50 protein-coding genes (2 of these 50 cut by a window edge) are annotated in these 55869 nt (G+C 67.4%); 29 read left to right on the top strand and 21 right to left on the bottom strand.

What is annotated here, in order from left to right; genetic code table 11:
* The 5 genes from OOB33_RS05040 to OOB33_RS05060 all read right to left on the bottom strand — a co-directional run.
* Positions 1-163 carry the 5' end (the start) of an alpha-hydroxy acid oxidase gene (locus OOB33_RS05040; protein WP_271007900.1) on the bottom strand. It extends 1001 nt beyond the left edge of the window, so 163 of the gene's 1164 nt are visible here — the first part of the coding sequence; the start codon lies at positions 161-163; its stop codon lies beyond the left edge, outside the window.
* On the bottom strand, positions 160-843 hold the full coding sequence (locus tag OOB33_RS05045) for a Fe2+-dependent dioxygenase (RefSeq protein WP_271007901.1): 684 nt from the start codon (positions 841-843) through the stop codon (positions 160-162). The genes OOB33_RS05040 and OOB33_RS05045 overlap by 4 nt, the downstream gene beginning before the upstream one ends.
* Before the next feature lie 68 nt (positions 844-911).
* A complete protein-coding gene (locus OOB33_RS05050) occupies positions 912-3170 on the bottom strand; it encodes a TonB-dependent receptor (protein ID WP_271007902.1) in 2259 nt (752 codons plus the stop codon).
* Between the two features lie 203 nt (positions 3171-3373).
* The gene (locus tag OOB33_RS05055; protein WP_271007903.1) at positions 3374-4216 is read right to left on the bottom strand and encodes an energy transducer TonB; all 843 of its coding nucleotides are present in this window, start codon (positions 4214-4216) and stop codon (positions 3374-3376) included.
* Positions 4217-4508: 292 nt separating this feature from the next.
* Entirely contained in the window at positions 4509-5474 is a 966-nt protein-coding gene (locus OOB33_RS05060) for a TerC family protein (protein WP_102768640.1), read from the bottom strand.
* 417 nt (positions 5475-5891) lie between these two features.
* Here OOB33_RS05060 and OOB33_RS05065 point away from each other — a divergent pair, with 417 nt between their 5' ends.
* Positions 5892-6251 carry a phage holin family protein gene (locus OOB33_RS05065; protein ID WP_102768639.1) on the top strand — a complete coding sequence of 120 codons (360 nt, stop codon included), beginning with the start codon at positions 5892-5894 and terminating at the stop codon, positions 6249-6251.
* 149 nt (positions 6252-6400) lie between these two features.
* Here OOB33_RS05065 and OOB33_RS05070 read toward each other — a convergent pair whose 3' ends face one another.
* Positions 6401-8032, bottom strand: a complete 1632-nt coding sequence (locus OOB33_RS05070; protein WP_271007904.1) for a M48 family metalloprotease — start codon at positions 8030-8032, stop codon at positions 6401-6403.
* A 169-nt stretch (positions 8033-8201) separates the two neighbouring features.
* Here OOB33_RS05070 and moaC point away from each other — a divergent pair, with 169 nt between their 5' ends.
* Positions 8202-8681 carry a cyclic pyranopterin monophosphate synthase MoaC gene (gene moaC / locus OOB33_RS05075; RefSeq protein WP_171828972.1) on the top strand — a complete coding sequence of 160 codons (480 nt, stop codon included), beginning with the start codon at positions 8202-8204 and terminating at the stop codon, positions 8679-8681.
* Between the two features lie 104 nt (positions 8682-8785).
* Here the strand turns inward: moaC and OOB33_RS05080 are convergent, their stop codons facing one another.
* Positions 8786-10600: a PglL family O-oligosaccharyltransferase gene (locus OOB33_RS05080; protein WP_271007905.1), complete on the bottom strand. Its 1815-nt coding sequence runs from the start codon at positions 10598-10600 to the stop codon at positions 8786-8788.
* A gap of 147 nt (positions 10601-10747) precedes the next feature.
* Here OOB33_RS05080 and OOB33_RS05085 point away from each other — a divergent pair, with 147 nt between their 5' ends.
* The 3 genes from OOB33_RS05085 (at position 10748) to OOB33_RS05095 (ending at position 12843) form a co-directional block, all read left to right on the top strand.
* Positions 10748-11206 carry a YeeE/YedE family protein gene (locus OOB33_RS05085; protein WP_102768636.1) on the top strand — a complete coding sequence of 153 codons (459 nt, stop codon included), beginning with the start codon at positions 10748-10750 and terminating at the stop codon, positions 11204-11206.
* Between the two features lie 36 nt (positions 11207-11242).
* On the top strand, positions 11243-11680 hold the full coding sequence (locus OOB33_RS05090; RefSeq protein ID WP_271007906.1) for a DUF6691 family protein: 438 nt from the start codon (positions 11243-11245) through the stop codon (positions 11678-11680).
* A 71-nt stretch (positions 11681-11751) separates the two neighbouring features.
* Positions 11752-12843 carry a rhodanese-like domain-containing protein gene (locus OOB33_RS05095; protein ID WP_271007907.1) on the top strand — a complete coding sequence of 364 codons (1092 nt, stop codon included), beginning with the start codon at positions 11752-11754 and terminating at the stop codon, positions 12841-12843.
* A gap of 207 nt (positions 12844-13050) precedes the next feature.
* Here OOB33_RS05095 and OOB33_RS05100 read toward each other — a convergent pair whose 3' ends face one another.
* The 3 genes from OOB33_RS05100 to OOB33_RS05110 form a co-directional block, all read right to left on the bottom strand.
* On the bottom strand, positions 13051-13491 hold the full coding sequence (locus tag OOB33_RS05100) for a hypothetical protein (protein ID WP_271007908.1): 441 nt from the start codon (positions 13489-13491) through the stop codon (positions 13051-13053).
* Positions 13492-13667: 176 nt separating this feature from the next.
* Entirely contained in the window at positions 13668-14729 is a 1062-nt protein-coding gene (locus tag OOB33_RS05105) for a hypothetical protein (protein WP_271007909.1), read from the bottom strand.
* Between the two features lie 76 nt (positions 14730-14805).
* Positions 14806-16800, bottom strand: coding sequence for a peptidase U32 family protein (locus tag OOB33_RS05110; RefSeq protein ID WP_271007910.1), 1995 nt, complete (start codon positions 16798-16800; stop codon positions 14806-14808).
* 131 nt (positions 16801-16931) lie between these two features.
* Here OOB33_RS05110 and OOB33_RS05115 point away from each other — a divergent pair, with 131 nt between their 5' ends.
* The 7 genes from OOB33_RS05115 to OOB33_RS05145 all read left to right on the top strand — a co-directional run bounded on the left by OOB33_RS05115 (position 16932) and on the right by OOB33_RS05145 (position 22747).
* A complete protein-coding gene (locus tag OOB33_RS05115) occupies positions 16932-17750 on the top strand; it encodes a DUF817 domain-containing protein (RefSeq protein WP_442952990.1) in 819 nt (272 codons plus the stop codon).
* A 136-nt stretch (positions 17751-17886) separates the two neighbouring features.
* On the top strand, positions 17887-18423 hold the full coding sequence (locus OOB33_RS05120) for a GNAT family N-acetyltransferase (RefSeq protein ID WP_271007911.1): 537 nt from the start codon (positions 17887-17889) through the stop codon (positions 18421-18423).
* Between the two features lie 141 nt (positions 18424-18564).
* A complete protein-coding gene (locus OOB33_RS05125; protein WP_271007912.1) occupies positions 18565-19170 on the top strand; it encodes an AHH domain-containing protein in 606 nt (201 codons plus the stop codon).
* A gap of 45 nt (positions 19171-19215) precedes the next feature.
* The gene (locus OOB33_RS05130) at positions 19216-19734 is read left to right on the top strand and encodes a hypothetical protein (protein WP_271007913.1); all 519 of its coding nucleotides are present in this window, start codon (positions 19216-19218) and stop codon (positions 19732-19734) included.
* 165 nt (positions 19735-19899) lie between these two features.
* Positions 19900-20328 carry a GntR family transcriptional regulator gene (locus OOB33_RS05135; protein ID WP_271007914.1) on the top strand — a complete coding sequence of 143 codons (429 nt, stop codon included), beginning with the start codon at positions 19900-19902 and terminating at the stop codon, positions 20326-20328.
* The gene (locus tag OOB33_RS05140) at positions 20325-21272 is read left to right on the top strand and encodes an ABC transporter ATP-binding protein (RefSeq protein WP_271007915.1); all 948 of its coding nucleotides are present in this window, start codon (positions 20325-20327) and stop codon (positions 21270-21272) included. The genes OOB33_RS05135 and OOB33_RS05140 overlap by 4 nt, the downstream gene beginning before the upstream one ends.
* 2 nt (positions 21273-21274) lie before the next feature.
* Positions 21275-22747, top strand: a complete 1473-nt coding sequence (locus OOB33_RS05145; RefSeq protein WP_271007916.1) for a hypothetical protein — start codon at positions 21275-21277, stop codon at positions 22745-22747.
* Positions 22748-22766: 19 nt separating this feature from the next.
* On the opposite strand, the gene trxC is transcribed toward OOB33_RS05145, so the two are convergent.
* A complete protein-coding gene (trxC, locus tag OOB33_RS05150) occupies positions 22767-23189 on the bottom strand; it encodes a thioredoxin TrxC (protein ID WP_271007917.1) in 423 nt (140 codons plus the stop codon).
* A gap of 134 nt (positions 23190-23323) precedes the next feature.
* Here trxC and OOB33_RS05155 point away from each other — a divergent pair, with 134 nt between their 5' ends.
* From OOB33_RS05155 to OOB33_RS05170, 4 genes are all read left to right on the top strand, one after another.
* Positions 23324-23452, top strand: a complete 129-nt coding sequence (locus OOB33_RS05155; protein WP_271007918.1) for a hypothetical protein — start codon at positions 23324-23326, stop codon at positions 23450-23452.
* Between the two features lie 45 nt (positions 23453-23497).
* Positions 23498-23674 (top strand): hypothetical protein, encoded by a 177-nt coding sequence (locus tag OOB33_RS05160; protein ID WP_271007919.1) that lies wholly within the window; start codon positions 23498-23500, stop codon positions 23672-23674.
* A gap of 140 nt (positions 23675-23814) precedes the next feature.
* A complete protein-coding gene (locus OOB33_RS05165) occupies positions 23815-24414 on the top strand; it encodes a LysE family translocator (RefSeq protein WP_171827302.1) in 600 nt (199 codons plus the stop codon).
* 9 nt (positions 24415-24423) lie between these two features.
* Positions 24424-25905 carry an aminotransferase-like domain-containing protein gene (locus OOB33_RS05170; protein WP_271007920.1) on the top strand — a complete coding sequence of 494 codons (1482 nt, stop codon included), beginning with the start codon at positions 24424-24426 and terminating at the stop codon, positions 25903-25905.
* Here the strand turns inward: OOB33_RS05170 and OOB33_RS05175 are convergent.
* Positions 25884-26408 (bottom strand): flavin reductase family protein, encoded by a 525-nt coding sequence (locus tag OOB33_RS05175; RefSeq protein WP_271007921.1) that lies wholly within the window; start codon positions 26406-26408, stop codon positions 25884-25886. The genes OOB33_RS05170 and OOB33_RS05175 overlap by 22 nt on opposite strands.
* 122 nt (positions 26409-26530) lie before the next feature.
* On the opposite strand from OOB33_RS05175, the gene OOB33_RS05180 reads away from it, so the two are divergent.
* Positions 26531-27517 carry a M48 family metallopeptidase gene (locus OOB33_RS05180; protein ID WP_271007922.1) on the top strand — a complete coding sequence of 329 codons (987 nt, stop codon included), beginning with the start codon at positions 26531-26533 and terminating at the stop codon, positions 27515-27517.
* 18 nt (positions 27518-27535) lie between these two features.
* Here the strand turns inward: OOB33_RS05180 and OOB33_RS05185 are convergent, their stop codons facing one another.
* The 3 genes from OOB33_RS05185 to OOB33_RS05195 form a co-directional block, all read right to left on the bottom strand.
* Positions 27536-28177, bottom strand: coding sequence for a Crp/Fnr family transcriptional regulator (locus OOB33_RS05185; protein WP_171827330.1), 642 nt, complete (start codon positions 28175-28177; stop codon positions 27536-27538).
* 174 nt (positions 28178-28351) lie between these two features.
* Positions 28352-29047, bottom strand: a complete 696-nt coding sequence (locus OOB33_RS05190) for a helix-turn-helix transcriptional regulator (RefSeq protein WP_108724348.1) — start codon at positions 29045-29047, stop codon at positions 28352-28354.
* A 217-nt stretch (positions 29048-29264) separates the two neighbouring features.
* Positions 29265-30800 (bottom strand): peptide MFS transporter, encoded by a 1536-nt coding sequence (locus OOB33_RS05195; protein WP_271007923.1) that lies wholly within the window; start codon positions 30798-30800, stop codon positions 29265-29267.
* A gap of 284 nt (positions 30801-31084) precedes the next feature.
* Here OOB33_RS05195 and OOB33_RS05200 point away from each other — a divergent pair, with 284 nt between their 5' ends.
* The 3 genes from OOB33_RS05200 (at position 31085) to OOB33_RS05210 (ending at position 33127) form a co-directional block, all read left to right on the top strand.
* A complete protein-coding gene (locus OOB33_RS05200; protein WP_102768617.1) occupies positions 31085-31546 on the top strand; it encodes a Cd(II)/Pb(II)-responsive transcriptional regulator in 462 nt (153 codons plus the stop codon).
* The gene (locus OOB33_RS05205; protein ID WP_271007924.1) at positions 31543-32082 is read left to right on the top strand and encodes a DUF4124 domain-containing protein; all 540 of its coding nucleotides are present in this window, start codon (positions 31543-31545) and stop codon (positions 32080-32082) included. Before OOB33_RS05200 ends, OOB33_RS05205 begins: the two co-directional genes overlap by 4 nt.
* Before the next feature lie 265 nt (positions 32083-32347).
* Positions 32348-33127, top strand: coding sequence for an AraC family transcriptional regulator (locus OOB33_RS05210; RefSeq protein ID WP_271007925.1), 780 nt, complete (start codon positions 32348-32350; stop codon positions 33125-33127).
* 23 nt (positions 33128-33150) lie between these two features.
* Here OOB33_RS05210 and OOB33_RS05215 read toward each other — a convergent pair whose 3' ends face one another.
* The 6 genes from OOB33_RS05215 to OOB33_RS05240 all read right to left on the bottom strand — a co-directional run bounded on the left by OOB33_RS05215 (position 33151) and on the right by OOB33_RS05240 (position 44481).
* On the bottom strand, positions 33151-35295 hold the full coding sequence (locus OOB33_RS05215) for a prolyl oligopeptidase family serine peptidase (RefSeq protein WP_271007926.1): 2145 nt from the start codon (positions 35293-35295) through the stop codon (positions 33151-33153).
* Positions 35295-38114 carry a TonB-dependent receptor plug domain-containing protein gene (locus tag OOB33_RS05220; RefSeq protein WP_271007927.1) on the bottom strand — a complete coding sequence of 940 codons (2820 nt, stop codon included), beginning with the start codon at positions 38112-38114 and terminating at the stop codon, positions 35295-35297. The genes OOB33_RS05215 and OOB33_RS05220 overlap by 1 nt, the downstream gene beginning before the upstream one ends.
* A 225-nt stretch (positions 38115-38339) precedes the next feature.
* Positions 38340-39761, bottom strand: coding sequence for a M16 family metallopeptidase (locus OOB33_RS05225; RefSeq protein ID WP_102768613.1), 1422 nt, complete (start codon positions 39759-39761; stop codon positions 38340-38342).
* A gap of 26 nt (positions 39762-39787) precedes the next feature.
* Positions 39788-41179, bottom strand: coding sequence for a M16 family metallopeptidase (locus OOB33_RS05230; RefSeq protein WP_271007928.1), 1392 nt, complete (start codon positions 41177-41179; stop codon positions 39788-39790).
* A 48-nt stretch (positions 41180-41227) separates the two neighbouring features.
* Positions 41228-43390, bottom strand: coding sequence for a prolyl oligopeptidase family serine peptidase (locus OOB33_RS05235; protein WP_271007929.1), 2163 nt, complete (start codon positions 43388-43390; stop codon positions 41228-41230).
* 134 nt (positions 43391-43524) lie between these two features.
* Complete coding sequence (locus OOB33_RS05240) at positions 43525-44481, bottom strand: DMT family transporter (RefSeq protein ID WP_271007930.1); 957 nt, start codon at positions 44479-44481, stop codon at positions 43525-43527.
* A gap of 143 nt (positions 44482-44624) precedes the next feature.
* Between OOB33_RS05240 and OOB33_RS05245 the strand changes: the two genes are divergently transcribed.
* From OOB33_RS05245 to OOB33_RS05285, 9 genes are all read left to right on the top strand, one after another.
* Entirely contained in the window at positions 44625-45083 is a 459-nt protein-coding gene (locus OOB33_RS05245; protein ID WP_102768609.1) for an Lrp/AsnC family transcriptional regulator, read from the top strand.
* 215 nt (positions 45084-45298) lie between these two features.
* Positions 45299-46273 carry a 5'/3'-nucleotidase SurE gene (gene surE / locus OOB33_RS05250; RefSeq protein ID WP_271007931.1) on the top strand — a complete coding sequence of 325 codons (975 nt, stop codon included), beginning with the start codon at positions 45299-45301 and terminating at the stop codon, positions 46271-46273.
* A gap of 11 nt (positions 46274-46284) precedes the next feature.
* Complete coding sequence (locus OOB33_RS05255; protein WP_271007932.1) at positions 46285-46947, top strand: hypothetical protein; 663 nt, start codon at positions 46285-46287, stop codon at positions 46945-46947.
* A 176-nt stretch (positions 46948-47123) separates the two neighbouring features.
* On the top strand, positions 47124-48320 hold the full coding sequence (locus tag OOB33_RS05260; protein WP_271007933.1) for an efflux RND transporter periplasmic adaptor subunit: 1197 nt from the start codon (positions 47124-47126) through the stop codon (positions 48318-48320).
* A 15-nt stretch (positions 48321-48335) separates the two neighbouring features.
* Entirely contained in the window at positions 48336-50372 is a 2037-nt protein-coding gene (locus tag OOB33_RS05265) for an ATP-binding cassette domain-containing protein (protein WP_271007934.1), read from the top strand.
* Between the two features lie 21 nt (positions 50373-50393).
* Entirely contained in the window at positions 50394-51809 is a 1416-nt protein-coding gene (locus OOB33_RS05270; RefSeq protein WP_271007935.1) for a TolC family protein, read from the top strand.
* 199 nt (positions 51810-52008) lie between these two features.
* Positions 52009-53145 carry an HD-GYP domain-containing protein gene (locus tag OOB33_RS05275; RefSeq protein ID WP_271007936.1) on the top strand — a complete coding sequence of 379 codons (1137 nt, stop codon included), beginning with the start codon at positions 52009-52011 and terminating at the stop codon, positions 53143-53145.
* A 383-nt stretch (positions 53146-53528) separates the two neighbouring features.
* Positions 53529-53915, top strand: coding sequence for a DUF1801 domain-containing protein (locus tag OOB33_RS05280; RefSeq protein WP_271007937.1), 387 nt, complete (start codon positions 53529-53531; stop codon positions 53913-53915).
* A gap of 143 nt (positions 53916-54058) precedes the next feature.
* Positions 54059-55869, top strand: the 5' portion of a protein-coding gene (locus OOB33_RS05285; protein ID WP_243392808.1) for a putative bifunctional diguanylate cyclase/phosphodiesterase. Its footprint extends 286 nt past the window's final position; the window shows 1811 of its 2097 coding nt (coding positions 1-1811); it begins with the start codon at positions 54059-54061; its stop codon lies off the right edge, out of view.

The following is a 55869-nucleotide window of genomic DNA, read 5'->3' on the forward strand; positions in this document are numbered from 1 at the left end:
GGTTGCCGCGCAGCGTGATCTCGTCGCCGGCGCCGCCGTTCAGATAGGCCCAATGCTCGGGCGCGACGGCGGCCTGGCCATGGGCTTCGAAGTCGGCGAGGTTGGCGATGCCGGCCGGGATTTCTTGCAGCGGCGAGAGCTTCGGCTTGGCGTCGCTCCTCATGTGTCGGCCCACATGCGCAAGAGGTTGTGGTACGTGCCAGTCAGCTGGACGGCGGCGTCACTCTCGCCATGCTCGCCGCGCAGCTGCATCAAGGCCTGGTCCATCTCGAACAGCAGGCGGCGCTGCTCGTCGCTGCGCACCATGCTCTCGATCCAAAAGAAGCTGGCCAGGCGGGCGCCGCGCGTGACCGGCTCGACGCGGTGCACGCTGGTGCCGGGGTAGAGCACGGCATCACCCGCGGCCAGCTTGACGCGCTGTTCGCCGTAGGTGTCGGCAATCACCAGCTCGCCGCCTTCGTACTCCTCGGGTTCGCTGAGGAACACCGTGCAGGAGATGTCGGTGCGCACCCGCTGGCCCGTGCCGGGCACATAGCGGATGGCCTGGTCGATGTGGTTGCCGTAGGTGTTGGCCTCGCCGGCATAGCGGTTGAACATGGGCGGCAGCAAGCGCTTGGGCAGGGCGGCAGAGAAGAAGGTCGCGTGGCCCTCCAAGGCCTTCAGCAGCAGGGTTTGCAGCGCACGCGCCGATTCGCTGCCGACCGGCAGCTGCTGGTTGTTCTTGACCTGTGCGGCCTGCGCGCCGGCGGTGAGGCGGCCGTCTTGCCAGTCGGCCTGGTCCAGCAGATCGCGGGCCTGCTTCAAGTCAGCAGGGCTGAGGAGCGCGGCGATTTTCAACAGCATGGTGATCGGGGTGAAAAAGAAAAGGCCCGAGCGAACCCGGGCCTGTCAGATCAGACACTGACCATGGGTCAGAACTTGTAGCTGCCGGTCAGGGCAAACGTGCGGCCCTTGCCCGGCACATAGTGTCCGGTGTAAACCGTTTCGGCGTAGAGCTTGTCGGTGACATTGTTGACGTTGGCGCGCAGCGTCAGTTTGTCCTTGAGCAACTCGTACTCAGCCAGCAGACCCAAAGTGGCGAACTTCGGCACATAGAAGCCCGGGTTGCGGTTGGGCTGGTAGCCGCTGCGTGCGGTCACACCACCGCCGACACGGATCTGCGGCGTGATCTTGTAGGTCGTGAACACGGTGCCCGAGTGGCGCGGCGTCATCGAAGGACGGGTGCCCTGGCCTTCGGCGCCGGGTGCGCCGATGTCGATGTTGGCGTTCGGGATGTAGGTGTAGGACGCGAAGATCTCCCAATCGTTGTTGATGCGGCCCATCACGTCGTACTCAAAACCTGAGGCATGGCGCTTGCCCGACAGCGTGACCAGATTGGTCAGCGGGTCGGTGTTGCGCTCATGGGTCTTGGTGCTGCGGAACAGGGCGAAGCGATGGCTGAGCTTGCCGTCGTTGGTTTCGATCTTGGCACCCAGTTCGATGTTGACGGCCTTCTCCGGCGGGATGCTCGCGTTCTGTGCGCTCAGCGAGTAGGTGTCACCCGAGGTGTTGAAGGAGGTGGCTCCGCCGAAGTGGAAGGACATGGTCTCGGTGGGTTGGAACAGCACGGCCGCACGCTTGCTCCACTGGCTGATGTTCATGCGGTAGCTGCTCACCGTCTCCGGGCCGGCCGCCTGGCCGGGGATGGCGAAGGTGTCGTAGTCGCCACGCACCTTGTCGTAGCGCAGGCCGGCCAGGAGCTTCCATTGCGGGGTCAGCGCCAGCAGGTCCTGGGCGTACACACCGTAGGCACGCGAGGTGTACTCACTGGCCTTGCGCATGACGCGCTGGGATTCATCGATCCAGGCGCCGTCGTTGGGGCGGCCGATGGTGGTGGTGGGCTTGCTCAGATTGACGCCGCCCTGCGCAGCGCTGCGCGCGGCAAAGACCTGCTTCTTCTCTTCCGAAGCGTCGGCACCTGCTTGCACCTTGTGCTCCAGGCCCAGCCATTTGAACTTGCTGTCCAGATCGCTCTGCACGCTCAGGGTTTGCATGTCCTGGGTCTTGAGGTGAGTGCCGCGGCTCAAGACGGTGTTGGGGCCAAAGGTTTCCAGTGTGACGGCCTTGCCGCCGGGTTGCAGGCTGGCGCCAGCAAAGCGCACCGTGCCCGAGCGTTGGTCGCGGGTGTAGTCGGCCTTGCGCACGGTGGTCACCAGCTCGGTGTTCTGGTCGAAGCGATGGATGTGCTTGAGCACGGCCCAGCCGGCGCTGCCCTTGTTCTTGTCGCTGGCCATGCCGTAGTGGTTGCTGGGGTCGATGGGCAGCAAGGTGATGTCGGCGGTCGGCGACGTGGCCGTCGGGCGGATCCAGGGCATGCCGTAGTTCATGCCGTTCTCGTTGTTCAGGTAATAGGCGCTGAAGGAGAACTCGTCGCGTTCGCCGATGCCCATGCGGTAGTTGCCGGCAATGCCTTGCTTGTCGATCTTGGCACCGGCGCCGTCGTTGTCGGCGGCGTTGAACATCACGCCGACACGCGCGGCCGAGGAGTCTCCGAGGCGCACATTGAAATCACCCACCGTGCGCACCATGCTGTCGCTGCCGACGCTGGCGCTGATTTCGTTGGCGTCGATCAGGCGTGCTTCCTTGCTGACTTGATTGACCGCACCGCCGGTGGAACCACGGCCGAACAGGAGCGAAGCCGAGCCGCGCAGCAGCTCCACGCGGTCTTGGAAGAACACGTCGCGCTCGTAGAAGGCCGGATCGCGCATGCCGTCGATGAACACATCGCCGCTGGCCTGCAGCGAGAAGCCGCGCAGCTTGATGTCCTCTTCGCCACCTTCGGCGGCCATGAAGGTGATGCCCGCGGTGTTCTTCAGCACGTCCTTCAGATTGTCCAGATTGCGGTCGTTCATCAGCTTCTCGGTCACCACGGTGACGGATTGCGGAATGTCACGCAGCTCCTGTTTGCCTTTGCCGATGCGGCTGTCAGTGGCTTGGTAGGCGTCCTTGCCGGTCGGCTCGGCGCTGGCCTTGGTGCGCACGATGGGCAGGGCGTTCTCGGTCTTGGCCGCTTCGGCTGCGGGCGCGGGGGTCTGGGCCAGGCTGGCGCTGGCCAGGCCGAAGCCGGCGGCCAGGGCGCCCAGGGGCAGCAGGGCTTGACGGTGCGCGGGGCGCGACTTGGTGCGGGACATGAATGAACTCCTGACGAACTAAGGATGGATGTGGAACATGGCGCAGCCCGACCCGGGGCCAGGTGGGCCTCGGGAGCGCTGCGAATCTGTGTTGCGTGGCGGGCTGGCTCGCGGCTGCGAGCTGGCTGGCTGGAGGATGAGGAAACGATGGGTGAGCCATGGCCCGCAGCCTGCGGCTTGGAGCTCAGGGCAGGTGCAGGCGGCTAACGCTCCAGCTCATAGGACAGCAGGGCGGTGGTTTCCCACTCGACCGGCTGGCCCTGCAGCAGATAGGGCGAGAAGCGGGCGCTACGGATGTCTTCCAGCGCGGCCCGATCAAGGCGCTCGAAGCCGGAACTCTTCTTCACCGCGGCTTCCTTCAAGCGGCCCTGGGCATCGACCAGGATGCGCAGGTGCACGATGCCTTGCTCGCCCGCACGGCGCGACAGCAGCGGCATGTTCAGACGCGGTTCGGCCAGATAGCGCACGGCATTGGGCGGAATCTGGTGCACGGCAGGCGGCGCCGGTGGTGTCACCACGGCCTGTGCAGGCGCGGGGTTGGGTGCGGCGGCAGGCGCTTGGGCCGGAGCGCGGGCGGCCGGCGGCTCGCTGCTGATGACCTGGGCGGCCATGGGGGCCGGGGCGGTGATGGGTGGCGTCACTAGCGGCGGGATCACCGGGGCCGGCATGGGCGCCAGCTTGGGCAGCTGGGGGGCTGGCGGCGTCGGCAGCGGCGTTGGCGCCGAGGGCTTGGGGGTGATCAGGCTGACCTGGATCGGCGCGGGCTTCTCTTGCACAGGCAAGGCTCGACGCACCATCAGCCCGGCGCCGAACAGCACATGCAGGCCCAGCACCGCCAGCAAAAAGCCGCGCTTGCGGCGCGCGGCTTGCGGGTCCACCGGCAAGCCACCGGACCCGGGCGCGAAGGCCCGCCTCGAGTTCTCGTTCAGAGTCTCGGCCGCTGGGCTGATGGCCGAGGCCGCCGCCTTGTGGCCCGCCACAAAGCCGGCCTGACCGGCCGACGCGGAGGCGCCGAGGGAGATGGGGCTGAGGAGTGCGGAGGTCACGGGGCGGTGAGGCTGAACGAAAACAGTGAAGAGCGAACTGGTGACGGGGTGTCCGTCGATCTGGCAAGAATCTTAACACTAATGAGAACAATTCTTATTTGATTCGAAGGCTATGAGCCATACGGCGGCCCGCGAGTGTTGGGAAATGGGCACGCGCTGTGGCCAGGGCGAACGCGCCTCGGGTCGGGCGTTCGGCCATAAAAAGACCCCGGGCGCGGGCAGCGGCCGGGGTTTCGGGGGGAGGCGCCGCCTGCGTGGCAGCGGCGCCCTTGCGCCGGTGGCGCTTCTGGGTTTACTCGGTCTTGGTTTCGATCCGCGGTGCGGTCCGCAGGCTCAAGACCATGGTCACGGCCAGGATGGCCACCACCACACCCAGGGAGACCAAGACCGGGATCTTGAACACATCGATCAGCATCATCTTGGTGCCGATGAAGGCCAGCACCACGGCCAAGCCGTAGCTCAGCAGGTGGAACTTGGTCGCCATCGCTGCCAGCAGGAAGTACATCGCACGCAGACCGAGGATGGCGAAGATGTTGGAGGTCAGGACGATGAAGGGGTCGCTGGTGATGGCGAAGATGGCCGGGATCGAGTCCACCGCAAAGATCACGTCCGTCATGCCGACCAGGGCGATCACCAGCAGCAGGGGCGTGGCCAGGCGTTTGCCGTTCTGCACGGTGAAGAAGCGTTCGCCATCAAAGTTGGCGCTGACCGGCATGGTGCGACGCAGCAGCTTGAGGGCGGGGTTGGCTTCCAGGTCCGGCTCCTGGCCGGCGGCCCACCACATCTTGATGCCGGTGATCAGCAGGAAGGCACCGAAGACATAGAGCACCCAGTGGAACTCGGCGATCAGCCAGCCACCGACCAGAATCATGACTGTGCGCAACACGATGGCGCCGATGATGCCGTACATCAGCACCCGCTTCTGGTAAGCCGGCGGCACCGAGAAGTAGGTGAAGATCATCAGGAAGACAAAGATGTTGTCGACCGCCAGTGATTTCTCGATCAGGTAACCGGTCAGGAATTCCAGGGCCTTGGTGTTGGCCAGCGCGACATCACCGGAGGTGTCTTTGACGGCCCACCAGAACAAGCCGTTGAAAGCCATGCTCAAGGCCACCCAGACCAGGGACCAGTTGATGGCTTCCTTGACCGAGACCTCATGGGCGCCCTGCTTGCGCAGCACCACAAAGTCGACGAAGAGGGCGACCAGGACGGACCCGCCGAAAAAGATCCACAGCCACAGGGGCGCAATCGTGCTCATGAAGAAGAGACTCCCGCAAGAAGTGTTGAACTCAGCCGAACACCGCTCCAGACCGACCCAAGAATAGGGCCAAACCAGGGCAGGAACAGCGCGTGTTGCACCGAAAGGTCTTGCGGGACGGGAGGTGTTGTCGGACCCGGACGGTCTCACCTTCCAGCTGCGGGGCCCGGGTGTGTGTTTTCAACTTCCGCTGAAAGACACACCGTATTGACGGACCGTCGCCACGGCATGGCGCCGTGTAGCTACTCCCCTTTCGGATGGCCGCGATTCTGCCCGAGTTTGGCAAGACCTGACACATCACTCGGATTCTCCGGTGCACAAAGTCATGATTCCTGCGCGCCATTGGGTTTAATCTCGCCCCGAGTCCGCCGTCTCGCGGCGGGCCACCTGCGACGAGCCCACCCACCACCTTCGACCATGTTCAAAACCCTGATCCGCTGGCTTTTGCTTGCCGCCGCCTTGCTGCTGGTGGCTCACCTCTACCCCGGCGTCACCGTCACCAGCTTCACCTCGGCCTTGATCGCGGCTTTTGTGCTGGGCCTGTTCAACACGCTCTTGCGGCCCATCCTGGTGCTGCTGACCCTGCCGGTCACCGTGATCAGCCTGGGCCTCTTCCTCTTCGTCATCAACGCCCTGATGTTCTGGGCCGCCGCGCGCCTGCTCGAAGGCTTTGCGGTGGATGGCTTTTTCGCCGCCCTGGTGGGTTCGCTGATCTACAGCCTTTGCGGTATGGGTGTGGATGTGCTGATGGAGCGCATCTTCCCGCCGCAGGATTGAGAGCTTGTGAATTTTTTGCTGCGCGACTGCCATGCGTCGTTGGTCCGGTGCTCGGAATCCTAACGTACAGAGGGTACGTTCCGGTTCCTGCGCTCCGTCCGCCTAGCCTGACAGCCGCTCGCTACAAAAATTCTCAATCTCTTCGGCGCTCAGGGCAGCTCGGCCCCCGGCGGAATGCCGCGCGGGTACATGTCCGACAGGCGCTGGCGGCGCTCGTAGAGCATGGTGCGCAGGCGCGCATCGATGACCGAGGCCTCGACCGGATCGGCATCACGCTCGCGCGACTGGCGCAGGCCCGAGCGCATGCGGTCGATGGCGCCGCGCAGATCGCCCATGGCATAGCGCGCTTCGCCCTGGGCACGCACGGCGCGCAGCGGTTGCGCCAACTTCTCCCACAGCAAGCCCAGCTGGGTCCAGGCCAGCACATCCTTGGGGTTGAGGCTGACCCAGGTCTGCAGCTCATCGGCCACTTCGCGGGCCGAGGCTGGCCCGCTCTTGTCCACCAGGGCCAGCTGCGAGCGCTCCATCAGCTGCGGCCGGCTTTTCTCCTTGGCGCTGGCCAGCACGGCGAAGCCGTCGGCCGATTGACCTTGGGCCTGCGCCAGCTCGGCACGCAGGAAGCGCAGCAGGCGCGCGGCCTTGGGGTCGTTGCCCAGCTCCTGCAGCTGTTGTTCGGCGCTGGCGAGTGCGCGCGCGGCGCGCGGGAAATCGCGCATCTTGATCGAGGCCAGGCAGCTGGCATAGCGCGCGCTCAGCTGCTCAAAGCCGCGCCCGACGGTGGGTCCGCGCGGCTCGCGGGCACCGGCATCGAGGTTCTGCAGCTGGGTCCAGATTTCGGCGCGCGGGTCCATCAGCACGCGTGAGCGTGCGGCCATCAGCGCATGCTCGGCCTGGTTGATCGGGCGCTGGAACTCGCCCGTACCCAGGCGGGTGCGGGCGTCGCCAATGCGTTCGCTGGTCAAGGGGTGGGTGCGCAGATAGGGGTAGCTGCCCGAATCCATCAGGTGGTGGGCTTGCTCCATCTTCTCGAACATGCTGAACATGCCCGAGGGCGCAAAGCCCGCTTCGCTGAGCACGTTGAAGCCCACCCGATCGGCCTCGCGCTCCATATCGCGCGAGAAATTGAGCGAGGCCTGTGCGGCCAGGGCCTGCGGGCCGACGATGGCGGCATTGGCCGCGTCAATGCTGCCGCTGCGCGAGGCTGCGATCAGGCCGGCCAGCATGGCCGCCATGGCCAGCATGCTGTTGCGCGAATCGCCGGCGATGCGGCGGGCGATGTGGCGCTGGGTCACATGCGAAAGCTCATGCGCTAGCACCGAGGCCAGCTCGTCGCGCGAGCTGGTCATGGCAATCAAACCCAGGTGCACGCCGACAAAACCACCGGGCAGGGCAAAGGCATTGACCGAGCGGTCGCGCACCAGAAAGATCTCCCAGGCGAAGCGGTCCACCGTCTCGTCGCTGATATGGCCCAGCAGCTTGGCCGTGGTCACCAGCGGGTTCCAGATGCCGAGCAAGTACTCCTGCAGCAGCGGGTCGTCGAGGTAATCGGGGTCGGGGCGGATCTGGCCCATGACCTGGTCGCCCAGATTGCGCTCCGCCCCCACGTCGAGATCCTGCGACACCGAATCGCCCAGCGCCGGCAGCGCCACCTGGGCCTGCCCGGCCGGGCTGCTGGCCAGCAGGCAGCAGGCCGCCAGTGCCAGCAGGCTGCGGCGCCAACGCGGGGCGGCTCCCGGGCGAGACAGGGAAGCAAGCGACAGTTTGTTCTTCAGGATCATCATCGGGACAGCAATCTCCGGGGCCACCACCGTGCAGCGCGCGGCTCACTATGATGCCGCTTTATCGATGCCCCGCATTGCCCGATTGTTTCCGGTGCTGCGAGCTGCGCCCACTGGGGCCATCCTTCATGCCCTGCTTTTCAGATTCTTCTCGACTGCGACCGCCCCTGCCATGAACTCTCCACTGACCCATTTCGATGCCCAAGGCCAGGCCCATATGGTGGATGTGGCGGCCAAAGATGTGACGCATCGCATTGCCCGCGCCCGCGGCCGCATCGTCATGCAGCCCGCCACCCTGGCCTTGATCACCAGCGGCAGCGCCAAGAAAGGCGACGTGCTGGGCATCGCACGCATCGCCGCCATCCAGGCCGCCAAGCGCACGGCCGACCTGATCCCCCTGTGCCACCCCCTGCCCCTGACCCGCGTGGCCGTCGAGTTCGAGATCGACGCGGCCGAGAACGCCGTGCATTGCAGCGCTCAGGTCGAGACCCTGGGCCGCACCGGTGTGGAGATGGAAGCCCTGACCGCCGTGCAAATCGGCCTGCTCACCATCTACGACATGTGCAAGGCCGCCGACCGCGGCATGGTCATGGGCCAGATCCGCGTGCTGGAGAAGCAGGGCGGCAAGAGTGGCGACTGGGTGGCGGCCTGAGCCCGATGCCAGGCCCAAGCTTGATCAAAGCCTTGAACGCACGCCACTGATTCAGGCGGCTCAGCCGTCATGTGAACGCAAAAAGCAGCGCGGCACGCTGCACCTCAGCGCATCTCCCGCCAATCGATCACCCGGCTCGGCGGGCTGCACTGGAAGGGCGCTTCGGCCGGGTCGAGGCCGGGCTGATCGCACTCGCCCAGCCAGTCATCGGCGGCGCTGTTGCGGAACTCGCGCAGGCGCTGCACCACATGGCGGGCACGCTCTTCGTCGCCCACGGCGTGCAGGGACTTGGCCCAGGCCATCATCAGGCGCACATCGATCAGGTTGTGCGCTGTCTGTTTGGCGGCGGCCAGGGCGGCGGCGCTGGGCGGGGCGCTGGTGGCGGCGGCGTAATCGGCCTGCGTGGCGAAGAAAACCGAAGCGCGGCCGTCCTCGATGCGCTGGGTCAGTGGTTTGGCATCGGCCGGCGGCACATAGATGGCCACCACGCGCAGATAGTCCCAGACCGCGAACAGGCTGCCCGCCAGCAACAGGGCACCGATCAGGCCAACGCCGCTCAGGCGCGGGGCGGTGTCCCTCGCATCGGCACGGTCCGCCGCCCCTGGATCATCGCGGCCCACGGCCAGGCCCAGCATAAAGGCCGTGGGCAGCAGGAAATAGGCGTACCAGAGCGGGTACTCGAGCAGGCTGTGCAGGCCGATCATCAGCACGCCCATGAAGGCGCAGCGGCGCGCCACGCCCTCGGCGCCCAAGCGCTGCCAGCTCAGGGCCAGGGCGCGCCACAGCGCCAAAGCCAGCAGGCCCAGGATCAGCGCTGCCGCCGGCAGGCCCAGGTCCACGGCGAGCTGCATGGCGATGTTGTGCGTGTGGTCGAAGAAGGCCACCGGGCGCTTGGGGAACTCGCTCATGCTCCAGGCCAGGTTGAACTCGCCCCAGCCCACGCCCGTCAACGGGTTGAGCTTGAGCAGCTCCCAGGCATTGAGCAGGATGGCGATGCGCGAGGGCGATCCCGCGCCCTCGGCCAGCCGTGACTCGGCGCCGAAGGCATGGGCGCCGTGGCTGGCCCAGACCGACATCAGCCACCAGCTCAGGCCCAGCATCAGCGGCGTGGCCAGCAGGCTGAGCTTGCTGGCGCGGCTGAGCTTGCGGTCCAGCGCGCCCCACAGGGCCAGGATCAGCACGCCGATCATGCCGGTGCGCGAGGCCGTCAAGACCACGGCGAACACAAAGGCAAACAGCAGCACCGGCAGCACGGCGCGGCGCGCCGCCGTGTTGCGGAACAGAAAGCTGAAGCGATCCTGGTTGCCCAGGTAGACGGCCGCCACGCAGGCCCACATCAAGAGGCTGGCCAGATGGTTGGGCTGGCGCATATTGCCCACCGCGCGGCCGGGGATGCCCGAGCGCGCGATCACATGGCCATCGGCCAGCTGGGGCGCAAACACCTGCACCAGGCTGACCCCCAGGCTCAGCAGACCGGCGGCCAGCAGGCCCCAGCACAAGGCTTCAAACCAATCGGCGCGCTGCCCATCGCGCAGGCCTTGCGCCACCCAGACCAGGCCCAGCGCCGCGGCCAGCATGCCGCTGTTGGCCAGGGTCAGCGAGAGTGGCAGGCCGGCCCAGGCCCAGCTCACCCAGGGCGCTGCCACCAGCAACAGCAGGGCCCAGACGGCCGGCCCCTGCTGCCGGCTCAAAGCGCCTGCGCCCAGCTCGGCCCGCAGGGCCAGCAGCACCAGGCCCCAGCCGCCCAGGGCAGCCAGCTGGTTGAACAAGGTGGCCGAGGGCGTGAGGCTGTAGGCCAGCAGGGGCGGCAGTGCATTGGCCAGCAGCAAGGCCAGCACGCTGTAGGGGCCGATCAAGGCGGTGGGCGTTGCGCTCGGCACAGCGTGGCTGGCGGAGGTGTGGGCAGAGGCGGTCGACATGGGGCCGAATCATCACATGAGTGCGCGTGGCCGCAAGCCGGGCCGCCCCCAAGGAGCTACTAAGATCCAAAGACGCTGGCGCTGCCAGCCCCCCGCTGGAGCGCAACTCGCCTCTCCTTGGTTTCTGGCTACTCTTTGCTTGCCCTCATGCAGATCGCCTGGTCTCAGTTCACCCCGCTCCATGCCTTGATCGGCGGCCTGCTGATCGGCCTGGCCGCGGCCTTGTTCCTGCTCGGCAATGGGCGCATCGCCGGCATTGCCGGCATCGTCGCCAGCCCCTGGCGGGCGCTGCGGCAGCGCGGCTGGGCGGGCCTGAGCGGCGCGCCGGAGCGCTCGCGGCTGATGTTTCTGGCTGGCCTGCTGCTGGCGCCCTGGGCCTGGCGCGTGTTCGCGCCTTGGCCGGGCCTGACGGTCGATGTGGGCCCGCTGGGCCTGGTGGCGGCCGGCCTGCTGGTGGGGGTGGGCGTGCGCATGGCCAATGGCTGCACCAGCGGGCATGGGGTTTGCGGGCTGAGCCGGCTCTCGCTGCGCTCTTTGCTCAATGTGCTGGTCTTCATGGCCGCCGGCTTCGCCACGGTGTGGCTGATGCGCCATGGCCTGGCTTGATTTATCGATGGATCGGCTGTTCTCGGAGCGACGCGTATGTCTGCATTGATTCGCCACCTCCTGGCTTTGGCCAGCGGCCTGCTCTTCGGCCTGGGCCTGATCGTCGGCGGCATGAGCGACCCGGCCAAGGTCAAAGGCTTTCTCGATCTGTTCGGCGCCTGGGACCCCAGCCTGGCCCTGGTCATGGGCGGGGCGGTGGCCGTGGGCCTCATCGCTTTTGCCTGCGCGGCCCGGCGCGAGCGCGCCTGGACGGGCGAAGCCATGGAGCTGCCGCCGCCCGGCCGCATCGATGGCCGGCTGCTGCTGGGCGGCTTGATCTTCGGCGTGGGCTGGGGCATCGCGGGCTTTTGCCCGGGGCCGGCCCTGGTCGCCCTGGGTGCTTTTGGCTCAGGCAGTGAATCCGCCTTGATCTTTGTCGCCTCCATGCTCGCCGGCATGTGGTTTCATGACCGCTTTCTTGCGAGAGCTGCCTGAACGATCGGCCGATTCCTCGCTTCATTCTCTTGAACCGCGTTTTCCACCAACCCACACCCGGGGGTGTTCCCATGCTTGTCTTCCGTCAGCTTTTTGACCCTGTCTCGTCCACCTACACCTACCTGCTCGGCGATGCCGAGGCCGGCGAGGCGGTCTTGATCGACCCGGTGTTTGAGCACCACCGCCGCGACAGCGCCCTGCTGCGCGAGCTGGGCCTGCGCCTGCTGGCCACGCTGGACACGCATGTCCATGCCGACCATGTCACGGGCGCCTGGTTGATGAAGCAGAGCTGCGGCAGCCAGATCCTGCTGTCCGAGCATGCCGGCGCCAGCCCGGTGGACCGGCCGCTGCGCCATGGTGACCGCATTGCTTTCGGCCGCCGCTACCTGGAAGTCCGCGCCACGCCCGGCCACACCAACGGCTGCCTGAGCTATGTGCTGGACGACTTGAGCATGGCCTTCACCGGCGACAGCCTTTTGATCCGCGGCTGCGGCCGCACGGACTTCCAACAAGGCAGCCCCGGCCAGCTGTTCCGCTCGGTGCGCGAGCAGATCTTGAGCCTGCCCCAGACCTGCCTGCTCTACCCCGGCCATGATTACCGCGGTCTCACGGTTACCAGCGTGGCCGAAGAGCTGCGCTACAACCCGCGCCTGGGCGGCGACGCCAACGAGGGCGATTTCGCCGGCTATATGAACCACCTGGGCCTGCCCCACCCCAAGCAGATGGACATCGCCGTGCCGGCGAACTTGCGCTGCGGCCAGCCCGGCGCGCATGGCGCCGAAGGCCAGGACAGCAGCTGGGCGCCGCTGACCTTCAGTTTCAGCGGCATCTGGGAAATCCAGGCCGCCAGCCTGGCCGAGCGCCTGGCCGAGGCCCGCAGCGGCGAACTGCAGCTGATCGATGTGCGCGAAGCCCCCGAGTTCACCGACGCCCTGGGCCACATCCCCGGCGCCCGCCTGCTGCCCCTGTCCGAACTCAGCGCCCGCATGGCCGCCGAGATCGACCCCGAGCGTCCCGTCGTCGCCGTCTGCCGCTCCGGCACCCGCTCGGCCCAGGCCACGGTGCTGCTGCAGAAATCGGGCTGCAAGCGTGTGGCCAATCTGGCGGGGGGGATGCTGCGCTGGCGGGCGGAGAGGCTGCCGGTGGAGGGTGGGGTGGATTAATTCAAACGCCCGGTGAACCCTTCATAGTGCTGTTCAAACTGTTCTTTACCGTGCTGCTCTTGCTCGGGCGGTGAAACCACCCGAAGTGCAACAAGACTTCGCTGAGTTCTGACGGGTTGAACACTGAATTTGAGTCTGTGAGGCGCCCTTTCATCAGTTGGGCGGCGCCTCTCCCCGGTCGAATGGGACTCTGTTCGACAACTGCACTCAATCGTCGGGCATGCGATGTGCCACGGTCTCGATGTGGGCACAGAAGGCCTCATGGTCGAACTCTCGAACCTTGGCAAACACACGAGGCGCGTTGCGGCGAATTTCCGCGGTGATGAACAGTGCGAGTTGTCGCTGCGTTTTGCAGCGAAGAATGCCCGAGTGGGTCAGTGCAATGCCGGCGGAGTGCAAGGTGGGCAATCGAACCAGTCGGCCCTCTTTGGTGCGAATGCTGGTGTTCCTGAGCTTGCGAACCGGCTGTGTAGCACCCACTAAAGGGCCATCCTCCGGGAAGCAATCGAGACACAGAACGAGGCCATCCGCGATACCGCGAAAGTGCAATTCCGCGAAGTGCTCGCGCAGACTAGCGACGAACCCGCCGCTCATGAGAAACGTGGAGCAGACGTCTTGCGAGATGCGGCCTGGAAGTCCGATGTACATGCACTCACTCCAAACTCAGGCCGTAGAACTCCTCGAACGACAAACTCTCTGCCACGCACTTGGTGTCGCAGGATGTCGCGGCTTGGTCCCGAATCTTAAGGGCCTTCAAACTGAAGGCTTGACCCGCAATCGCTCGAAATCGCGCCTGACCCGCTATCGCGCTCGCAGGCTCCTGCTCAGAACGCCCCTCGCTCCGACTCCTCCCCCCACGCCTCCGGCCTCGGCGCCCACGATGCATCCGGCTCCCGCTCCAGAATCGCGCTGACCGCCGCCCCCAGATCGATGCCCAAGTGAAGCTGAGCCGCCGCCGCGCCACCATCCGCCACGTCAGCGGCCAGCGCGAACTGGCGGAACGTTTGCCAATCGGCGGCGAACTGCGACACCAGCACCTTGGCCAGGTCGTAGGACAGCTCGTTGCCCTCGTCGTTCCGGAGGAAGGATTTGCCGGACCAAAACTCCTGAATCTCCGCAGCCCCCCAGAACTTCAGGTGGCGGGCATGCAGGTCCCAAGGGTTGCTCGGGGCTTGGGGCGGAGGGCAAAGCCGCAGTTCGGTGTTGACGGCCAGGCCTTCGTTCAGCCACGCGGGGATGGGCAAGTGGCTCAGGCAGGCATGGGTCAGCTCATGCGCGATGACAGGCTCCACGGCGCGAAGGTCAGCTTTCACCGTCACAAAGTGGCCGCAGCCTCCGTCGATGTACATGCCGCTGCTGGCCGCAAACTCTCCGGCCTCGGGATAGTAGTGCGCGACATAACGGTAATAGCTGTCGTCATCATCGAAGACGATCAGGATGTCATGACCCCACTCTGGCGCTGCCGCCAGTCCCTGCAGCAGATGGACGATGCGCTGCATGGTCTTGGTCACGAAGCTCAGCGTCGCTGCCGCCACATGCTCGGGCAGGGTGGAGATCAGCAGGGCCGAGCCTTGTGATCGCAAGCGGTAGGCCGGCCCCAGGGCGCGGCAGAGGTTCTGCAGCCAAGCCTGTTCGCAAGCGGCCCATGCCTGCGCCTTGGCGGCCTCGGTGGGCACGTTGGCAATCCAGCGATTCACCGCGTCCCAATCCGTGAGCGGGAAGCCCCCAGCATCGATCAGCGCTGCCGACAGATCGAAAGGTTCAGCGCCCGGTGCGTGGATCACAGCTGGCGGCGGCGCCTGCGCATCTGTCTCCGCATCGGAGACAGCTCGCACTGCAGCTTTGTCTTTCGTGGTGCCGATCAGGGATTTCAGAAGTTTGAGCATGGGTGCGAAAGCGCTGAGTGCCTCGGGCGCGGATCTTGCCTGCTTCGGAGCCTGCCCATCGCCGCTCTTTCTTTCTTCACACCCTCGCCGCCGGCCTCGTCCGATAGAAGGTCAACGGCTCCGCCTTCAGCTGCTTGAGCACGTTCTTGCGCATCGCGCCGACCACGTGCATCTCGCAGGGCTTGCAGTCGAAGCGCAGGGTCAGGCGGTCGTCGCCATGCTGAAGCACCAGGGGCTCGGCGCGCACCGTGCCTTGCACGCCGGTCACGCCCTTGGCCTGCTTGGGGCAGAGGCTCAGGCTCCAGCGCACGCAGTGCTTGGTGATCATGAGGCTGACTTCGCCCAGTTCCTCGTGGCTCTCGTAGGCCGCGCCAACGAGCTTGACGCCATGCTTGGCGTAGAAGGCGGCGGCCTGGCCGTTGTAGACATTGGCCAGGTAGCTGAGCGTGTCCTCGGGGTAGGGCACGGGCGGCTCCACCGGCCTGGCGCGGGGCAGGCGCTCGAAGGCTTGGGCGCGGGCTTCTTCAAGCGCGCTGACGGCCTCGCGGCGCAGCTGGTTGACCAGGGAGGCGGGCAAGAAACAAGTGCTCTCGCGCCAGGCCAGGCGCACGCGCCGGGCTTCAAAGATGGTGGTGCCCAGCTTGCCCAGCTGGTCCTTGAGCGTGGCGTCGGCCTGCTTGGCATCGCGCGCGGGCTCGTGGGCATGCTGGACCCGGGCCACGCCGCGGTGGCCGTCTTCGTCCTTGAGGCTGAGCTCGAAGCCGGGCTGTCCGTCCACCCAGGTCTGGGCCAGGCTCAGGTCCACGGCGATGCGGCGTTCGGCCGAGGGTTTGGCGAGCAGGCGCTCCCAGGCCATGTCGCGGTTGCGGCTCAGGGCCAGATCGCGGCGCAGGTCCTTGAGGTCCGCCACGCTTTGGGCCTCCTGGTTGCCGTGCAGATTGGGCGTCACGCGCCAGCGGGTGCCACCCAGCGGCTCCACCGTGTTGATGGGCACGCCTTGCAGCTCGCCCTGGCGGTCCCACCAGGTGAGGGCATCGCCGTTGTTGAGCGCAAGGGTGGCGTCGCCGGTGTCCACATCGAAATGCTGCTCGGCCACGGCCACCACATGGCCCACCGGCAGGCCGGCGTGCTTGGGGCTGTCGAAGGCGCCGATGTCGATCTTGCGGCCGTTGACGAAGTAATCGGTGCCGCCGCGGTTGAAGCCCTGCTCGGGCTGCGGCGTGAAGGTGAAGCGGCAGCGCCCGCTGCTGCTGCGGCGGTAGTCGCTGCGGCGCTCCATCAGCCCGTCGAGCAGCAGGCGGTAGTGGGCGGTGACGTTCTTGACCGTGGCCATGTCCTTGTAGCGGCCTTCGATCTTGAAGCTGCGGATGCCGGCATCGGCCAGCAGCTCCAAGTTGGCGCTCTGGTCGTTGTCCTTGAGGCTGAGCACATGCTTGTCGTGCGCGATCACGCGGCCTTGCGCATCGGTCACGGTGTAGGGCAGGCGGCACTCTTGCGAGCAGTTGCCGCGGTTGGCGCTGCGGCCGCTGTGGGCATGGCTGATGAAGCACTGGCCGCTGTAGGCCACGCAGAGCGCGCCGTGGATGAAGAACTCCAGCGTGGCCTCTTGAACCTGGGCGCGGATGGCGCGGATCTGGCCCAGGTCCAGCTCGCGCGCCAGCACCATTTGCGAGAAGCCCACGTCTTGCAGAAAGCGCGCCTTCTCGGGCGTGCGGATGTCGGTCTGGGTGCTGGCATGCAGCTGCAGCGGTGGCAGGTCCAGCTGCAGCAGGCCCATGTCCTGCACGATCAGCGCATCCACGCCGGCCTCATACAACTGCCAGGCCTGGCGGCGTGCGCCCTCCAGCTCGTCGTCGCGCAGGATGGTGTTCATGGTCACGAAGATGCGCGCGCCGAAGCGGTGGGCATGGCGGCACAGGCGCTCGATGTCGGCCACGCCGTTGGGCGCCTTGTCGCGCGCGCCGAAACCGGGGCCGCCGATGTAGACGGCGTCGGCGCCATGGTTGATCGCTTCGATGCCGATGTCTGCATCACGGGCCGGAGCCAGGAGTTCGAGTGGGTGGCATTGCATGATGGACGCGATTTTAGAGAGTCGGCCGCGGCTAAGCTGCGGGCTCAAACCCTGGCTGCCGCGACGAGAAAGGCCTCATGACCCAGCACCCGAACCTCCCGCCCCGCGCCGAGCCTGGGTGCCCTGATGAGGTGAGCGCGCGCGAGCCCAGCCCTGGTTCAGGCCGGCTGCGCCTGTGGGCCTGGGAGTTCTGGGGCTTTGTGAGCAAGGAGGCGCAGGCCTGTTTGTTTGCTGGCCTGTTTTTCGCCGCGGTTTTCTGCGTCCCGCGCGCGGGCTTGTGGGGTCTGCCTCGCTATGACCTGCTCTTGCTGATTGCCTTGCTGATCCAGGCCGGCATGGTGATCAGCGGGCGCGAGTCACGCGATGAGCTCAAGGCCATCGGCCTGTTCCATGTGCTCGGCTTTGCGCTCGAGGTCTTCAAGACCTCGGCGGCGGTGAAGTCCTGGTCGTATCCCGACTTCGCCTACACCAAGCTCTTGGGCGTGCCCTTGTTCGCGGGCTTCATGTATGCAGCGGTGGGCAGCTACATCATCCAGGCCTGGCGTCTGTTGCAGCTGCGGGTGCTGCATCACCCGCCTTACTGGATGGCGGGTTTGATGGCCTTGGCGATTTACCTGAACTTCTTCACCCAGCATTTCTGGGTGGATGTGCGTTGGTACCTGGCCGCCGGTGCCCTGGGTTTGTATGCGCGCAGCCAGATCCTGTTCCGGCCGCAGCAGCGAGAGTTGCGCATGCCGCTGTGGCTGGGCCTGGTGCTGGTGGCATTTTTCATCTGGCTGGCCGAGAACCTGGGCACCTTCTTTGGGCTGTGGTCCTATCCGCACCAGCTCGGGGCTTGGGCGCGGGTGCACATGAGCAAGTGGAGCTCCTGGAGCCTGCTGGTCTTGATCAGCTTCACCTTGGTGGTGCAGCTCAAGCACATCCGTCAGCGGGTGCAGGTGCCCGACTGATTGGAGGCGGCGCTCCACCGCCGCGCGCCGCCAGCGCCGACAATCGCGGGCTTCGCCAGCGCGCGGTGGCTTGGGTATGCCCTGGCGCCGCGTGTCTCGGCCTGATCGATGTGTGCCTGTTTGTCTTTCTTGATTGATGTCTTCGTCGTCCCCGTATCTGATCCGCCCCATGCAGCCCGCCGACCTGGCCGAGGTGCTGCGCATCCAGGCCGCATGCTTCACCGAGCTGGTGCCAGAGTCCGAAGCCTCTCTGGCGGCCAAGCTGCAGGCCGCGCCCGAACATTGCTGGGTGGCGGAAGGCACCTCGACCGCAGGCTTGGTGGCCTATCTGTTCGCTCTGCCGTGGCGGGCCGAATCGCCGCCGCCGCTGGATGCCCTGGAGTGCGTGCTGCCCGAGCAGCCGGACTGCCTGTATCTGCATGACCTGTCGGTCGACCCCAGGGCGCGCGGCACCGGCCTGGCGCAAGCCTTGGTGCAACGATTCCTGGCGCGCCTGGAAGCCAGCGGCCTGGACCGCGCCTGCTTGATCGCGGTGCAGAACTCGGCGGCCTTCTGGGGGCGTTGGGGTTTTCTGCCCTCACCGCTGGGGCCGGATCTCGCGGCCAAGCTACGCGGCTACGGTCCGAATGTGGACTATCTCGAGCGCCGCATGGGCGTTGCGCTTTCCATTTGAGATTCCGCGGGGTGCAGATGTAACCGGGCGTTAGCCCGGCATGCCGCGCCCGGCTCGCATGGCACACTTTGCCCGCCTCTTTGTGGAGGCGCTGCGGCGCTTGGCTGCGGCCTTTGCCCTGCAGCCATGGAGGAGGCAATCTTGGCTTCGAACCACCCCAAGCTGGCGCCACCGGCGACGCTCACCGATCCTGCCGAAGGCATGATGGATCTGACCACCCGCATCAATCAGATAGCGGCCAATGACCGCCAGGCCAACAGCTACGAGATTCGCAATGCGATCGTGCTGGCCGAGAACAAGCAGCGGGTGCGCTACCAGAATGGCGTCACCGAGCTGCCCATCTCCGCCCAGCAGTTGCTGGCCCATGCGCGGCGCACCGACTACAACCACCGCCGCCGCCTGGCGAGCAATCTGGTGACGCAGTCCGGCAGCCCGCGGCCGGCGCAGGCCTGCGCCCACCACATCGTCGCCCTGCGCGATGAGCAGGCCGAGCCCTCGCGCAAAAAGCTGTTCGACTGGTTCATCGCCATCAACGATGCCGACAACGGCGTGTTCCTGCCGCGCCGCGCGGGCCAGAGCTTGGCCGGCCATCCGGCTGCGCCGCAGCACGGCCCGATCCACACCGCGCTCTATCATGCGTCGGTGTATGCGCGGCTGCGCATGGTGCCCAAGACCGAGGCCCAGACCGGCCGGTCGCGCCTGCGTGGCATCAAGGCCGATTTGCTGGCCGGTGTCTTTCCTTGGTGAGTTGGGGGCGCTGAGATGGCGATTTGGGAACTGCGTTGTGCCGCCGTGAATGAGTTCGCCGTGCTGGTCTCGCGCGATTACGACAACATCGAAGAACAGCTGTTCGACACCGACGGCACGGCCAAGGATTGGCAGGACCGGCCCCGGGTTGGCTATGTGGTCGAGCCGCGCAAGAAGCAGCAGAAGCCGCGCGCCGATGTGGGCCTGCTGGTGCCCGGGGCCTTGGTGCTCAATGCCCGCGCGCGTGAGGCCCTGGGGCCATTTCTGAGCCCCTTCGGGCAGATGCTCGAGCTCGATTGCGAGGGCGAGCCCCGCTGGTTCTTCAATGTGACGCAGCGCCTGGACTGCGTCGATCTGCAGCGTTCGCAGCGCTTTGACGATGGCGGCCTCCGGCTGGAGGCCTTCGACGAGAGCCGCCTGCCGGACACCGCCCTGGTGTTCAAGGACCCGTTGACCGCGCCGGTTCGCATCTACGTCAACGAGGCCGGCAAGCAGGCCCTGGAGGCCTTGGTGCGCGAGGCCGGCCTGAGCGGCCTCGAGTGCGGGGCACCGCGGCCCCTGTAAGTCTCCCTTGGGCTTCTGGGTTCGTCGCGGGCCCGGCGCGGCGCCCCGGCTCGCGAGCTGGCTGCATCGATGGCACTTGCACAAGTCCGTCTAGGTGTACTACGATATTAGTACACGCTGACAGTGAAACCGGCTGCGGCGTGTGTTCGACACGCCGGAGGTTCCTTGTCACCCCCTGATCCCCACGATCCCGACCACAGCCCGTTCGCCTTCCGCATCAACACCGGATCGACCGAGCCCATTTACCGCCAGATGGTCGAGCAGCTGCGCCGTTGCGTGGCCAGCGGTCAGCTGGTGGCCGGGCAGGAGATGCCCTCGGTGCGCGAGGTGGCTTCGCAGCTGGCCGTGCATCCGATGACGGTGTCCAAGGCCTACAGCCTGCTGGAGGCCGAGGGCTTGCTGGAGCGCCGCCGCGGCCTGGCCATGCGGGTGGCGGCCCAACACCAAAAGGCGCAGCCGCGAGCCGAGCGCATCGAGCTCCTGCGCCCGGTGCTGAGCGAGGCCGCGGCCCAGGCCCGCCAGCTGGAGCTGCCCGCCACGGCCGCCCTGAAGTTGTTTGAATCCATTCTTCTCCAAGAGGGAGCGTCCTCATGAGCGCAGTTCTTGTGTCTACTTCTTCTTCCTCGTCGGCCTCGGCGCCTGTTTGGGCGGCGAGCGATTCGCTGGATGGCTCGGCCGGCCTGACGGCCGACGTGCGCGACATCTCGCTGAGCTACGGCTCGAAGGCAGTGTTGCGGCAGCTGAGCTGGCAGCTGCAGTCCGGCCAGGTGGTGGGCCTGCTGGGCCGCAACGGCGCCGGCAAGACCAGCTTGCTGGAGGCGCTGCTGGGCCTGCGCGAAACCCAGGCCGGCCAGGTGCAGCTGTTCGGCCAGGCCGCCACCGAGCTCGATGATGCCGCCCGTGCGCGCATCGGCTATGTGCCGCAGCACAGCGATCTGTTCGAGGGCTTCACCGCGCGCCAGCTGCTGGCCTACTTCAAGAGCTTTTACCCGCGCTGGAACGAGACCAAGGTCGAGGGCCTGCTCTCGCGCTGGGACATTCCGCGCGACCAGATGATCTCGCGCCTCTCGGGTGGCCAGCAGCAGCGCCTGTCCATCATCCGCGCCCTCGCCCATGAGCCCGATCTGCTGGTGCTGGATGAGCCCGTGGCCAGCCTGGACCCGGTGGGCCGGCGCGACTTCCTGCGCGAGCTGGTCGATCAGGTGCTGGACCGCGGCACGACCGTGGTCTTCTCCACCCACATCCTGTCGGACCTGGAGCGCGTCGCCTTCAACCTGGCCTTTTTGCAGCAAGGCCGCATCGCGGTGCAGGCGCCGCTGGACAGCCTGCTGGAAGAGGTGCGCCTGGTGCTCGGCTCCAGCACGGCGATCCAGGCTGTGCTGGCCGGCGGCAGCGCCGAGTTGCTGCGCCGCCAGACCCAGGCCGATGGCCGCGAGCGCTGCCTGCTGCGCTTTGCGCCGGGCCAGGCGCCCCAGGACGGGCCGGGTTTGAGCGTGCAGGCCCTCAATCTCGAAGACCTGTTTGTGGAGCTGACCTGATCATGGGCGCCCTGTGGTCGCAATACCGTCCGCTGCTGCTGGCGCCGTGGCAGATGCAGCGCAATGCCTCGCTGCTGGCGTTCTACATCGGCTGGGGTTTGAGCGTGCTGGGTTTTGGCCTCGCCCTGGGCATCAGCTTCTGGCTGACACGCCCCGAGCTGGCCTGGCGTGTGGCCGTGGTGGTCGCGGCCTGCGTGGTGGCCGTGCCTTGGTATGTCGTTTTCAACGGCTTGCTGGTGCAGAACCACCCACATGCGGCGCGCCTCGTGCCCGGTCATGTGCGGCGGCTGCAATCCGTGGCCGTACTCAGTTACCTGCTCACCACAGTGATCTGCGCGGCCTTGTTGGCGAGTCAGCTTCCCGGCGGCGCGATCTGGCTCGCGGGGATGGCCTTGCTGCTCTTTCTGCTGGCTCTGTGTTCGCGTTGGGTGCAACTCTGGTTCTGGGGCACTTTGGTGCTGTTTCTCATGCCTTGGTTGGGGAAGTTCATGCCCGTGATGATTGTTTGGAGCACGCTGCTGGACTGGCAACAGCAGGCCCCCTGGAGCTTGAACCTGCTCGCGCTCTTGCTGCTCCCCCTGGGCCTGGCCGGCCTGTTCCAGAGCGGTGGCTCGCAGCACAGCCGGCAATTCCAGGCGCGCCAGAAGTGGCGCCGCCTGTTCGAGTCGCAGTCCCTGGGCGTGGCCTCGCATGCCGAGATCAATGCGCCCCTTGACCACCTGGGTCAGGTCTTCCGCTGGATGCAGCCGCTGTGGACGCGCCGGCTGCTGCGACAGGCCCGGCCGACGCCAGCCAGCGTGATGGCGCGCCTGGATCTGGTGAGCTTGGGCCAGGCCCACTGGACCTGCCAGCTCAGTTCGATCACGGTGATGCTGGGCTTGCTGATGCTGGTGTTTGCCACCATGGGCTGGGGTCAACCGGAGTTCTGGCAGGGGCTGACCCAGCACGGCACCATGGGCCTGTCCTTCGGTTTTGCCAGCATGTGCCTGGGCGTGCTGCTGACGGTGCCGGCCAATCTGCACCGCAGCCGGCGCGAGCAGGCCTTGTTGATTCTGCTGCCCGGCGCACCGCGTGGCCAGGTCTTGAACCGCATGTTGGCACGTCGCCTGCTGAGCCAGCTGATGTGGGCGGTGGGCATTGCCCTGCTGCTGTGCGCGGCCTTGCAGAAGTTCCCGGGGCCGCAGTCCTTGAGCTGGTTGGGTGTGCACCTCTGTTTGGCGTATCTGGTGTTTGGCTGCACCGTGGTGCTGCGCGATTGGTCGCGCGAGCGCCCGCCCAACAGTCACCGCGCCCTTCTACCCTTCGGCGCGGCTTCCGTGATGGTGCTGGCACTGCAGGGCCTGCAATGGCTGGGCCTGCCCATCCTGGCGCAGATTGGCCTGGTGCTGCTGTTGGTGTTGGCTCTGGCGCGCTACCGCTGGCAGCGCCTGGTGCTGGCTTCTGCGCCGGCCATGCCGGTGGGCCGTTGGGCCTGAAGGCCCCGGGAATGTGAGTTCAGCCGCGCTGCTGCATCCAGCCCAGGATCTGCGCGGCCGAGAGTGCGCCGCTGATGCGCTGCAGCTCCTGCCCGCCCTGCAGCTGGATCAGGGTGGGGATGCTGCGGATGCCAAAGCGCTGCGAGAGCTGGGGTGCCTCGTCGCTGTTGACCTTGACGAGCAAGGCCTGACCCTTGAGCTGGCGCGCGGCGGTGGCGAACTGCGGCGCCATCTGCCGGCAGGGGCCGCACCATGGCGCCCAGAAATCGACCAGCACCGGCAGCTCGCTGCCGCTGACGACGCGGTCGAAATTGGCCTCGCTCAGCGCCAGCACCTCGCCGCTGAGCAGGGCTTGGCCGCAGCGGCCGCAGACCGGGTCTTGGGCCGCGCGCTCGTCGGGCACGCGGTTCTTGCTCAGGCAGTGGGGGCAGGTGATCAGCATGATGCTCAGTGACGTGAGGCTGTGCGGGCTCATTTCAAGCCCCGCACAAGACGGTGTAAGAAATCCTGCCGACCGGGGACTGCCCGAATCGAAGGCGCTGGCGCGCCTCGTGTTCAACGCCCGAGCCTGGACCCTTGCATGAAGAGCAACAACAACAACCCCGAGCCTCCCCCGCCACTTCCGCCGCCACTCCGGCCGCCACCCCCAGCGCCGAGCTGCAGGCCGAGCGCTACCGCCAGGCCCTGGCCCTGCACGGCGCCTAGCTGGCCGCCTTCATGGTGGGTTCCGAGCGTGACGAGGCGTAGCGCATGGAGACGGTGTTCACGCTGACCCACGCCGGTGCGCTGCTGGTCTTGCTGCTGATCCTGGCCGCCAACTGGCGCGGGGCGCGTCGCTACCAGCGGGAGATCGATGCGCTGGATCAGCAGCTGGCGACCCAGGCTGCGGCCCCGGGGGAAGCGCCGGACGTGGCGGGACGGCGCTGAGCGCCGCCCGGCACATTCGGCGGCTGTACCCCTCGGCGCAGTGATACAGCGCATGCGGGCGGGGTGGGCGCTGTGTCTTGGCCCCTGGGCGTGGCGGCCTTAGTCTGCCTGCCAATCTCCGCCACCCCAGCCCCGCCGCCATGTTGTCGTCCCCCACCGAGCTGCTGCCCCTGGCCAGCTACTGCTTTCTCATGTCCAGCACACCCGGGCCCAACAACCTGATGCTGGCCACCGCCGCGGCCAATGCCGGCTACCGCCGCACGCTGCCGCAGATGCTGGGCAGCAACCTTGGCGTGGCGCTACAGACCTGGCTGACCTGCTTGGGCCTGGGCAGCCTGTTCCTGGCCTATCCGGTGCTGCACCAGGTGCTGCGGGTGCTGGGCACGCTCTACCTGATCTACCTCGCCTGGCAGCTCAGCGGCCTGCGCATCGGCGCGGCGCAGCAGGATGCGCGGCCTCTGAGCTTTGCCCAGGCGGCGCTGTTCCAGGCCGTCAATCCGAAGAGCTGGGTCAAGGCCATCACCCTGGCCACGGTCTTCATGCCCAACGGCCTGGGGCCTTGGGCCGGAGCCAGCCTGGTGGCGGCGGTGGGCGTGCTGGTGGGCTTGCCCAGCTCGACGATGTGGGCCTTGTTCGGCCTGGCGATCCGGCGGCTGCTGCAAGACCCGGCCAAGCGCCGCGTCTTCAACCTGCTCATGGCCGGCTCTTTGGTTGTGTTGGCGCTGAGTCTGCTGCGCTAAGCTCGGGCGATGCTGAACCCGCTCGATCGAAACTCTCCCATCGCCCTGGGCGACCAGATCGAGCTGCGCCTGCGCGAGCAGATCGCCGCGCGGCAGCTGCCGCCGGGTGCGCGCCTGATGTCCATCCGCCAGCTGGCGGCCCAGCTGGCCGTCAGCCCCAACACCGTGGTCGCGGCCTACGACCGCTTGGTGGCCTCGGGCCTGATCGACGCGCGCGGCACGGCCGGCTATTACGTCTGCGAGCCGCGCGGCGGCCCGGCCCTGTTGCCCGATGCGGCGGCACTCGAGGCCGGCGAGGAGCAGGAAGGCGTCTGGCTGGCCCAGCAGGCCAATGACCAGCGCAGCGGCGTGCTGCTGGCCAGCAGCGGCGCCCTGCCGCCGAGCTGGCTGGCCGATGCCATGCCGGCCAGCGTGGTGCAGCGCGCCCTGGCCCGCAGCACGGCCGGCCTGGCCTCGCGCTGCCCGCCCCAGGGCCTGCCCGAGCTGCGCGAACAGATCGCCCTTTTGATGCGCGGCCAGGGCCTGGCCGTGGATGCCGGCCGCATCCTCACCACCTACGGTGGCACCCATGCCATCGACCTGATCTGCCGCGCCTTCTTGCGCCCGGGCGACACCGTGCTGGTCGAGGATCCGGGCTACTTCCTGATGTTCGAACGCCTGCGGCAAGAGGGCTTGCGGGTGGTGCCGATCGCACGCCGGCCCGATGGGCTGGACCTGGCCGAGCTGGAGGCGGCCTGCCGCCTGCACCGGCCGCGCCTGCTCTTCATCCAGACCGTGCTGCACAACCCCACCGGCTGGAGCAGCAGCGCCGCCAATCTGCACCAGGTGCTGGTGATCGCGCGCCAGTATGGGCTCTTGATCGCCGAGGACGATGTGCAGGGCCATTTCCACCCGGGCCACGCCACCCGCCTGGCGGCCCTCTCGGGCCTGGACGGGGTGATCTACTACTCCAGCTTTTGCAAGGCCTTGAGCCCCGCTTTGCGAACCGGTTATGTGGCGGCCGACCCGGCCCTGCTGAAAGCCCTGCTGCGGGAGAAGATCTACGCCGTGCTGACCGGCGCCGCGCTCAACGAGTGGGTGCTGCTGGAGATCTTGCTGGCCGGCCGCCTGCGCAAGCATCTGGAGCGTTTGCAGGCCCGCCTGCTGCAAGCGCGCACGCTGAGCGCGCGCCAGCTGGGCGAGGCCGGCATCGCCATGGACCACCCCGGCGAGGGCGGCCTCTTCCTCTGGGGCCAGGTGCCCGAGGGCGTGGACATGAATCTGCTGCTGCAGGATGCCTACCGCAACAAGATCCTGCTGGTCGGCGGCCCCACCTTCTCCAGCACCGGCCAGGCGCCGCGCCATCTGCGCTTCAATGTGGTGTTCAGCCAGCAGCCGCGGCTGGCCGACTATCTGCGGGAGCGTTTGCAGGCCGTGGCCGACAGCACGGCGCTCTTGCAGCGCCTGCCGGGCGGCTCAGCACAGCCGCGTCAGAGCGGCAGCTCGGTGTAGTAGCGGCCGCCGTGGAAGATCAGCGGCTGGGCGCCTTCGCGCCAGCTGCAGCTTTCCACCTCGCCGACGAAGATGACGTGGTCGCCTTCCTCGTACTGGCTGCGGTTGGCGCATTCGAACACGGCGGCCACGCCGTCCAGCACCGGGGCACCGCCGGCGCCCTCGCGCCAGGCCACGCCGGCGAAGCGGTCGATGTCGCGGGTGGCGAAGCGCTGCGACAGCTCTTTCTGGTCGGCGGCCAGGATGTTGATGGCGTAGTGCGAGCCGCGGCTGAACACCGGCATGGAGCCGGCCTTCTGCGCCAGGCTCCAGAGCACCAGAGGCGGGCTCAGCGACACCGAATTGAAGGAGTTGGCGGTCAGGCCGACCAGGCTGCCGTCGGGTGCGCGGGCGGTGACGATGGTCACACCGGTGGCGAACATGCCCAGGGCGGAGCGAAATTGCTGGCTGTCAAAGCCCGGACCGGGCGGGACGACGAGAGGAGAAGTGGGGGGCGCGGGCATGCGGCATTGTCGGCCATCCCTGCTTGTGCCTTCTTGCACGGGGGCATTTGTCGCCGGACGGCCTCAGAATGGCGCCTGCCCTGCTTGTTTTTGCCAACTTTGGCCGCATTGTCCTGAGCACCATGTCCCACCTCACCGATCCTGGTTTTTTCGATCCCGCGGCCGATCCGCATCTGCCCAGCGCGCCGGCCTATGGCTTCGGCCGCTGCCCCGATTGCGCGGCCGGCCGCTGCCGGCCTGAGAAGGGCTCGCGCCGTCTGTTCACCGGCCTGCTGGGCGCCGCCGCGCTGTCGCCCGCCCTGAGCGGCACGGCCTGGGCCCGTGAGGGCGTGGAGGTGGGCGGCCCCAGCAAGCTGACCAAGCTGGTGCCGGCCGAGCAGGTGGAGCAGGCCGGTGCGCAGCAATACCAGCAGATGATGCGCGAGGCCGCCAACCAGCGCGCCTTGCTGCCCAACAACCATCCGCAGCTGATCCGCCTTCGCGAGATCGCCAAGCGCATCATTCCCCAGTCCGAGCCCTGGAACGCCCGCGCCAAGCAGTGGCGCTGGGAGGTCAATGCCATCGTCAGCCCGCAGCTCAATGCCTTCTGCATGCCGGGCGGCAAGATCGCCTTCTATTACGGCATCCTGGAAAAGCTCAAGCTCTCGGACGACGAGGTGGCGGCCATCATGGGCCACGAGGTCGCCCATGCCTTGCGCGAGCATGCGCGCGAGCGCATGGCCAAGACGGCCGCCACGCGGCTGGGTGCCAATGTCCTGTCCAGCCTGCTGGGCCTGGGCAATGTCGGCGACACCTTGCTCAATATGGGCAGCCAGCTGCTGACCCTGACCTTCAGCCGCGAGGATGAGAGCGAGGCCGATCTGGTCGGCCTGGAGCTGGCCGCGCGCGCTGGCTATGACCCGAGTGCCGGTATCAGCCTGTGGGAAAAGATGGGCAAGGTCTCCAAGGGCGCACCGCCGCAATGGCTGTCCACCCACCCGGCCGGCCCGACGCGCATTCGCGACATTCAGGCCAATCTGCCCAAGGTCGAGGGCTTGTATGCCCGGGCCGACAAGCCCACGCAGCGCTTCGAGGTGGCGCCGCCGCTGCAGATGCGACCGGCTTCTTGAAGCAGCGCCCGCGGCGGCTTACCAGCGCGCGGGCAGCGCCTTGAGGCGGCGGTAGCGGCCGTTGGCCACGCGTTCGAGATAACCGCCCAGTTCCAGATCCTTGACCAGCTTGGACACCATCTCGCGCGAGCAGCCCAGGCGTTGGGCCATGGCCTGGTGGGTCAGCAAGATCTCGTCGCTGGTGGCGGTGGTGGTTTCCAGCAAGGCCTTGAGCCGGCCGTAGACATCGTTGAGCGCCAGCTGCTTGGTCGACAGCGTGGCGGCGCGGGCGCGCCGGATCACCTTGGTCAGCAGCTCGAAGGCGAATTCGGGGTGCTCGGCGATATGGGCTTGCAGGCTGGCGCGGGTCAGCAGCACACAGCGCGAGGCCTGCTCGGTGATGACGCTGGCCGAGCGCGGGCCGCCGTCCAAACTCATTTCGCCCACGTACTCGCCGGGGCCGTAGATGCCGTAGGTGACCTCGCGGCCGCGTGCATCGCAGCCGTAGGCGCGCAGGCTGCCGCTGAGGATGAGGTAGAGGCTGTCGCCTTGCGAGCCTTCCTCGATCAGCACGGTGCCGCGCCGGTAGCTGCGTGCCATGCCACGGGCGGCCAGCAGGCGAAGGCTGGGCGGAAGGTCGGCGGTGACCGATTCAAGGGTGGGCGTGTCGATGCTGTCCATGCGGGCTTGCTCGTGGGCGACGGCCGCCAAGGCCGCCAGCAAGGCCGGATGTTACGAGAGACACTGCGCAGAACAGTGGCGTTCGAGCGACGCCCCTTTTAGGGGCTTGCCCCACTGAGATTTTTGTAGATCGTGCCTTGCAGGCGGGTGCGCCTCAGCGCAAAGGCGTGGCGATCAATTGATCTTGTCCATGCGCAGGGCCGAGACCAGGGGCGGCAGCACCGCCAGCTGGCGCAGCAGCTCGCCAATGCTGTCGGCGCCCGATTTGGCGCGGATGCTCTGGATCTGGGTGCGCACGGTGGAGATGGCCACACCCTGGCGCTCGGCCACCGAGCCGGGGCGTGCGCCTTGGCTCAAGGCTTTCAGCACTTCGGTTTCGGTGGGCGTCAGGCCGTAGCGCAGGGCGAACCACTGCGTGGCCAGCTCGCCGCAGAGCTGGCGCCGCTCCAGCACCAGCAGCACGGCGGCCTGCGTGACGTTGCGGTTCAGCGGCACCACCACCACATTGCTGCTCAGTTCGCCCTCGCCCAGGCGCAGCAGGCAGCGCCGGCCTTCGTTTTCCGCCGCCAGCAGGGCGTCGTTGAAGGGCGTGCTGTCCTTGGCGTCGCGGCAGCGCAGCTGGTTGCCGCTGAGCAGCAGCGGGTGTTCCTCATCGAGGCTGCGGCGCGCGGCCAAGTTGCAATGCAGCACACGGCCGGAGGCGTTGAGCAGCACCACGCCGTAGTCCAGCTCTTCCAGCACCAAGCTCAGCCAATGGCTGCTCAGCGATTCGGCCTGGCGCCGTTCGGTACCGGGGTGGCGGCTTGGCGTGATCGCGGATGCGAGCGAGGCCATGGCTGCTGCTGAAGAAGAAGAGTCTGTCGACCACATGCCGATCTCCTGGCTTGGCTGCGTGCGCAGGGCTCGGAGGGGCCGCCACACGCCGGGCTTCCAGCTTAGGCAGAGTGCGGGCTTGCGGAGGGTGAATGGTGATCGGTGCCGATGTGAAAGATTCACGCATCGGGGTCACAAGTTCTTGAAAAACCAAAGAAAAAGGCCCCGCAATGCGGGGCCTTGAGCCGGGGCCTCCCGGGTGTCGAGGGGGCGCTCAGTGCACGCCGTGCATCTTCTTCTTCATCCAGGGCGCCAGCGCCATCAGCACCAGGCCGGCGGCGGCCGGGATCACGGTGAAGATCAGGAAGAAGGTGGACATCGAGTAGGTCGAGGAGATGTAGTCGATGTAGGCACCGGTCTTGCCGGCGATGAAGTTGGCGATGGCCGTGTTCAGGAACCAGACGCCGAACATCAGGCCCAGCAAGCGCGCGGGGGCCAGCTTGGAGATGTAGGACAGGCCCACGGGCGACACGCACAGCTCACCCATGGTGTGCAGCAGATAGGCCAGGCACAGGAAAAGCATGCTGACCTGGGCCGTCTTGGCGCCCGAGGGGATGCCTGCCGCGCCAAATGCCAGGGCCGCAAAGCCCAGACCCAGCAGCACCAGACCGACGCCGAACTTGACCGGGCCGCTCGGGTTCCAGTGCTTTTCCCACATCTTGGAGAACGCGGGCGCCAGGATCACCAGGAAGAAGGAGTTCAGCACGCCGAACCAGGTGGCGGGCACTTCGCTCTGGTCCATGGCGAACTCGCGGCCCAGCATCCAGATCACCAGGCCCCAGATCACGGCAAAGGCCAGGACCAGCAGCAGATTGCCCAGCCACTGGCTCTTGCCCGTGGCACGGTGCAGCTGGAACAGCAGCCAGGTCAGGATGGCCGCCGGGATCACCGTCATCAGTGAGTTGATGACCTTGAAGACCAGGCCGCTGGTGCCGACCAGGGTGCGGTCGGTGTAGTCGGCCGCGAAGATGGTCATGGAGCCGCCGGCCTGCTCGAAAGCGAACCAGAAGAAGATGGTGAAGAAGGCGAACACGAAGATGGCCTTCAGGCGATCGGCCACCACATGGGCGGGCGTGTCATCGGCTGCCTTGGCGGCGGCGGTCTTTTCCTTGCTCGGCGCGGTGCCGATGTCACCAAAGATGGCCTGGCTGAAGAAGAACTGCAGGGCGCCCAGGATCATGAAGACACCGGCCAGACCGAAGCCCAGGTTCCAGGACACTTTTTCACCGATGTAGCCACACAGCGAGATGCCGAAGAAGGCACCGGCGTTGACGCCCATGTAGAACAAGGTGTAGCCACCGTCACGGCTGCCTTCGTTGTCCTTGTTGTAGAGCTGGCCGACGATGGCCGAGATGTTCGGTTTGAACAGGCCTGTGCCCGCAATCACCAGGCCCAGGCCCAGGTAGAAGGAAGGGATGGTCTCGAAGAACAGCGAGACGTGACCGGCGGCGATGATGAAGCCGCCCAGCACCACGGCGCGGCGGGTGCCCAGGTAACGGTCGGCCAGATAGCCGCCCAGGATGGGGGTGAAGTACACCAGCATGGTGTACCAGCCATAGAGCGAGGTGGCATCGGCGCGGCTCCAGCCCCAGCCGCCCTTGGCGGTTTCCGAGATCAGGAACAGCACCAGCAAGGCGCGCATGCCGTAGTAGGAGAAGCGTTCCCACATTTCTGTGAAGAACAGGACAAACAGGCTGTTGGGGTGGCCGAGGATGGTGTTGGGCCCCGCAGTTTGAATTTTGGTGTTCAAACGACTCTCCGTTCTTGGTCTTGATGGATGACGTGCCTCGTGCCGACCCATGTCCCTCAGGGGCCCACAAAAGGCAAACCGCCTGGAGGGTCTCTCCTGGCGGCTTGGGCCGCTATTGTCGCTGTGGCCTGTTGCCTGGCTTGTTCGGGTTCCCACCAGGGGGCAACGAACCGGGGGGTGTCTTTTGGCAGGGGCGGCAGGACATAGCCTGGAGTAGCTCCAGACAATCAGCGCTATGCTTGCTCTTTCAGCTCAGACCGCCCGAATCACGGGCCTGCGACCTCATGCGCATCGGCGAACTCAGCAAGGCCACCGGCGTGGACATCGAAACCATCCGCTTCTACGAAAAAAGCGGCCTGCTGCCCGGCCCGGCGCGCAGCGACAACGGCTACCGTGACTACGCCCATGCGCATCTGGAGCGGCTGGCCTTCATCCGCCACTGCCGGGCGCTGGACATGTCCCTGGCCGATGTGGCCCAGCTGCTGGCCAGCCTGGACACCGAGGACGCCGAACAGCTGGCCCAGGTCGACGGCCTGGTCGAGGCGCAGCTGGCACGGGTGCGCGCGCGCCTGGCTTCCATGCTGGCGCTGGAGCAGCAGTTGGTGGCCTTGAAGGCGCGCTGCGACGGGCGCCACCATCTGCACCCCCATGCCGCCGGCAGCCAGGCCTGTGGCGTGCTGCAGGAGCTGGTGGCCGCCGCCCACGGCGAGGCCTGCGCCTGTCACGAGGCGTTGATGAAGCCATGACGAAGAAGAAGACCTTGTGCGGCCTGGCCCTGTTTCTGGCTGTTCTGGCTGCAGCCTCTCAGGCGGGCGAGATCTGGAAATGCCAGCAGGCCGGCCAGGTCCGCTACTCCGACCGCCCCTGCCCGGCCCAGGGCGACACCTTGTCGCCGCGCGCGCTGCAGCCCAATGTGGTGGCGGCCGAGCGGGCGGCATCGGGCGCCGCCGCCTCGCGCCTGGCCGGCAATGTCTGCCCGGATGACATCGAGATCGCCGCCATGGAAACCCGCGCCACGGCCAGCAGCCTGGGCCCGGCCGAGCAGCGCTTTCTGAAGGACGAGATCGCCCGCGCCCGCCAGTGCCGCCAGGGCAGCGCCCGCTACTCGGCGGCCGACTGGGCACTCAGTCGCCAGGCTCAGAGTGATCAGTTTCGCCCTGGCGCTGAGCCCGCTGCACGCCAACGGGCCGAAGCCATGCATCAGGCTGCGGCGCGGGTTGGCGGGCTGCGCCCGGAGCCACCCATGGCCGGCGCCTCGGCCCCGAGGCGCTCCAGTCCTTGAGGCCCCACCCTCGCCTTGTCAAAGGCAGGGCCTGACCTGCCGCGTCCGAAATGAGCGTATTGCGCCACTGCAAGAGCGATGGTTTTCCCGAGTTTGATATAGATATATCAAACATATACTCAGTCTCAATGCCGATCGAAGCCGGCTCCTGAGGTTCTTTCGAAGTGGCATTGCATCGGGCCCGGCCTCTGCAATGGAACCCGCTTCATCGGTTCTTGACCCTGGTGATGGCCAGCCATGCCTTGAGTTCAATGGTGAAGTTGCCATGCAAAACAATGCCCTTCGCCTGTGCGAGCTGAGCCTGGTCGAAGCCTTGTTCGACCCGCTGCCCGACGTGGTGTTCTTCGTCAAGGACCGCGATGGCCGCTATCTGCGCGTCAACCAGACCTTGGTGCGGCGCAGTGCACAACGCTCCAAGCAAGCCTTGCTGGGCCGCACCTCCAAAGAGATCTTTCCCGGCGCCATGGGCGAGGCTTTCTGGGTGCAAGACCGCAGCGTCATCAGCAGCGGCGCGGCCATGCAGCGCCATCTGGAGTTGCACCTCTATGCCGATGGCGGCGCCGGCTGGTGCCTGACCCACAAGCTGCCGCTGCGCGACGAGCCTTGTGGCGAGCGACCCGGCGCGGTGCTGGGCGTGGTGGGCATCTCACGTGATCTGGGGCGGCCCGACCAAAGCCATCCGGTCTATGGCCAGATTGCCGAGCTGGCACAGCAGATTCGCAGCCATTACGACCAGCCCCTGCATCTGGGTGACTGGGCGCGTGCTGCGGGGCTGACGCTGGACCGGGTGGAGCATCTGTTCCAGCGCATCTTTCACCTCAGCCCGCGCGAGATGCTGCTGCAAGCGCGCCTCGATGCCGCACGACGCCTCTTGGTCGAAGCGCCCGATCTGAGTGTGGCGGCCATCGCCATGCAATGCGGCTACAGCGACCAAAGCGCCTTCACCCGCCAATTCAAAGCCACCACCAGCCTGACGCCTTCGCAGTACCGGCGCCTCCAACAAGGGCAACAGCCCAGCGGCGCGCCTTGGCGCGCCGCGGCCTGATGCCAGAAGCCCTAACTTTGCTTTTACGGTGATGCTGGGCCGGGCTTGGGGCCCATCAGCTGCTCCCGCAAAAAGCCATAGCTGAGAGCCCAGAGCTGGGCTTGCTGCGCCGGCGTCGATGCGCCCGCATGGCCGCCTTCGCGGTTCTCCCAGTACAGCACCGGCTGGCCCAGCTCCTGCAGCCGCGCCACCATCTTGCGGGCATGGCCGGGGTGCACCCGGTCGTCCAGGGTGGAGCTGGTGTAGAGCACCTTGGGATAGGGCTTGGCGGCGCTGGCGTTCTGATAGGGTGAATAGCGCGAGATGGTGGCCCATTGCTCGGGGATGTCGGGGTTGCCGTACTCCTCGATCCAGGACGCGCCCGCCAGCATGCGGTGATAGCGCCGCATATCGGTCAGCGGCACCTGGCTGACCACCGCGCCAAACAGCTCGGGCCGCTGCACCATGGCCACCGAGGTCAGCAAGCCGCCCAGGCTGCCGCCCATGATGCCCAGGCGCGCCGGGCGGGTGATGCCGCGCTGGATCAGGTCTTCGGCCACCGCGATGAAGTCATCGAAGCTGCGCTGGCGATGCTCTCGCTGGGCCGACTGATGCCAGCGTGGGCCGAACTCACCGCCGCCGCGCAGATTGGCCAGCACATAGACCCCGCCGTGCGACAACCAGGCACGACCCAGGATGCCGCTGTAGCTGGGCTTCATCGAGATCTCGAAGCCGCCGTAGCCGTAGAGCAGGGTGGGCGCGCCGTCCTTGGCCATGTCACCGCGCGGCTTGACGATGAAGTAGGGCACGGCGGTGCCGTCCTTCGAGCGCGCCTGCAGCTGCTGCACCTCGTGTGTGCTGGCATCAAAGAACTCGGGCAGGGCCTGCAAAAGCTGGCGTTCGGCGCGGCCCACTTCGCCCAACTCCAGCCGGGCCGGGGTGAGGAAATCGCTGCGGGTCAGCAGGTAGTGATCCGCCTGCTGGCCCGCCAAGGCGCTGACACTCAAGCTGCCCAGATCACCCGCCGGCAGCAGCGCTTCTTGCCACTGGCCCTTCTGGTAGCGCCACTGCACCAGCTGCTGGCGCGCGTCCTCCATGCGCACGCCCAGCACTGCGCTGCGGGTGGCCACATGGCTTTGCAGCGAGCTGCGCGGCGTGGGGTTGAACAAGGTGTGGAACTGCCGCTTGCCGGCCGCCCAGTCGGACCGCGCAATCGCCAACAAGGAGCCGGCGGCATGGGTCTTGTCACCTAACTTCCAATCGGAGCGCAGCTCGATCAGCCACTGGTCGGCAAAAGGGCTCATGCTGGCGTCGGCCGGCTTGCTCAAGGCCTGCAGGCGACCGTCTTTTTGCAGGACATGCTGCTCGCCGGCAAAGAAGCTGGTGCGACGCTCGATCACATGCACCCGCTCCTGGCCGATTTGCTCGGCCCAGGTCCAAACGCTGACGTCCTGCGGTGCCGCTTCGAACAAGAGCCGTGCCTGAGCCAAGGGCTGGCCCCGCTTCCAGAGCTTGACCTGGCGCGGGTAGCCCGAATCCGTCATGCTGCCGGCACCGAAATCGGTGGCGACACTGAGGGTGTTGCGGTCCACCCAGGTGGCCGAGCCTTTGGCTTCAGGCAGTGCAAAGCCGCCCGAGGCCGGCGCAACAAAGCGACGCGTGCCGAGGTCAAACTCGCGCAGCACATGGGCGTCGCCACCGCCCCGGCTCAGGGTGAGCAGGCAGCGCTGGGTCTGGGGAAGCAGGCAGTTGGCCCCTCCCCAGACCCAGGGCGCACCCTCCTCCTGGCTCAAACGGTCCACATCCAGCACGGTTTCCCACTGCGGCGCCGCGCTGCGATACGAGGCCAGCGTGGTGCGCCGCCACAAGCCGCGGGGGTGGGCCGCATCGCGCCAGAAGTTGTAGAGGTAGCCGCCCATCTGCTGCGCATGGGCGAGGCGCTTGGGTGAGGCCAAGACCTCGGCCAGGCTCTGGCTCAGCGCTGAATGCTTCGAGGCTTGCGGGCCGCCCTGCAGCGCCGCCAAAGTCGCCTCGTTCTGGCCCTGCACCCAACTGAGCGCCCGCTCGCCCTGCACCTCTTCCAGCCAGAGGTAGGGGTCTTCCCCGTTTGCCTGCGCAGAGCACAGACCCGACAGCTGCAGCAGCAAGGTCGCAGCAAGCGCACGCAGCGCGGGTTTGGTGTCGTTCATCAGAAACGCGCCTCCAGATTGACCTTCAAGACCCGGCCGCCCAGCGGCAATGAAGAGCCGGGACGCAGTTCCACCAAGGGCTTCTGATTCAAAGCGTTCAGCACATTGGCGGACAGGGTGAAGTTCTTGAAGCCGCTGTACTGCAGCCACAGATCGGTGCTCAGCCAGGGCTTGATGCGGCAGTCGGCCTCGGCCACATCGCGCTCGGCGCAGCCTTCGATGCTGTTGTCCGTGTCCCAGTCCGCGGCGCTCAAGCGGGTGCCGGAGTACTGGTGGAGTCGGGCACCCAGCTTCCAGTCGGCCAGGCCCCAGTTGATCTTGTAGATTGCATGCAGGCGCGGCGTGCCGCGGTAGCCGACACGGTTCTCGGTGTAGTCCTGGGCGCTGTGGTCCCAATAGCGCACATCGAGCTGGTAGTTGGCTTCAATGCCCGCATCCAGCTGGCCCCAAGCGCCCAACTTCCAGCGGCTGCGCAGGTCCAGATCCAGGCCCGAGACTTGGGTCTTGTTCATGTTCTGGTACTGCAGGCCCAGCGAGCGCACCGAGCCAACGGCGAAGCCGATGTCCTTGCCTGAGAGCTCCTTGACCCGCATGGCCAGGTCCTTGTCACGCGCCGAGACCGGGTCGCGCGGCAGCAAGCCGGCATTGGCGTCTTCATTGGCCAGCACCTCGTTGACATCGCGCACGCCGATCTCGTCCTTGCGCTGGATCTTGTAGTAGTCCAGCGTGAAGCTGATGTTGTCGGTCGGTTGGGTCACGATGCCGAAGGAGACATTGTTCGAGGACTCCGGCTTCAAGTTTCCATTGGGCGTGATGGCCGAAGGGAAGCTGACCGAGCAACCCGAGTTGTAGGCCTCGGTGGCATCGAGCTGGTCGCTGGCATTGCCGGTCTTGAGCACCGCCTGCATTTGCTTGGCGGTGTCGCAGCGTTTCGGGTCCAGATAGCCGTTGTTGAACCAAGAGGCGCCGCCATTGCCGGTCTCGGGCAGGCTGGGCGCACGGAAGCCTTGGGTGACGGTGCCGCGCAGCATCAGCTCGCGCATCGGCCGCCAGGCCAGCTGCATCTTGGGCGTGACCGCGCCAAAGCCCTTGAAGACCTTGTCGCCGCGCAGGGCCAGCGTGGCCTCGATCTGCTTGGTGAAGGGCAGGTTCACTTCGCCGAACAAGGCGCCCACATTGCGCTTGCCCGAGATGTCCACACCCGAGAAGCTGACGATGCGCGCCTGCAAGATGTTGTCCATGCTGCGGTGCTCGAATTTCTCACGGCGCAGCTCAGCCCCGAGCGCCAGCATGATGGGTCCGCCGGGCAGGCGGCCGATCTCGCGCGAGCCCTTGGCATCGGCGAACTGCTGGGTGTAGGTGCCCGAAGAGCCCATCTCGGGGAACATCTTCTCCAGCAGCTCGCGCGGGTTGGTCTGGCCGAACTTGTAGGTGCCGCTGGTGATGGCCTCTGCGTAGCCGAAGCGGTCTTTGTAGAGGTGCTGACGCTGGGTGGCCTTGGACTGCATCATGCCCAGCGCGCCATCAAAATCCCAGCCCCAGGCCGAGCCTTCCACACCAGCCAACAGGCGGAAGTCGCGCGAGGCGCCGATGTTCTTGAACATGTCCGGGTGGTCCACAAAGCGGTAGTTCAAACCGATGGGGAAGCCGTAGGGGTTGTTCGGATGGTCGGCCGGCAGACGCGGGTCGGTGAAGCTTTGCAGCTCGCCCTTGATGCTGTCGTACCAGGTGCTGACGCTGCCTGGATTGCTGCGCGGAATGTTGGTGTGGTAGTTGGCCTGAATGTCGGCGCCTTGGAACTCGGCAAAGGCGCTCAGGTCCTTGTTGATCGTCATGCGCGCACCGGCCAGCAAGGTGACGCGGCGGGTGGCCGGGCGGGCGTCGCTGTCTTTCCAGTAGTCGTACTGGCAGACGCCGCCCATCAGGTCTGCTGCAGCGCAGCCCGGGGCCGGGGTGTTGATGCGGGTACCGGCCAGGGCCGGGTCTTTGTAGTCGGCTGGATAGCTGCCGGTGTAGTTGCCGGGGAAGGCGCCGGCCGAACGCTGGCCGCGCGCTGGGTTCTGCTCCAGATACCAATCGGGCAGCAGATCACGCACCGCGCTGTCTTTGTAGCTGCCGCGTTTGTAGACCTCCAAATGCGCGTAGGCGTTGAAACCCTGCGTGGCCAGATTGCCGTGGCCCACGGTGACCGAGGCTTGCTGGTCGGCGTCCAGAAAGCTCTTCTTCAAGTTGCGCTGCGCGCTCAGCTGCAGACCCACTCCGGTGAAGTCCTTGACGGTGATGACGTTGATCACGCCACCAATCGCGTCCGAGCCATAGATGGCCGAGGCGCCGTCCTTGAGCACCTCGACGCGCTCGATGATGTTGGCGGGAATGGCGTCGATATTGGTGAAGTTCAGCTGCAAGCCATCGGCGAAGCCGTAGCTGGCCAGGCGGCGCCCATTCAGCAGCGTCAAGGTGCCGCCGGTGCCCAGATTGCGCAGCGACACGCCCGAGGCCCCGCTGGCCCAGGAATTGGCGCCGCCCAGGTCGCTGATGGCGCTGCGATCGTTGTTGCTCAGATTGGCCAGCACATCGCCAACCGTCAGCGCGCCCGAGGCCAGGATTTCGTCCCTGCGCAAGACCAGCAGGGGCTGTGAGCTTTCTTGCTCGGTGCGCTTGATGTTGGAGCCGGTGACCGTCACGCGATTCAGGGTCTGCGGCTCGGCCGCTGCATCCTTGCCTTGGGCATGGGCGGCGGGGCTGTGGCTCAAGGCCCAGCAGGCCATGGCCGAGGCCAGGGCGATGGACTGGAGTTGGGGGCAGGCTTTCTTGTTCATGCGTCTCCTCGTGGTTCTTTTGGGGATCCGCTCAGAATAGAAAAGCCGCCCTCCCTCGTCTTGATGCCAAACGGCAGCGGGCCGACCGAATTCGGCACAAAGTACCTGGGCCGGGCTGGCCCCGATTCATGCGCCCGACCTTGTCCAGTTCGGGCCAAGGAAAAAAAAGGGCAGGTGCCTTGCGGCCCTGCCCATCTGTCCCGTGCTGAAGCAGCGCTGCGGTGATCAGCGGCTGACTTTGAACTCGCCGAATGCCTTCAGCTGTTCGGCCACTGCGCTCGGGTCGCCGACCACGATCAGGCTTTGCGTTTCGGGCGAGAAGTACTTCTTGCCAATCTCGCGCACCTGCTCGGCCGTGACCTTCTGGATCAGCGGCACATACTCGCCCAGGTACTCGGCCGGGCGACCGACCAGCCAGTTGTTGGCCAGGGTCTGGGCCACCGCGCCCTGCAACTGGGTGGTCAGCAGATAGGTGCCGGCCACATAGCGCTTGCTCATTTCCATCTCGTCCGCGGGCACCAGATCGCTGCCGATGCGGCGGTACTCCTTGATGAACTCCTGCAGCGCAGCGCCGGTCACTTCGTTGCGCACATCGGCACCACCGGTGATGGCACCGCCGACGCGGAAGGAGCGGCCACCGGCACTGGCGCCGTAGGTGTAGCCCTTCTCCTCGCGCAGGTTCTGGTTCACGCGGCTGGAAAAACCGCTGCCCAGGATGGTGCTGGTCAGGCGCAGCGGCACCTGTTCGGCGCTGGTGGCGGCGATGCCGGGGCGGCCCAGGCGGACCGTGCTCTGCACGCTGCCCGGGCGCTCCAGCAGCAGGCGTTGCGGCGCGGCGCTGGTGGGCGCTGCGGCGATCTCGGCCGGCGCCGGGCCCTGGGCTTGCCAGTCACCAAAGGCCGCTTGGGCCTGCTTCAGTGCCTCGGCCGCGCTGATCTGGCCGGTGATGACCAGCAGGGCACGATCGGGGCGGAAGCGTCGCGCATGCTCGGCGCGCAGGGCTTCGGCCGTGGCCGCGTTGATGCTTTCGGCGGTTTCCTGGCTGCGGCCGTAGGGGTGCTCGCCATAGATGGCCTGGCTCAGCGCCTTCTCTGCGCGGAAGCCGGGCTGGGCGCTCGCCACTTTCAGGGCTTGCAGGGCATTGGCCTTGGCCAGGGCCACTTCGCCCTCGGGGAAGGAGGGCTGGCGAGCCACTTCGGCCAGCAGGCGCAGCATGTCGCTGGCGTGTGATTTCAGCGCATAGGCATTGAGGGTGATGCCGTCGTTCGAGGCGCCGGCACCGACACCGCCGCCCATGCCCTGGGCGGCCTCGGCGATGGCGCGCGAGTCGCGCTTGGCCGTGCCTTCGTTGAGCAGGCCGGCCAGCAGCTTGGCGCGGCCTGGGGCATCGGCAGCGTCGGCGCCATAGCCGGCACCGCGCAGGGCCAGCACGAAGTCCACGCGGGGCAGGCCCTGGCGCGGCAGCACCCAGACCTCCAGGCCGTTGGCCAGGGTCTTCTTGCTGATGTGGGGCACGGGGATGGGCTTGTCCTGGCCGTACTTGGGCAGGTCGGCCGGCATCTTGACGGCTTCGGCGGCGCTGGCAGCCAGGGGCGCGACAGCCAGCACGGCGGCGAGCATCAGGGGAGTGAGCTTGAGTTGTTTCATGATGATGAAGGGCTCCGGTCTCGCATTCAGGGCTTGGCGCTGCTGGCGGCATCGGCCGCAGCGGCCGGGGCGGCCAGCATGGCGGCCGGCTTGCGGTCAATCACCGAGCGGTTGGCCACGGTCAGGTAGGTCTTGGCCGCGCGTTGCACATCGGCGGACTTGACGCCCTCGATCCAGCCCGGGATCCTGTTGACCACTTGGGCATCGCCCCACAGGGTCTGCAGCTTGGCCAGGGTGTCGGCGCGGCTCAGGAAGCTCTCCAGGCCGTTGTACCAGTCGGCCAGCAGGCGGGTCTTGACGCGCTTGAGCGTCGCTTCATCGACGCCGTCCTTGACCACCTTGGCGATCTCCTCGTCCATGGCGCTCAGCAAGGCATCGGCGCTGCTGTCGGGCTTGTAGAGGGCGAAGACGGTGAAGATGGTCGGGCCGTCGTATTCCCAGATGCTGGTCAGGCCGTACAGCGATTCCAGGTTCAGCGCCAGCTCGCGGCCCTTGACCAGGCTTTGGTAGAAGCGCGAGGCATCGCCGCCGGCCAGCAGCTCGCCGAGCACGGCCATGGCCGGCTGGTCCTTGCTGCCGCGTTCGGGCATCTTCCAGGCCGCAGCAATCGCCGGCACCTGGGCCAGCTTGTCGCTCTGCACCAGGCGGCGCTCGGCGGTGTTCAGGCCTTCGCTGAAATTGCTGGGCGCCGGGGTCGGGCGCTTGGGAATGGCGGCGAAATACTTTTCCGCCAGGGCGAAGGCCTTGGCCGGGGTGATGTCGCCGGCGATCGACAGCACGGCATTGTTGGGGCCGTAGTAATCGCGGTGGAAGGCGCGCACATCGTCGAGGCTGGCGTTTTCCAGGTCCTTGAAGCTGCCGTAGCCGTCGTGGTTGTTCTCCCACTTGTCAAAGGCCAGGCCGCCGATGTCGATCCACATGAAGCCACCGTAAGGCTGGTTCTGCACATTGACGCGGATCTCTTCCTTGACCACGTCCTGCTGGTTCTTCAGCGTGGCGGGGTTGAAGTCCAGGGTCTTCATGCGGTCGGCTTCCAGCCAGAGGATGGATTCCAGGGCCGAGACCGGGGCGGTTTCGATGTAGTTGGTGAAGTCGGGCCGGGTGGAGCCGTTGTTGTTGCCGCCGCCGCCGGTGATCACCTTGTCGAACACGCCCTTGGGCGCGTTCGGTGTGCCTTGGAACATCAGGTGTTCGAACAGGTGAGCAAAGCCGGTGCGGTTCTTGGGTTCCAGCCGCATGCCCACGTGATAGACGACGCTGACGCCGACCGTGGGGGAGCTGTGGTCGGGCGAGACCAGCACGGTCAGGCCATTGGCCAGCTTCTTGCTGGCGACTGGCACCTGCCAGCGGTCGGCGGCTTGCGCCGCCAACGACAGGGCCAGCCCTGCGAACAGGGCAATCAGGGAATGCTTGCGCATGGGCACCTCGTTGAAATCAGGGGTTAGGGTGGGTTCCGCGCTGAAGGCTCAGGGCAGAGGCATGTTGAAGGTGTGGGCGAAGAAGGCCAGCATGTCGGCACGCTCCTCGATGATCTTGGAGGTGGGCTTGCCGGCGCCATGGCCAGCCTGCGTCTCGATGCGGATCAGCTTGGGTGCCGGGCCGGTGTCGGCCGCCTGCAGGGCGGCGGTGTACTTGAAGCTGTGCGCTGGCACGACGCGGTCGTCGTGGTCGCCGGTGGTCACCATGATGGCCGGATACTTCACGCCCGACTTGATCGTGTGCAGGGGCGAGTAGGCCATCAAGGCCTTGAACTCCTCGGGGTTCTCGGACGAACCGTAGTCCGGCACCCAGGCCCAGCCGATGGTGAACTTGTGGAAGCGCAGCATGTCCATCACGCCGACCGCCGGAACGGCTGCGCCGAACAGCTCGGGCCGCTGGTTGACCACCGCGCCGACCAGCAGGCCGCCGTTGGAGCCGCCGTTGATCGCCAGCTTGGCCGGCTGCGTGTACTTCTGCGCCACCAGCCATTCGCCGGCGGCGATGAAGTCGTCGAACACATTCTGCTTCTTCAGCTTGGTGCCGGCTTCATGCCAGGCCGCGCCGTACTCGCCGCCGCCGCGGATGGAGGCCAGCACGTAGACGCCGCCCATCTTCATCCATGCCGCCGAGGTGATGCCATAGCCCGGCGTCATCGAGGCATTGAAGCCGCCGTAGCCGTAGAGCAGGGTCGGGTTCGTGCCGTCCAGCTTCAGGCCCTTCTTGTGGGCGATGAAGATGGGGAAGCGCGTGCCGTCCTTGCTGGTGACGAACTCGCGGCGGGTTTCATACTGCTCGGCGTCGAAGGCGGTTTGCGGGCGCTTGAACAGGCTGAGCTTGTTGCTGGCCACGTCGTAGCGGTAGATGGAGCTGGGCGTCGTCAGGCTGGTGTAGCTGAAGAAGGTCTCGCGGTCCTGCACGCGGCCGCCAAAGCCACTGGCGGTGCCCACACCGGGCAGCTGCACCTCGCCCTGCGGCTTGCCGTCCAGGCCGTGGCGGCGCACCAGGGTGGAAGCGTCGCGCAGATAGCTCAGCAGCAGGCGGCCGCCCACGGCGGAGGCGCCGGTCATGGCGTCGGGGCCTTCGGCGACCAGGGTCTTCCAGGCTTCCTTGCCCGTGCCCTGCAGGTCGATGGCCACCAGGCGGCCGCGCGGCGCGTCCTTGTTGGTCTTGACGATCAGCTGTTGGCCGTTCACGCCGACCGCCTCGTAGGCCGCGTCGAAGGCCAGGCTGATGGCCTTGGGCTCACCGCCGGCAAAGCCACCCTTGACCAGGGGCAGCACCATCAGGCCGTTCTTGGCGCCGCCCTTCCAGACATTGATCACCAGCAGCTTGCCGTCATCGGTGACGCTGCTGTTGAAGCCCCATTCTTTCTCCTGCGGGTTGGCTGCCACCAGCACATCGGCCGATTGCGGCGTGCCCAGGCGGTGGTAGAAGAGCTTCTGGAAGTAGTTGGCGCCGGTCAGCGCCGCGCCTTCGGCCGGCGCGTCGTAGCGCGAGTAGAAGAAGCCCTTGCCGTCCGGCGTCCAGGTGGCGCTGGAGAACTTCACCCATTCGATGGCATCGGGCAGGTCGCGGCCGGTGGCGAGGTCACGCACCTTCCAGGTCTGCCAGTCGGAGCCGGCCTTGGAGCTGCCGTAGGCCAGCAGTTTGCCGTTGGGCGAGGGGGCATAACCGCTCAGCGCCACGGTGCCGTCCTGGCTCAGGGTGTTGGGATCCAGGGCGATGCTGGGCTGGTCTTTCAGCGACTTGGCGGTGTAGAGCACCGATTGCTGCTGCAGGCCGTTGTTGCGGGTCCAGAAATAGCGGCCGCCTTCCTTGAAGGGCACGCCGAACTTCTCGAAGTTGTAGAGCTCGGTGTAGAGCTTGCGCACCGGCAGGCGCTGCGGCATGGCCGCGAGGTAGGCATCGGTGACCTGGTTCTGGGCCTTGACCCAGTCCTTGGTCTGGGCGCTGTTGTCGTCTTCCAGCCAGCGGTAGGGGTCGGCCACGGTGGTGCCGTGGTAGTTGTCGGTCTGCTCGACCTTGGCGGTCGCGGGGTAGCTCGGTGTGCTTGTTTGCGCGAAGCTGGCGCTGCTGCTCAGCAGGGCCAGGCAGGCGATCACCAGGGCCTTGCTCGCGGGTAGACGGGCGGGCCGGATCTTGTTCGTCATGGCGGGTATCTCTTTCCAGAACTCAGGGCTCGGCGCGGTCGGCGCGAGGCTGCGGCATTCTGGCAAGGATTGAAAACCATGACGAAAGGCATTCCCCGATTTGCTCTGCGGGGAAACCCGGGGGTGAACAGGCCTCAGCGCGCTTTCTGGCTCCAGAGCACGCCAGCGGCGATCAGTCCCATGCCGATCAAGGTCACGCCATCGGGCTGCTCGCCGAACAGCGGGATGGCCAGCAGCGTAGCCAGCACCGGGGTCAGGGCGCCCGCGGTGGCGCTGCGCTGCGCGCCCAGGCGGGCGACCGCCAGGCTGTAGCTCAGGGTCGAGATCAGGCCCACGCCCACGCTTTGCAGGCCCAGCTGCAGCAGCAGCTGCGAGCCGCTCAAGCTCGGCAAGGCCAGGCCGCCGCTCTGGGCCCAGTGCCAGGCCAGCAGGGGCAGCAGCAGGCCGAGCGACACGGTGGAGATCAGCGTGGCCGCCTCCAGCGGCGCCAGCTTCGCCTCACGCAGGGCCAGGGTGTAGGCCGACCACATCAGGCTGCCCAGCAGAAAGAAGGCATAGCCTTGCGCCAGGTCGGCATGGCCGGCCTTCAGGGCCAGCAAGGTGGCCACGCCGGCGGCGATGCACAGCAGGGCCGGCCAGCGCGCCAGCGCCGCGCGGCCGTGCAGGGCGGCGGCCAGCAGGGCGGTGAACAGGGGCAGGGTGCCGGGGATCAGGGTGGCACCGTCGGCCACCGGCGCATGGCGCATGCCCCAGCCAGCGATCAGAAAGTAGGGCAGGCCGGCGCCGGCCACGATCAGCAGCCACAGCCGCGCGGGCACGGCGGCAAAGCGGGCGCGGCGCTGCCAGAGCAGGGGCGCGAACAGCAGGCCGGCCGGGCCGAAGCGCAGCAGGGCCAGCTCCACCGGCGGCAGGGCCACGCGCGCGCCGGCACGCAGCGAGATGAAAAAGCCGGCCCAGATCACCAGGGTCAGCGCCAGCGCGGCCCAGCCCAGGGCTTCGCCCTGATACCAGGCTTGCATCGGCCGGCGCGCACCGAAGGATTGCGAGGGCAGGCCGGCGGCGGCGAGATGGGGGCGGGGCGTGGGATTCATGGCGGGCGGCGAGCGGGATCGGTACTGCGAGGCCGTAAATTTTCGAGCGCCGACCGGGGTGATTTGGCGCCTTGCAGGCGACGGTTTCGATGGATTGGGCTGATTTCAGCCAATAATCCATCGAACTTTGATGGAAACAAGCCATGGACAGAATCGACATCCAATTGCTGGAGCTGCTGCAGCGCGACGGTCGCCTCAGCATTGCCGAGCTGGCCGAGCGGGTGGCCTTGTCGGCCAGCCCCTGCGCGCGCCGGCTCAAGCGCCTGGAGGAAGAGGGCTTCATCGCCGGCTACCGCGCCGTGCTGGACCGCAAGGCGGTGCAGCTGGCGACCACGGTCTTCGTCAATGTGCGGCTGATGCACCACCGCGAGGATGCGGTGCAGCAGTTCGAGGCGGCCATGGAGGCCATGGCCGAGGTGGTGGCCTGCCATGTGGTCAGCGGCGCTCATGACTATCTGCTCGAGGTGGTGGTCGGCGAGCTCAGCGCCTACGAGCAGATCGTGCGCCGCCTGCAGGCCCTGCCCATGGTGCAGGACATCACCAGCAACTTCGCCATCCGCTGCGTCAAGAGCGGCGCGCCGCTGCCGCTGAAAAGCGTCTGAGCTGCGACCGAGGCTGCCGCCTCAGCCCCTGCCACAGCTTTGTCATGGCGGCGCCATCGCCCTGCCATGAAGTCTCCGGACACTTGGAACCCAAGCGGCCCGACCGGTTCTGTCGCCTGCGCCCGGCCCTGTGCCGCCGCCGGTTCAGCACCCTCGGGCCTTGTGCTTGCCTGATCGATCGATTGTGTTCCCGCTGTTTCGGAGAGTTCACCGCCATGCGCGTTCGCCTGCTTCCCCTCCTGCCCTTCGTGCTGCTGGCCGGTCTGGCCCAGCCGGCCTCGGCCCTCAACATCGTCCTGAGCAATGACGACGGCCTGACCAGCAATGTCAAAGCCCTGTACGAGGCGCTCAAGGCCAAGGGCCACGATGTGATCGTCTCGGTGCCCTGCACCGGCCAGAGCGGCATGGGCGGCGCGGTCAAGTTCCTGACCCCGCTGACGCCGCTGACAGCGCCCTGCCTGAACGGCGCTGCCGCTGCGGGCGCACCCGGCGCCGGCCCCATGAGCAAGGCCGGCTTCACCAACGGCGACTACCACTACGTCAACGGCACACCCATCATGGCCCTGCTCTACGGCCTCGATGTGCAGGCGCAAGCCCGCTGGGGCAAGGCGCCGGATCTGGTGCTGTCCGGCCCCAACGAAGGCCAGAACGTCGGCCACATCGTCAACAGCTCGGGCACCATCGGCAATGCCCAGAACGCGGCCTCGCGCGGCATTCCCTCGATCGCCCTGAGCGCCGATGCCGACACCACCGACAACGTCAATCTGGCCGCGCCCAAGTCGGCCACGGTGGCCAAGCTCAGCGCGGACCTGATCGCCGCCCTGCAGGCCAAGGCCGGCACCGGCCCGCTGCTGCCGGCCGGTCTGGCGCTGAACGTCAACTTCCCGCAGGTGCTGGACGGCGCCAAATGGAAGTTCGCCCGCATCGGCAGCTACAACGCCTACAAGGTCAAGTTCGTCAAGGACCTGGGCGCCGACCCGGTGGCCGCCGGTTACGGCCTGAGCCAGGTGCACCTGCCCGGCGTGACCCTGGAGATGAACACCGCCCCGGCCACCGAGGCGCAGGCCGAGGACGAATCCATCGTCTACAAAAAGGACATCGCCGTCACGGCCATGCAGGTGGCCTATGACCACCGCGCCGCCGGCCAGCAATGGCTGCGCCTGCGCCTGCGTGACCTGCTGAGCCAGTGAGGGCGGTCACCATGCAAGCCTCTCTCTTGTTGCGCGCCCGTCTCCTGCCTCTGCTGGCCACACTGGCCTTGGCCGCCTGCAACGGCGGCGGCGACGACGACACCCCCGTGGTCCAGGTGCCCGAGCTCTCGCCCGGGACCTATCTCGTCAACGTCGGCACGACCGAGGCCCCGGTGCTGGGCCGCTACTTCTCGGGCAGCGATGGCAGCCGCCTGCTGGTCTTGCACAACAGTGCCGACCAGGCCGAGCGCCTCTACCGCCGCAGCGCGGCCGATGCCGCCTGGACGGCGGTGCCGGCCGCCACCGCCGATGTCAGCATCGCCCTGCAGTCCAGCTTCAAGCAGGCCCAAGCTTCGGCCGCGCCGACGCCGGCCGGCCTGGCCGGCCGCTATGTGGCCCAGCTGGCCCCGGGCGTCTGGGCCCAGTTCAGCATTGCCGCCGACGGCAGCCTCAACGCCGGCAGTGCCAGCCCCTGCAAGCTCAGCGGTCGCCTGGATGCCAAGGCCGGCGCCGGTGGCCTGGCCGTGAGCCTGAACGCCAGCGGTTGCGGCAGCAGCGTGCCGGCCAGCAGCCAGGGCTTTGTGCTGTTGGATGCCGAGGAGCAGCCGGCCCGCTTCCGCCTGCTGGCCGATGATGGCCGCAGCCTGTTGGACCTGCGCGCATTTACCGAGTGAGCCGAGCGAGACGAGCGAGCCGACTGAGCTAAGGCCGGCCGCACGTCGCCGGTCGAAGCTGCCGAGCAGTTCAGTCGCTTCTTTCGGCACCTGGTCGCACGCCGGGCGTGTGCCCACAACGCCCCTGCTACATTCGCCACCGCCTCTAACACTACATTTTGGCGGGGAAGATTCCTGTGCAGAGCAACAAGAGCAGCAAGACCTCGGCGGCCCGCGGGCGCTGGTTGAAATCCTGGCGCGTGCGCGTGGCCGTGCTGGTGTTGATCGGCGGCGCCTATGCCGCCTACCGCCACTTCACACCGCCGCCGCCTCCGCCGGCACCGCCCAGCGGCGAGGTCAGCCTGGCCGACATCATCCAGACGGTGCAGGCGGCCGGTGTGCTGCAGCCGCGGCTCAAGGTCGATGTCGGCGCCCAGGTCAGCGGCCAGGTGCGCCAGCTTCATGTGCAGTTGGGCCAGCAGGTCAAGAAGGGCGAGCTGCTGGTCAGCCTGGACCCCGAGCTGGCCCGCAGCGAAGTGGCCCAGGCCGAAGCCGCGGTGGCCCAGCAGGCCGCGCAGATCGAAGTGCGCCAGGCCGATCTGAAGATTGCCCGCCGCGAGGTGGAGCGCCAACGCCGCCTGCTGGCCGGCGAGGCCACCGCAGCCACCGAGGCCGAGCGCGCCGACACGGAACTGGCCAAGCTGGACTCCGACCTGCGCGGCCAGAGCGCCAACCTCAAGCGCCTGCAGGCCGAGCTGGACAAACGCAAGCTCTCCCTGGGCTACACCTCCATCACCGCGCCCATGGACGGCACTGTGGTCAACCTGCCGGTGCAGGAGGGCCAGACCGTGATCGCCGCCCAGATCACGCCGGTGATGGTGACCCTGGCCAATCTGGACGAAATCACCGTGCGCGCCCGCGTGCCCGAGGCCGACATTGCCCAGATCAAGGTCGGCCAGCAGGCCCGCTTCATCACCCTGGCCGGTGAGGCGCAGCGTTACGAGGGCAAGGTGCGGGTGATCCAGCCGGTGCCCGAGCGGGCCGGCAATGCGGTCTTCTACAACGTCCTGTTCGAGGTGGACAACAAGGCGCGCAAGCTGCTGCCCGAGATGACGGTGCAGGTCAATGTCGAGACCGGCTCGGCCAAGAAGGTGCTCAGCGTGCCCATGGTGGCCCTGGGTGAGCGCAGCGAGGACGGCCGCTTTGCCGTGCAGGTGCTCGATGCGCAGAACAAGCAACACCCGCGCCAGGTGCGCACCGGCCTGCAGGACGGCGCCCGCGTCCAGGTGCTCGATGGCCTGAAGGCCGGCGAGAAGGTGCTGCTGGCGCCGCCCTCGGCGGCCGAGCAGGCCGCCTCAGCGGCATCAGCCGCCTCGGCGCCGGCCTCGAAGTAAGCGGGCCGCATCGCCATGCATCCCCTGATTGAACTGCGCGGCGTCGGCCGCCACTACCGCCTGGGCGCCATCGACGTGCCGGCGCTCGATGACGTCAACCTGAGCATCCAGGCCGGCGAGTTCGTGGCCGTGATCGGCCAGTCGGGCTCGGGCAAGAGCACGCTGATGAATGTGCTGGGCTGCCTGGACAACCCGACCGTCGGCCAGTTTCTGATCGATGGACAGGACGCCAGCCAGCTGGGCCCCGACGAGCTGGCTGGCCTGCGCCGCGAGCGCTTCGGCTTCATCTTCCAGCGCTACCACCTGCTGCCGCATATGGATGCGCGCGCCAATGCCGCGCTGCCGGCTGTGTACGCCGGTGCCAGCGGCAGCGCGCGACGCGAGCGCGCCGAAGCCTTGCTGACGCGCCTGGGCCTGGGCGAGCGCATGCATCACAAGCCCAATGAGCTGTCGGGCGGCCAGCAGCAGCGCGTGTCCATCGCCCGCTCGCTGATGAATGGCGGCCAGATCATCCTGGCCGACGAGCCCACCGGTGCGCTTGATTCGCAAAGCGGCACCGAAATGCTGGCCCTGCTGCGCGAGCTCAACGAGCGTGGCCACACCATCATTCTGGTCACCCACGACGCCCATGTCGCCAGCCATGCGCGCCGCATCATTGAGCTCAAGGACGGCAAGGTCTTGAAGGACAGCGGCACACCGGCCGATCACCGCCTGCCCGGCCCCCTGGCCGGCGAGACCGCGGGCCTGGCGCGCGGCAGCTGGTGGGGCCGGCAGCAGATGCAGTGGCGCGAGGCGCTGCAATCGGCCGTGCAGTCGCTGCAGGGCAACCGCCTGCGCACGGCGCTGTCCATGCTGGGCATCAGCATCGGCATTGCCGCGGTGGTGTCCATCCTGGCCCTGACCAGCGCAGCGCGCGGCAGCATCGAGAAAGACGTGGGCAGCTTCCTGTCCGGCCGCATCCCGGTGTTCCGCGGCAACCCCAATCTGCCGCCCGGCACCCAGGCCCAGGCCTTCCGGCCCAGCGAGATCGAGGCCATCCGTGCCCTGCCCGGCGTCAAGGCGGTGACGGTGGAGCGCGAGACCCAGCTGACCGCGCGCCATGGCTCGCGTGATGCCATGGTCAGCGTGCTCGGCGCCGAAGCGCAGACCCTGGCCTCGCGCAAGCTCAAGCTGGTCGAAGGCCGCTACCTCAATGCCATGGATTTCGCCGGTTCCGCCCAGGTGGCGGTGATCGACGAGAAGGCGCGCAAGTCGCTGTTCAAACCCGGCGAGTCCGCGCTGGGCCGCACCCTGCTGGTGGCGCCGCAAGGCATGCCGGCGGATGGCGGCGCGGGCGGTGGCGGCATGGGCGGCGGGGCTGCGGCGGTGCCGGTGGGCGTGGCCCTGCCGCTGACCATCGTCGGCGTGGTCGCACCCGACACCGGCGGCGCGGTCAGCTTTGGCTCCTGGCTGGGCCAGGTGCTCATGCCCCACACCACCTTCGGTCGCAAGCTCGATGTGCGCGTCGATGCCGATCAGTTCAATGTGCTGTTGGATTTCACCGTGCCGCCAGCCGAGGTGCGCAAGCAGCTGACCTACCGGCTCAAGGCCTTGCACGGCATCGAGGATTTCGACTCCTGGAACGCCGACGAGGAGTTCCGCAAGTTCCAGCAGGTGACCGGGGCCATGGCCCTGCTGTTCGCCGGGGTCGGGGCGATCTCGCTGCTGGTCGGCGGGGTGGGTGTGATGAACATCATGCTTGTCTCGGTCAGCGAACGCACCCGCGAGATCGGCATCCGCATGGCGGTGGGCGCCCGCCAGGGCGATGTGCGCCTGCAGTTCCTGGTCGAGGCGGTGGTGCTGTGCTGCCTGGGCGGCACGGTCGGTGTGTTCCTGAGCTGGCTGGGCGCGCAAGGCATCAATGCCGCGCAGGAGTCGCTGAAGGTCGAGGTCAGCTGGGCCGCCCTGGGCGTGGCCTTTGCCGTGTCCAGCTTTGTCGGCCTGGTCTTCGGCACCTTGCCGGCGCGGCGTGCGGCGGCCCTGAGCCCCGTCGATGCCCTGGCCCGCGAGTGACGGCCTCCCCAAGAACACCGCATGAAGAAGACAAAGAAAGAAGCAGACGCCATGACGCTGATGCGAAGCTTGAACCCTCTGAAATCCGGCACCCAGCCCGCGTTGGCCCTGGGCCTGCTGGCCCTGATGCTGACGGGCTGTGCCCACGGCCCCGACAGCACGGCTCCGCCGAACCTGGCGCGCCCGCACACCTTGCCGGCGCAGTGGCAGCAGCTCGAATCGCGCGGCTCGGCCGAGGGCGCTGCCCCGGCCGATGCGCAGCTGATCGCGCTGCAGGAGCAGGCCTTGCGTGCCAACCGCGACATCGCCCTGGCGCTCAAGCGCTGGGAGCGCGCCCAGCAGCAGCTGGGCCAGAGCCAGCTGGAGCGCGGCCTCAAGCCCAGCCTGAGCGGCAGCGCCTCGGGCAGCCGCGCGCTGGAGCAGGGGCCGCTGACGCGCAGCTATTCGCTCAATGCCAGCGTCAGCTATGAAGTCGATCTCTGGCAGCGCCTGGCCCATGGCGAGGCGGCGCAGGCCGCGCAAGTGGCCGGTCAGCGGGCCGACTGGGCCGCGGCCCAGCTCCTGATCCGCAACCGGGTGGCCGAGAGCTACTGGAGCCTGGCCGCGCTGGCGCTGGAAGAACCCCTGATCCGCGAGCAGCTGCAAGGCGCCGAGGCGGTGCTGGCCCTGACCCGGCTGCGCGTGCGCGAAGGCAAGCTCTTGCCCATCGAGGTGGACAAGGCGGCCAGCAGCCTGCAAGGCCTGCACTCGCGCCTGGCCCAGCTGCAGCGCGAGCGGGTGCAGCAAGGCCTGAGCTTGGGCGTGCTGCTCGACGAACTGGCGCCGGCCCTGCCCGCGCAGCCCCAGCTGCCGGCCGGCCAACCGGGCGACTGGCAGCCCGGCGCACCGGCCGAGGTGCTGGAACGCCGCCCCGATGTGCAACGTGCCCGTGCTCAGGTGGACAGCGCCCTGTCGCAATGGAGATCCAGTGAAGCGGCGCGTTATCCCAGCCTGAGCCTCAGCACGGGCGTGGGCACGGGCGGCAACCAGTGGCGCGACTGGCTGGAGCGGCCGCTGGCCACGCTCTCATCGAGCCTGATCGTGCCCCTGGTCGATTGGCGCCGGTTGGATCTGCAGCGCGCGCAATCGGTCAACGATGTGGAAAGCGCGGCCTTGAGCCTGCGCGACACGGTGCACAAGGCCCTGGTCGAGGTGGAACAACTGGCCGCCGAACGCCGCGAGCTGCGCCAGCAGGCCCTGGCCAATGCCGCCCGCCTGGCCGAAGCCCAGCAGACCGAGAAGCTGGCCGCCCTGCGCTACGAAGTGGGCGTGATCGCTCGCGCCGACTGGCTGCAGGCCCGCAATGCCCGCCTGTCCGCCGAGCAGGAGGCCATCCAGCTGCGCCTGCGCCAGTGGCTCAACCAGGCAGCCTTGCACAAGGCGCTGGCCAGCGCCTGAGTGTGTTGGGTGGCATTGGATGGCGCGGGGCGATTGGCGCACCTCGCCGAGCCGGTGAAGGCTCAAGTTAGGCTTTGAGCGGGTCGATACAGGGATTCGGGCCGGGGCTGTGCCGAGGTGTGGCAGGGCTGCGCCTCCGGCAGAACCGGCATGGTTCTCGCCTCCAGCCAGCCTTGTTACCTCTGCCGCCACTCCGCTCATGCGCGTTTGCTCCCTCGCTTCCGTCAAGAATCGCATCGTCCTGGGTGAACCCCTGGCGTTCAGCGTGCGCGACGAAGGCCAGCTGCTGTTGCTGGCGCGCGGACAGGTGATTGCCGACGAGGCGCAGCTGGAAGAGCTGTTCCGGCGCGGTGCCCGGGTCGAGATTGCTGAGCTGGCGCAATCGGTGGCGCCGCCACGGCGCCGCGAAAGCGCCGAGCGCTCCCTGGAGCAGCTGGCGGAGGACTGGGAGCAATCGCCGCATGCCCTGCGCCGCGCGCTCAGCGCGGCCCCGGAGCATCTGGCGGCGGCGGTGCATGCCGCGTCGGACCAGCTGCTGGGCCTGATCCAGCGCGCCCCCAATCTGGCACTGGCTCAGGTGGTGCGGCATCCGAGCGCTGGCGCCGGACACTACGGCGTCAACCACTCGATCCACGCCGCCACGGCCTGCCGGGCCGCAGCCAATTTCCTGGGCTGGAGCGAGGCCGAGCAGCGCCGCGCCTTCCAGGCAGCGCTGACCATGAATCTGTCCATGGTCGAGCTGCAAGGCAAACTGGCCGACCAGGTCTCGCCTCTGACCAGCTTGCAGCGCGAGGCCATCCAGGACCATCCGCGGCGCAGCGCCGAGATGCTGGCCGCGGCCGGCATCGAGGACAGCGACTGGCTCCAGGCCGTAGCCCAGCACCACGAGGTGCCCGATGGCTCGGGCTACCCGCAAGGCCTGACCGACATCACCGAGCTGGCCCAGCTCTTGCGCTATGCCGATGTCTACACCGCCCGCCTGAGCAGCCGCGCCAACCGCCCGGCCATGAGCGCCCAGCAGGCCGGCCGCGAGCTGCACCAGATGGCGGCCGAGAGCCCGCTGGCCGGGGCGCTGATCAAGGCCTTTGGCATCTTCCCGCCGGGCAGCCTGGTGCGCCTGTCCTCGGGCGAGATGGGTCTGGTGGTGCGCAATGGCGACAAGGCCTACCACCCGCTGGTCTCGGCCTTGACCCATACCGATGGCGAGCCGCGCCGCAAGCCCCTGCTGCGCGACAGCGCCCGTGCCGACCACAGCGTGGTGGCCCTGCTCTCGGCCCAGAACCTGCCCATGCGCCTCAGCGACGAGCGGGTGGCGGCCTTGATCGGCGCGCATTGAGCCCGATCTGACCGCAAGGGCCCAGTCGGCGCCTGCCGCGCGCTGGGTTCGTGCGGGGCGACACCGTGCGAGATCGGCGCTAGCATCGGCGGCGTGAATGCCCCGGCATCTTCGTCCTCCTCGTCTTCTGCCTCCTGGTCGCCGTCGGCCTGCCGGCCCCGGGCGCCCGCTCGCTCGATGCCCTGGCCCTGGCCTTGATGGTCGGAGCCGCCGCGGGTGTGCTGCCCTTTGCCCTGGGCTTTTTTCCGGGGCGCTGGCTGGGCGATTGGCTTGGCAGGCGGCGCCGGGCCCCGCCCGATGAGGCCCGGGCCTCGCGATCCGCAAGACCCAGCGACTTTTCCTGATCCGCAACCTTGACCCCGCCTGAACCGGAGATCCTGCCCATGAGCTCTGCCCTTGACCCTGCCGCGCTGATCGATGCTCGCATTGCCGAATTGGGCGGCTGGCGCGGCGAGCAGCTGGCGCGTGCGCGCGCCTGGATCCGCGAGGCTTTGCCCGAGGTGATCGAGGAGTGGAAATGGCAGGTACCGGTGTGGTCCAGCCAGGGCATTCTGTGCACCGGCGAAAGCTACAAAAAGGCGGTCAAGCTGACCTTTCCCAAGGGCGCATCCTTGCCCGATCCGGCCGGCTTGTTCAACGCCAGCCTCGAGGGCCAGACCCGCCGCGCCATCGACTGGGCCGAAGGGGCCGTGCTGGACGAGAAGGCGTTCAAGGCCTTGATCCGGGCGGCCGCGGCGTTCAATGCGGCGGCCCCGGCCCTGCGTCGCTAGGCCTGGGCCGGAGGCGCGAACCGGGCGCTGCGGATGCTGGAGCTCAAGCGAGCGCAAAGCCCGACGATAAGATTGGATGGGCACCGTCGGGCCGCTTGAGCCCGGGGTTCTCTGCTTCGATGCAAAGGAAGGCACAGTTTCGGATGCGCGCCATCGAGACCCAGACGCCCGGTGCCCCGGCGGCCGAGCCGGCGGCGCCGGCCGATCTGCCCTTGCAAATGTCCCTGCAGATGCCCTTGCGCTTGCTGCTGCGCTTCGCGGACCCGGCCTTCGAACAGCGCTTTGTTCAGCACTATGTGGCCTTCTACCTGCGCTATGCCCAGGCCAGCCTTCTGCTGGGGGCCTTGCTGGTCAGTGGCGACTGGTTGATCGATCAGCTGGCGCATGGCGGCGGCGCGGCCAATTTTCTGCGCTTGAGCCTGGCGGTGCCGGTGCTGTTGCTGGGCCTGGCCTGCTCCTTCTTGCCGCAGTCGCGGCGCCATTGGCAGGGGGCCATGGCGAGCTTCATCGTCGTGGTGGCTTTGTGCCTGTTCTTCATTCTGGTGCGCATCGATGCCGAGGGTGGGGCGGGCCTCAAGACCTGGGTGGGCGTGTTGAACTTCACCTTTCTGGAGTTCTATTGCTTCGTCATCCTGGGCGTGCAGTTCCGCCATGCCCTGGCCTCGGGCCTCTTGATCCTGGCCGCCTTCCTGTACGCGCTGTTTGCCCATGCCGGGTTGCTGGCTGGCGAGGCTGGCTACTGGACCTACCATGTGCTCACGGTCTTCATCCTGGCCGCCGGCATCGGCTGGTGGCGGGAGTTCGTGCTGCGCAAGGAGTTCCTGGCGCGCGCTGCGCTCGACGACGCCTTGCGCGCGGCCGAGCAGCGCGCCATGCGCCTGGCGCATTACGACGAAGTCACCGGCCTGCCCAACCGCCGCCTGCTCGCAGAGCTGAGCGCACCGGCCCTGGCCCAGGCCGGCGCGGGTGGGCCGGCCTGTGCGCTGCTGCATCTGGAGATCGATCGCTTTGGCGGCATGCACGATTTGTACGGCCATGGCCAGAGCGACTTGATGCTGGCCGGGATTGCGCAGCGCCTGCGCACCTGCTTGCGCGGCCAGGTGCCCGGTCTTGACTGGGGGCTGCTTCCCGGCAGTCTGTCGGCCAGTCTGGCGGCCGAGCCGGATCTGGTGCTGGCCCGCCTCGGCGACCAGGCGTTTGCCGTCTTCATCACCGGGCTGGAAGGGCAGGACCGCGCCTCCGGCCTGGCGCAGCGCTTGCTGGCGGCCGTGGCCGAGCCGGTGCCTGTGGACGGCCAGCAGATCCTGCTGACCGCCAGCATCGGCATCGCCATGTGCCCCGGTGATGCGCAGGATCTGCTCAACCTGACCCGCTGCGCCGAGCAGACCGCGCACGTCGCCGCCGAGGCCGGCGGTGCCCAGCACAAGTTCTTTGACGAAGCCCTCAATGCCCGGGCCAAGGACCGGGTGCTGCTCGAAGCCGAGCTGCGTCAGGCCCTGCTCAGTGGCCAGCTGCGCCTGCACTACCAGCCCAAGGTCGATGCCTGCAATGCGCGCCTGGTGGGCGCCGAGGCCTTGCTGCGCTGGCAGCATCCGCAGCGGGGCCTGATCGCGCCGGGCCTGTTCATCCCCCTGGCCGAGGACAGCGGTCTGATCGCCCCGCTGACCGATTGGGTCTTGCACGCCGCCTGCCAGAGTCTGCGCCGCTGGGCCGATCTGGGCCTGGCGATGCTGCCGCTCTCGGTCAATCTGCCGGCCTCCAGCCTGGCCGATGCCGGCCTGCCCGAGCAGCTGAGCGCCCTGGTGCAGCACTACGGCCTGCAGCCCGCCTGGCTGATGCTGGAGCTGACCGAAACCATGCTGATGCGCGAGATGGCCACCGCCGTGGCCGTGCTCGATCGCCTGCGGGCGTTGGGCTTCGGGCTGTCGCTCGATGATTTCGGCACCGGCTATTC

It is taken from the genome of Paucibacter sp. B51 (assembly GCF_027863535.1).
GTDB lineage: Bacteria > Pseudomonadota > Gammaproteobacteria > Burkholderiales > Burkholderiaceae_C > Paucibacter_A > Paucibacter_A aquatilis.

What these genes read in the sequence shown, in the direction of transcription:
- surE (WP_271007931.1), top strand. Translation starts at nt 45,299, where the DNA reads ATGCGCGTTCGCCTGCTTCCCCTCCTGCCCTTCGTGCTGCTGGCCGGT.
- OOB33_RS05085 (WP_102768636.1), top strand. Translation starts at nt 10,748, where the DNA reads ATGCAGATCGCCTGGTCTCAGTTCACCCCGCTCCATGCCTTGATCGGC.
- OOB33_RS05210 (WP_271007925.1), top strand. Translation starts at nt 32,348, where the DNA reads ATGCAAAACAATGCCCTTCGCCTGTGCGAGCTGAGCCTGGTCGAAGCC.
- OOB33_RS05145 (WP_271007916.1), top strand. Translation starts at nt 21,275, where the DNA reads ATGGGCGCCCTGTGGTCGCAATACCGTCCGCTGCTGCTGGCGCCGTGG.
- OOB33_RS05070 (WP_271007904.1), bottom strand. Translation starts at nt 8,032, where the DNA reads ATGATGATCCTGAAGAACAAACTGTCGCTTGCTTCCCTGTCTCGCCCG.
- OOB33_RS05180 (WP_271007922.1), top strand. Translation starts at nt 26,531, where the DNA reads ATGTCCCACCTCACCGATCCTGGTTTTTTCGATCCCGCGGCCGATCCG.
- OOB33_RS05100 (WP_271007908.1), bottom strand. Translation starts at nt 13,491, where the DNA reads ATGTACATCGGACTTCCAGGCCGCATCTCGCAAGACGTCTGCTCCACG.
- OOB33_RS05105 (WP_271007909.1), bottom strand. Translation starts at nt 14,729, where the DNA reads ATGCTCAAACTTCTGAAATCCCTGATCGGCACCACGAAAGACAAAGCT.
- OOB33_RS05200 (WP_102768617.1), top strand. Translation starts at nt 31,085, where the DNA reads ATGCGCATCGGCGAACTCAGCAAGGCCACCGGCGTGGACATCGAAACC.
- OOB33_RS05185 (WP_171827330.1), bottom strand. Translation starts at nt 28,177, where the DNA reads ATGGACAGCATCGACACGCCCACCCTTGAATCGGTCACCGCCGACCTT.
- OOB33_RS05095 (WP_271007907.1), top strand. Translation starts at nt 11,752, where the DNA reads ATGCTTGTCTTCCGTCAGCTTTTTGACCCTGTCTCGTCCACCTACACC.
- OOB33_RS05065 (WP_102768639.1), top strand. Translation starts at nt 5,892, where the DNA reads ATGTTCAAAACCCTGATCCGCTGGCTTTTGCTTGCCGCCGCCTTGCTG.
- OOB33_RS05110 (WP_271007910.1), bottom strand. Translation starts at nt 16,800, where the DNA reads ATGCAATGCCACCCACTCGAACTCCTGGCTCCGGCCCGTGATGCAGAC.
- OOB33_RS05255 (WP_271007932.1), top strand. Translation starts at nt 46,285, where the DNA reads ATGCAAGCCTCTCTCTTGTTGCGCGCCCGTCTCCTGCCTCTGCTGGCC.
- OOB33_RS05170 (WP_271007920.1), top strand. Translation starts at nt 24,424, where the DNA reads ATGCTGAACCCGCTCGATCGAAACTCTCCCATCGCCCTGGGCGACCAG.
- OOB33_RS05050 (WP_271007902.1), bottom strand. Translation starts at nt 3,170, where the DNA reads ATGTCCCGCACCAAGTCGCGCCCCGCGCACCGTCAAGCCCTGCTGCCC.
- OOB33_RS05215 (WP_271007926.1), bottom strand. Translation starts at nt 35,295, where the DNA reads ATGAACGACACCAAACCCGCGCTGCGTGCGCTTGCTGCGACCTTGCTG.
- OOB33_RS05175 (WP_271007921.1), bottom strand. Translation starts at nt 26,408, where the DNA reads ATGCCCGCGCCCCCCACTTCTCCTCTCGTCGTCCCGCCCGGTCCGGGC.
- moaC (WP_171828972.1), top strand. Translation starts at nt 8,202, where the DNA reads ATGAACTCTCCACTGACCCATTTCGATGCCCAAGGCCAGGCCCATATG.
- OOB33_RS05225 (WP_102768613.1), bottom strand. Translation starts at nt 39,761, where the DNA reads ATGAAACAACTCAAGCTCACTCCCCTGATGCTCGCCGCCGTGCTGGCT.
- OOB33_RS05165 (WP_171827302.1), top strand. Translation starts at nt 23,815, where the DNA reads ATGTTGTCGTCCCCCACCGAGCTGCTGCCCCTGGCCAGCTACTGCTTT.
- OOB33_RS05045 (WP_271007901.1), bottom strand. Translation starts at nt 843, where the DNA reads ATGCTGTTGAAAATCGCCGCGCTCCTCAGCCCTGCTGACTTGAAGCAG.
- OOB33_RS05160 (WP_271007919.1), top strand. Translation starts at nt 23,498, where the DNA reads ATGGAGACGGTGTTCACGCTGACCCACGCCGGTGCGCTGCTGGTCTTG.
- OOB33_RS05230 (WP_271007928.1), bottom strand. Translation starts at nt 41,179, where the DNA reads ATGCGCAAGCATTCCCTGATTGCCCTGTTCGCAGGGCTGGCCCTGTCG.
- OOB33_RS05270 (WP_271007935.1), top strand. Translation starts at nt 50,394, where the DNA reads ATGAAGAAGACAAAGAAAGAAGCAGACGCCATGACGCTGATGCGAAGC.
- OOB33_RS05190 (WP_108724348.1), bottom strand. Translation starts at nt 29,047, where the DNA reads ATGTGGTCGACAGACTCTTCTTCTTCAGCAGCAGCCATGGCCTCGCTC.
- OOB33_RS05240 (WP_271007930.1), bottom strand. Translation starts at nt 44,481, where the DNA reads ATGAATCCCACGCCCCGCCCCCATCTCGCCGCCGCCGGCCTGCCCTCG.
- OOB33_RS05235 (WP_271007929.1), bottom strand. Translation starts at nt 43,390, where the DNA reads ATGACGAACAAGATCCGGCCCGCCCGTCTACCCGCGAGCAAGGCCCTG.
- OOB33_RS05220 (WP_271007927.1), bottom strand. Translation starts at nt 38,114, where the DNA reads ATGAACAAGAAAGCCTGCCCCCAACTCCAGTCCATCGCCCTGGCCTCG.
- OOB33_RS05275 (WP_271007936.1), top strand. Translation starts at nt 52,009, where the DNA reads ATGCGCGTTTGCTCCCTCGCTTCCGTCAAGAATCGCATCGTCCTGGGT.
- OOB33_RS05090 (WP_271007906.1), top strand. Translation starts at nt 11,243, where the DNA reads ATGTCTGCATTGATTCGCCACCTCCTGGCTTTGGCCAGCGGCCTGCTC.
- OOB33_RS05245 (WP_102768609.1), top strand. Translation starts at nt 44,625, where the DNA reads ATGGACAGAATCGACATCCAATTGCTGGAGCTGCTGCAGCGCGACGGT.
- OOB33_RS05060 (WP_102768640.1), bottom strand. Translation starts at nt 5,474, where the DNA reads ATGAGCACGATTGCGCCCCTGTGGCTGTGGATCTTTTTCGGCGGGTCC.
- trxC (WP_271007917.1), bottom strand. Translation starts at nt 23,189, where the DNA reads ATGCTGATCACCTGCCCCCACTGCCTGAGCAAGAACCGCGTGCCCGAC.
- OOB33_RS05280 (WP_271007937.1), top strand. Translation starts at nt 53,529, where the DNA reads ATGAGCTCTGCCCTTGACCCTGCCGCGCTGATCGATGCTCGCATTGCC.
- OOB33_RS05120 (WP_271007911.1), top strand. Translation starts at nt 17,887, where the DNA reads ATGTCTTCGTCGTCCCCGTATCTGATCCGCCCCATGCAGCCCGCCGAC.
- OOB33_RS05205 (WP_271007924.1), top strand. Translation starts at nt 31,543, where the DNA reads ATGACGAAGAAGAAGACCTTGTGCGGCCTGGCCCTGTTTCTGGCTGTT.
- OOB33_RS05080 (WP_271007905.1), bottom strand. Translation starts at nt 10,600, where the DNA reads ATGTCGACCGCCTCTGCCCACACCTCCGCCAGCCACGCTGTGCCGAGC.
- OOB33_RS05265 (WP_271007934.1), top strand. Translation starts at nt 48,336, where the DNA reads ATGCATCCCCTGATTGAACTGCGCGGCGTCGGCCGCCACTACCGCCTG.
- OOB33_RS05140 (WP_271007915.1), top strand. Translation starts at nt 20,325, where the DNA reads ATGAGCGCAGTTCTTGTGTCTACTTCTTCTTCCTCGTCGGCCTCGGCG.